This window comes from Streptomyces sp. HB132 (assembly GCF_016909575.1).
GTDB lineage: Bacteria > Actinomycetota > Actinomycetes > Streptomycetales > Streptomycetaceae > Streptomyces.
Map to the genome: position 1 here is coordinate 1 of NZ_JAFBGA010000008.1, position 57,671 is coordinate 57,671.

Annotated in this window: 45 protein-coding genes (1 of these 45 running past the window's edge); 31 read left to right on the forward strand and 14 right to left on the reverse strand. The window is 68.6% G+C overall.

Translation table 11 applies throughout. From position 1 onward, the window contains the following. Positions 1-172 precede the first annotated feature (172 nt). The 8 genes from JOC24_RS18990 (at position 173) to JOC24_RS19025 (ending at position 7,196) form a co-directional block, all read left to right on the forward strand. Positions 173-1,192 (forward strand): methyltransferase, encoded by a 1,020-nt coding sequence (locus JOC24_RS18990; protein ID WP_205021535.1) that lies wholly within the window; start codon positions 173-175, stop codon positions 1,190-1,192. Between the two features lie 83 nt (positions 1,193-1,275). Further along, positions 1,276-2,211, forward strand: coding sequence for a phosphotransferase family protein (locus JOC24_RS18995; RefSeq protein WP_205021536.1), 936 nt, complete (start codon positions 1,276-1,278; stop codon positions 2,209-2,211). Next, a complete protein-coding gene (locus JOC24_RS19000; protein WP_205021537.1) occupies positions 2,208-3,062 on the forward strand; it encodes a T3SS effector HopA1 family protein in 855 nt (284 codons plus the stop codon). Before JOC24_RS18995 ends, JOC24_RS19000 begins: the two co-directional genes overlap by 4 nt. Next, positions 3,059-3,637, forward strand: coding sequence for a flavoprotein (locus JOC24_RS19005; protein WP_205021538.1), 579 nt, complete (start codon positions 3,059-3,061; stop codon positions 3,635-3,637). The genes JOC24_RS19000 and JOC24_RS19005 overlap by 4 nt, the downstream gene beginning before the upstream one ends. 20 nt (positions 3,638-3,657) lie before the next feature. Next, positions 3,658-4,131, forward strand: a complete 474-nt coding sequence (locus JOC24_RS19010) for an ester cyclase (RefSeq protein WP_205021539.1) — start codon at positions 3,658-3,660, stop codon at positions 4,129-4,131. Next, positions 4,128-4,562, forward strand: a complete 435-nt coding sequence (locus JOC24_RS19015) for an ester cyclase (protein ID WP_205021540.1) — start codon at positions 4,128-4,130, stop codon at positions 4,560-4,562. Before JOC24_RS19010 ends, JOC24_RS19015 begins: the two co-directional genes overlap by 4 nt. A gap of 45 nt (positions 4,563-4,607) precedes the next feature. Next, the gene (locus JOC24_RS19020; RefSeq protein WP_205021541.1) at positions 4,608-6,407 is read left to right on the forward strand and encodes an ABC transporter ATP-binding protein; all 1,800 of its coding nucleotides are present in this window, start codon (positions 4,608-4,610) and stop codon (positions 6,405-6,407) included. A gap of 90 nt (positions 6,408-6,497) precedes the next feature. Next, positions 6,498-7,196 (forward strand): AfsR/SARP family transcriptional regulator, encoded by a 699-nt coding sequence (locus JOC24_RS19025; protein WP_205021542.1) that lies wholly within the window; start codon positions 6,498-6,500, stop codon positions 7,194-7,196. 162 nt (positions 7,197-7,358) lie between these two features. Here the strand turns inward: JOC24_RS19025 and JOC24_RS19030 are convergent, their stop codons facing one another. Then, positions 7,359-8,135, reverse strand: a complete 777-nt coding sequence (locus JOC24_RS19030) for a VOC family protein (RefSeq protein ID WP_205021543.1) — start codon at positions 8,133-8,135, stop codon at positions 7,359-7,361. 239 nt (positions 8,136-8,374) lie between these two features. Between JOC24_RS19030 and JOC24_RS19035 the strand changes: the two genes are divergently transcribed. Continuing rightward, a complete protein-coding gene (locus tag JOC24_RS19035; RefSeq protein ID WP_205021544.1) occupies positions 8,375-9,202 on the forward strand; it encodes a sulfurtransferase in 828 nt (275 codons plus the stop codon). Positions 9,203-9,276: 74 nt separating this feature from the next. Here JOC24_RS19035 and sepH read toward each other — a convergent pair whose 3' ends face one another. Continuing rightward, entirely contained in the window at positions 9,277-10,341 is a 1,065-nt protein-coding gene (gene sepH / locus JOC24_RS19040) for a septation protein SepH (protein WP_205021545.1), read from the reverse strand. Between the two features lie 497 nt (positions 10,342-10,838). Here sepH and JOC24_RS19045 point away from each other — a divergent pair, with 497 nt between their 5' ends. Continuing rightward, on the forward strand, positions 10,839-11,831 hold the full coding sequence (locus JOC24_RS19045) for a hypothetical protein (RefSeq protein ID WP_205021546.1): 993 nt from the start codon (positions 10,839-10,841) through the stop codon (positions 11,829-11,831). Between the two features lie 24 nt (positions 11,832-11,855). On the opposite strand, the gene JOC24_RS19050 is transcribed toward JOC24_RS19045, so the two are convergent. Both JOC24_RS19050 and JOC24_RS19055 read right to left on the reverse strand, forming a co-directional pair. Beyond that, positions 11,856-13,175 carry a D-arabinono-1,4-lactone oxidase gene (locus JOC24_RS19050; protein ID WP_205021547.1) on the reverse strand — a complete coding sequence of 440 codons (1,320 nt, stop codon included), beginning with the start codon at positions 13,173-13,175 and terminating at the stop codon, positions 11,856-11,858. Beyond that, on the reverse strand, positions 13,135-14,379 hold the full coding sequence (locus JOC24_RS19055; protein ID WP_205021548.1) for an MFS transporter: 1,245 nt from the start codon (positions 14,377-14,379) through the stop codon (positions 13,135-13,137). Before JOC24_RS19055 ends, JOC24_RS19050 begins: the two co-directional genes overlap by 41 nt. Before the next feature lie 169 nt (positions 14,380-14,548). Here JOC24_RS19055 and JOC24_RS19060 point away from each other — a divergent pair, with 169 nt between their 5' ends. Together JOC24_RS19060 and JOC24_RS19065 are read left to right on the forward strand one after the other, a co-directional pair. Beyond that, entirely contained in the window at positions 14,549-15,673 is a 1,125-nt protein-coding gene (locus tag JOC24_RS19060) for a ferrochelatase (RefSeq protein WP_205021549.1), read from the forward strand. 72 nt (positions 15,674-15,745) lie between these two features. Further along, positions 15,746-16,546 carry an inositol monophosphatase family protein gene (locus JOC24_RS19065; RefSeq protein ID WP_205021550.1) on the forward strand — a complete coding sequence of 267 codons (801 nt, stop codon included), beginning with the start codon at positions 15,746-15,748 and terminating at the stop codon, positions 16,544-16,546. 101 nt (positions 16,547-16,647) lie between these two features. On the opposite strand, the gene JOC24_RS19070 is transcribed toward JOC24_RS19065, so the two are convergent. Then, the gene (locus JOC24_RS19070) at positions 16,648-16,821 is read right to left on the reverse strand and encodes a hypothetical protein (RefSeq protein ID WP_167359495.1); all 174 of its coding nucleotides are present in this window, start codon (positions 16,819-16,821) and stop codon (positions 16,648-16,650) included. Between the two features lie 364 nt (positions 16,822-17,185). On the opposite strand from JOC24_RS19070, the gene JOC24_RS19075 reads away from it, so the two are divergent. The 4 genes from JOC24_RS19075 to JOC24_RS19090 all read left to right on the forward strand — a co-directional run bounded on the left by JOC24_RS19075 (position 17,186) and on the right by JOC24_RS19090 (position 20,767). After that, positions 17,186-17,839, forward strand: a complete 654-nt coding sequence (locus JOC24_RS19075) for a response regulator transcription factor (protein ID WP_031089418.1) — start codon at positions 17,186-17,188, stop codon at positions 17,837-17,839. 7 nt (positions 17,840-17,846) lie between these two features. Further along, complete coding sequence (locus tag JOC24_RS19080; RefSeq protein WP_205021551.1) at positions 17,847-19,088, forward strand: sensor histidine kinase; 1,242 nt, start codon at positions 17,847-17,849, stop codon at positions 19,086-19,088. A gap of 404 nt (positions 19,089-19,492) precedes the next feature. Then, the gene (locus JOC24_RS19085; protein WP_003965732.1) at positions 19,493-19,789 is read left to right on the forward strand and encodes a DUF4193 domain-containing protein; all 297 of its coding nucleotides are present in this window, start codon (positions 19,493-19,495) and stop codon (positions 19,787-19,789) included. A 12-nt stretch (positions 19,790-19,801) separates the two neighbouring features. Next, positions 19,802-20,767, forward strand: a complete 966-nt coding sequence (locus JOC24_RS19090; protein WP_205021552.1) for a hypothetical protein — start codon at positions 19,802-19,804, stop codon at positions 20,765-20,767. An 11-nt stretch (positions 20,768-20,778) separates the two neighbouring features. Here JOC24_RS19090 and JOC24_RS19095 read toward each other — a convergent pair whose 3' ends face one another. Then, on the reverse strand, positions 20,779-21,234 hold the full coding sequence (locus JOC24_RS19095) for a DUF3093 domain-containing protein (RefSeq protein ID WP_205021553.1): 456 nt from the start codon (positions 21,232-21,234) through the stop codon (positions 20,779-20,781). A 58-nt stretch (positions 21,235-21,292) separates the two neighbouring features. On the opposite strand from JOC24_RS19095, the gene JOC24_RS19100 reads away from it, so the two are divergent. The 7 genes from JOC24_RS19100 to JOC24_RS19130 all read left to right on the forward strand — a co-directional run bounded on the left by JOC24_RS19100 (position 21,293) and on the right by JOC24_RS19130 (position 27,970). Further along, entirely contained in the window at positions 21,293-21,877 is a 585-nt protein-coding gene (locus JOC24_RS19100; protein WP_205021554.1) for a PaaI family thioesterase, read from the forward strand. Beyond that, positions 21,877-22,404: a dUTP diphosphatase gene (dut, locus tag JOC24_RS19105; RefSeq protein WP_205021555.1), complete on the forward strand. Its 528-nt coding sequence runs from the start codon at positions 21,877-21,879 to the stop codon at positions 22,402-22,404. The genes JOC24_RS19100 and dut overlap by 1 nt, the downstream gene beginning before the upstream one ends. Before the next feature lies 1 nt (position 22,405). Beyond that, positions 22,406-23,176, forward strand: a complete 771-nt coding sequence (locus JOC24_RS19110; RefSeq protein ID WP_205021556.1) for a DUF3710 domain-containing protein — start codon at positions 22,406-22,408, stop codon at positions 23,174-23,176. A 217-nt stretch (positions 23,177-23,393) separates the two neighbouring features. After that, positions 23,394-25,937, forward strand: coding sequence for a sensor histidine kinase (locus JOC24_RS19115; protein WP_205021557.1), 2,544 nt, complete (start codon positions 23,394-23,396; stop codon positions 25,935-25,937). A 55-nt stretch (positions 25,938-25,992) separates the two neighbouring features. Further along, complete coding sequence (locus JOC24_RS19120; RefSeq protein WP_205021558.1) at positions 25,993-26,700, forward strand: response regulator; 708 nt, start codon at positions 25,993-25,995, stop codon at positions 26,698-26,700. Between the two features lie 79 nt (positions 26,701-26,779). Beyond that, positions 26,780-27,196, forward strand: a complete 417-nt coding sequence (locus tag JOC24_RS19125; protein WP_205021559.1) for an OB-fold nucleic acid binding domain-containing protein — start codon at positions 26,780-26,782, stop codon at positions 27,194-27,196. 3 nt (positions 27,197-27,199) lie between these two features. After that, the gene (locus JOC24_RS19130) at positions 27,200-27,970 is read left to right on the forward strand and encodes a DUF3159 domain-containing protein (RefSeq protein WP_205021560.1); all 771 of its coding nucleotides are present in this window, start codon (positions 27,200-27,202) and stop codon (positions 27,968-27,970) included. A gap of 75 nt (positions 27,971-28,045) precedes the next feature. Here the strand turns inward: JOC24_RS19130 and JOC24_RS19135 are convergent, their stop codons facing one another. Together JOC24_RS19135 and JOC24_RS19140 are read right to left on the reverse strand one after the other, a co-directional pair. Further along, positions 28,046-28,723, reverse strand: coding sequence for a potassium channel family protein (locus tag JOC24_RS19135; protein ID WP_205021561.1), 678 nt, complete (start codon positions 28,721-28,723; stop codon positions 28,046-28,048). Beyond that, positions 28,723-29,391, reverse strand: coding sequence for a potassium channel family protein (locus JOC24_RS19140; protein WP_205021562.1), 669 nt, complete (start codon positions 29,389-29,391; stop codon positions 28,723-28,725). Before JOC24_RS19140 ends, JOC24_RS19135 begins: the two co-directional genes overlap by 1 nt. A 388-nt stretch (positions 29,392-29,779) precedes the next feature. Between JOC24_RS19140 and JOC24_RS19145 the strand changes: the two genes are divergently transcribed. Continuing rightward, on the forward strand, positions 29,780-31,831 hold the full coding sequence (locus JOC24_RS19145) for an APC family permease (protein ID WP_205021563.1): 2,052 nt from the start codon (positions 29,780-29,782) through the stop codon (positions 31,829-31,831). 103 nt (positions 31,832-31,934) lie between these two features. After that, a complete protein-coding gene (locus JOC24_RS19150; protein WP_205021564.1) occupies positions 31,935-33,278 on the forward strand; it encodes a class I SAM-dependent RNA methyltransferase in 1,344 nt (447 codons plus the stop codon). Positions 33,279-33,504: 226 nt separating this feature from the next. On the opposite strand, the gene JOC24_RS33355 is transcribed toward JOC24_RS19150, so the two are convergent. Further along, on the reverse strand, positions 33,505-34,893 hold the full coding sequence (locus JOC24_RS33355) for a hypothetical protein (protein WP_239580676.1): 1,389 nt from the start codon (positions 34,891-34,893) through the stop codon (positions 33,505-33,507). 389 nt (positions 34,894-35,282) lie between these two features. Here JOC24_RS33355 and JOC24_RS19160 point away from each other — a divergent pair, with 389 nt between their 5' ends. Next, on the forward strand, positions 35,283-37,367 hold the full coding sequence (locus JOC24_RS19160) for an N-6 DNA methylase (protein WP_205021565.1): 2,085 nt from the start codon (positions 35,283-35,285) through the stop codon (positions 37,365-37,367). A gap of 59 nt (positions 37,368-37,426) precedes the next feature. Here the strand turns inward: JOC24_RS19160 and JOC24_RS19165 are convergent, their stop codons facing one another. Continuing rightward, positions 37,427-38,872, reverse strand: coding sequence for a serine/threonine-protein kinase (locus JOC24_RS19165; RefSeq protein ID WP_205021566.1), 1,446 nt, complete (start codon positions 38,870-38,872; stop codon positions 37,427-37,429). Positions 38,873-39,111: 239 nt separating this feature from the next. Between JOC24_RS19165 and JOC24_RS19170 the strand changes: the two genes are divergently transcribed. The 5 genes from JOC24_RS19170 to JOC24_RS19190 all read left to right on the forward strand — a co-directional run bounded on the left by JOC24_RS19170 (position 39,112) and on the right by JOC24_RS19190 (position 49,651). Further along, positions 39,112-40,833, forward strand: a complete 1,722-nt coding sequence (locus JOC24_RS19170; RefSeq protein ID WP_205021567.1) for a PD-(D/E)XK nuclease family protein — start codon at positions 39,112-39,114, stop codon at positions 40,831-40,833. Then, entirely contained in the window at positions 40,830-42,020 is a 1,191-nt protein-coding gene (locus JOC24_RS19175; protein WP_205021568.1) for a pPIWI_RE_Y domain-containing protein, read from the forward strand. Before JOC24_RS19170 ends, JOC24_RS19175 begins: the two co-directional genes overlap by 4 nt. Next, positions 42,013-45,681: a pPIWI_RE_Z domain-containing protein gene (locus JOC24_RS19180; protein WP_205021569.1), complete on the forward strand. Its 3,669-nt coding sequence runs from the start codon at positions 42,013-42,015 to the stop codon at positions 45,679-45,681. Before JOC24_RS19175 ends, JOC24_RS19180 begins: the two co-directional genes overlap by 8 nt. 33 nt (positions 45,682-45,714) lie before the next feature. Continuing rightward, the gene (locus JOC24_RS19185) at positions 45,715-48,804 is read left to right on the forward strand and encodes a pPIWI_RE module domain-containing protein (protein ID WP_205021570.1); all 3,090 of its coding nucleotides are present in this window, start codon (positions 45,715-45,717) and stop codon (positions 48,802-48,804) included. A 595-nt stretch (positions 48,805-49,399) separates the two neighbouring features. Further along, complete coding sequence (locus tag JOC24_RS19190) at positions 49,400-49,651, forward strand: hypothetical protein (RefSeq protein ID WP_205021571.1); 252 nt, start codon at positions 49,400-49,402, stop codon at positions 49,649-49,651. A gap of 415 nt (positions 49,652-50,066) precedes the next feature. Here the strand turns inward: JOC24_RS19190 and JOC24_RS19195 are convergent, their stop codons facing one another. The 4 genes in view from JOC24_RS19195 to JOC24_RS19210 are tightly spaced (each overlapping or abutting the next) and all read right to left on the reverse strand, a layout consistent with a single transcriptional unit that may run on beyond the window. Beyond that, positions 50,067-54,029: a DUF3427 domain-containing protein gene (locus JOC24_RS19195; protein ID WP_307792728.1), complete on the reverse strand. Its 3,963-nt coding sequence runs from the start codon at positions 54,027-54,029 to the stop codon at positions 50,067-50,069. Next, entirely contained in the window at positions 54,022-55,032 is a 1,011-nt protein-coding gene (locus JOC24_RS19200) for an AAA family ATPase (protein WP_205021572.1), read from the reverse strand. Before JOC24_RS19200 ends, JOC24_RS19195 begins: the two co-directional genes overlap by 8 nt. Beyond that, entirely contained in the window at positions 55,029-57,122 is a 2,094-nt protein-coding gene (locus JOC24_RS19205; RefSeq protein ID WP_205021573.1) for a vWA-MoxR associated conflict system protein, read from the reverse strand. The genes JOC24_RS19200 and JOC24_RS19205 overlap by 4 nt, the downstream gene beginning before the upstream one ends. Beyond that, a protein-coding gene (locus JOC24_RS19210) for a hypothetical protein (RefSeq protein WP_307792729.1) crosses the window boundary here: on the reverse strand, positions 57,119-57,671 show its 3' portion. 416 nt of this gene lie beyond the right edge of the window; the window shows 553 of its 969 coding nt (coding positions 417-969); the start codon falls outside the window, past its right edge; the stop codon is at positions 57,119-57,121. Before JOC24_RS19210 ends, JOC24_RS19205 begins: the two co-directional genes overlap by 4 nt.

Here is a 57,671-nt window from a genome sequence, read left to right on the forward strand (position 1 = left end):
AGGTCTTGGGGGCGTGGAGGCACGCAATCCCCCGCCGCGGGGTGCCGCCCCCCGCGGCCCCCCCTGGTTACACACCCTGCGGTTTGCGCGGCCATTGCCCCCCGCGGCGGGCCCGGGGCCGGGCCCCGGCCGCGGCGGCCATTCGCCGAGAAACCGGAAGGGAGTGAACCCAGTGTCGGACGAGGAGAGCGGCACCGAGCTGCTGGAGATGGCGAGCCTCATCGCCCCTATGACGTTGCGGGTCGCGGCCACACTGAGACTTGCGGACCACGTCGATGCCGGAGCAGTGACCGCCCAGGACCTTGCCCGCCGCACGGGCTGCCAGGAGCGGCCGCTGCGGAAGGTCATGGACCACCTCGTGACGATGGGGGTCATGCGGCGCGAGGGAGAGGGTTACGCGCTCGCGGACTTCGGGCGGCCCCTGCTGAGCGAGCGTGACGACCTGGGAGTGCGGCCCTTTCTCGATCTCGACCATGTCTCCGGACGGACGGAGATGGCTTTCACGCATCTCCTGCACACAGTCCGGACGGGTCGGGCGGCGTACGAGGGGGCCCAGGGGAAGAACCTCTGGGAGGACCTCAACGAAGCAGCCGGCAAGGTCGACGGGCTCGAAGAATTCGAGAAGACCACCGCCGCTTATGACGCCGACCTCGTCATCGAGGGGTTCGACTGGTCCGGTGTGCGGAGCGTCGTGGATGTCGGGGGTAACAGCGGGGCGCTGCTGACCGCGCTGCTGCAGGCACATACACACCTGCACGGCACCCTTCTCGACCTTCCCGCGTTCGCCGACATGGGTGCGGAGAAACTGCGACTGGCAGGGCTCGCCGACCGGAGCACCACTGTGGGAGGCAGCTTCTTCGACCCCCTGCCGAGCGGCAGGGACGTCTACCTGATCAGCGCGATTCTTGCCGACTGGGACGACGAGCAGGCGCTCGACATTCTGCGTGGCTGCGCCGATGCGGCCGGGCCCGAAGGTGAAGTACTGCTCGCGGAAGTGCACTTGACGCCGCCCGAGGGTGCCGCAGATCACGTGGATTCCGGGGTCGCGCTGTGGCTCGAGGCGAACATGGGGAATCCCGACCGCACGGTCGACGAGCTGGTCGTGCTGGGGAAGGCGGCCGGTCTCGAGATGACGGGAGCGCCGCAGACCACCGGACTGCGGTCTCTCATCGCGTGGAAAGTGCCCCGTTGACCCGCCGGCCGGTCCCCGCGAAGGACAGGTCAGGAGAGGGAACGGACGGAAGACACGGCAGTGTGCTGGCCGGTCGTGACCACGTGCGGCGAGGGCATGAGCAGGGCATCGACGTCGTGGTCAAACGTGCCAGGAGCGACGTCGAGGAGCGGCGTGGTCTGTTTCTCGAAGCCGCACTGCAGTCCGCTGCCGCCGGGTGCTACACCGCCGAACGGTCCGAGACCGCCGTGCCGGTGATTCCGCCCGTGGGGTGCACCGCGGAGCGGCTCACCGTGGAGTTCTACGCGTCGGAAGTACCGCTCGACCAGCTCTTCGGCACTCCGGACGCACTGAACCGTGCCGCAGGTGTGGCGGGGCGGGAGATCGCCTCTCTGCACGGTCAGGAGGTTTCCGGTCCGGGCTGGGCCTGGCTGCCTCCGGCGGCGGGCGAGCATCCTCCGCTGGAACCGATCCCGCTCGCCCTGCTCGGAGAACTGTCCGAGGGCACACTGGAACTGACCGCCGAGATCCACCGGCAGAACTTCTCCGAGATCCTGGCCGATGTGCACGAGGAGGGAAGCGGCCGGCGGGTGTTCGTGCATGGGGATTTCAAGTTCGACAACATTCTTGCCGCCGCCGACGGCACATCGGTTCGCTTCATCGACTGGGAATGCGCAGGGCTGGACCTGCCGGAACGAGACCTTGCCTCGCTGGCCGCCTCCTTGCTGACCGAGGCCATGAGGCGTGCCACGGCAAAGAGTGGTGGCGAGGGTGCGGACGAGTCGTTGGAACGGCTCGACGCCGAGACGGAGAAGGCGTGGTCAGCGATCTCCGCGCTGCTCGACAACTACAGAGCGGTACCGGCGGCTCCTGTTCTGCGGGCGGGCGTCCTTCCGCGCATGACGGCGTACTCACTTCTGTGCCGGGCACTTTCCTACACGTCGCTCACCTACGAGTTCGACAGGCTCCCGAAGATGGTGGTGAAAGTGGCATCCCGCATGGCACTGCACCCCGGCACATTCGTGGGACGGTTCTCATGACAGTGCCGGTCATCGCCCGCATCCTTGATGAACCCCGTCTTCTCGACGAATTGGTGGGGCCGGATCCCGAAGCGGTCGGCCGTGAGATCTACCGGCGTTTCCACCTGGCCGCGAGCTTCGACGACGAAGGTCGCGACGACGACACCGGTCTGCTGGCCGCCGTGCGTACCGCACTCGGCGGACGGACCCGAGTGTCCGCCGACGGTTGGGCCTACGGGTCTGCTCTCGCGGACGGCAGGCTCATCGTGCGGCGTGCTGACGGGCTCGAAGTGGCAGTCGAATTCGGCGACATCGAGCGTATGGCCGCAGGACACATCACGCTGCGGCTGCCGAGCCTGGAACCCGGCGTGATGAACGGCTGGGTCTGGTTCCACAGCAGTGCCCGTCCGGAGCGCGCTGCCGATTTGTCGGCCCGTATCTACCTGTGCCTCGACGGAGAGGGGCGGGCGACGGAGTGGGCCGACCTGGTTGCCGGGCTCGACGACCAGGCGTACGTGTTCTCATCGAAGATCATTCGGAGGAAGAAGGAGAGAACGAGACCCGACGGTGTAGTGGTGTACTGCCGCACCGACGAGGTGCCCGACTTTCTCGAATGTATCGGAGAACTGATCCCGCCCGGTCGACGCGGCACGGCGACTGCCGGGTTCGCCGTCCGTGTGGCGCCCGGGGTCAGCGTGAGCGTGCCGCAGGAGGGCGAGGACCGGCACGCGAGCCTGGGCATGGACCGGTCCCGCGACATCGCGCGCAGGCTCGTCGCCGGTGAGCCGGCGGAGAGTGCCGTCATCGAGGTCGCACGTGTGCTGGAGCGGCAGAGCGCCCAGGTCGCCGCCCTGCTGGGGGAAGACGTATGACGCACGAGGAACGCCCGCGCCGCCTCCTGTTCGTCGTCACCGGAGGGATAGCCGCCGCCCACAGCCCCTTGTGGGCCTCCGCCCTGCGTGGTCATTTCCGAGCCGAAGTCCGCATGCTCGTCACCCATCAGGCGGCGACGATGGTCTCGACGCGAGCGCTCACCGGGTTCACGGGCCGGCCCGTCGCCGGGCCCGACTGGGACCTGGCGCACAGTGACGGGGCACAGCACGTCGCCCTGGCGGTCTGGGCCGACGCGGTGCTGGTCTACCCCGCCACGCTGAACTTCTGCGCCAAACTCGCTGTCGGCATCTCCGATGACCTGGCCTCTTCCGTAGTGATGTCCTCGACGGCGCCGGTGGTGCTGTTGCCCTCCATCCCGACAGGTGCGTTCAACAAACCCGCGACGCGACGCGTTCTGGCGACGCTGCGTTCGGACGGCTATCTCGTCGCCGGTACCGAGCGAGCTGTCAGCGTCACGAGCGGAGAGGTGGAAGAGGGCGGCCCCGCCTCACTGGAGACGGCAGTGGAACTGCTGGCGAATCGCGGCATGGGGCCGGCAGCAACCAGGACGTAAGCGATCTATGGGGAGAGCAAATGGACACGGAGCGCAATACGCGGCTGATTCATGACTATGCCGACGTGGTGTGGAACAAGGGACAGGTGAACCGGCTCGGCGAGTTCCTGCACGAGGAAGTGCGCATGTACGGGCTCGGGGGCGAGCCGCCGGTGACGGGCTTGGAGAAACTGAAGCACGAAACCGGGCTGTGGCGTGCCCTGTACAGCGAAGCCTCGATGACCGTGGAGAGGGTTGTCGCCGAAGGGGAACGGGTCGCGTGGCAATGGCAGCTGGTCGGCACCATCGCCGATGTGCGGATGCTGATGCCGCACGTGCAGCGACTGGCCGATGAGGTCCCGCAGTTCAAGCAGATATCCGTGCACGGCATGTCCATCAGTTCGTTCCGGGACGGCAAGATCATCGAAGAGGTCACGCAGAGCGACATGGCGGAGTTCCTCAAACAGATCGGCTACCCCGAGCCGCGGACGCCGTACGACGGGAGGCCGGCATGAGTGGCGATGCCGAGGGTGTCCGGCACATTGTCGAGGAGTACGTACGCCGGGTGTGGAACGAGCACGATTCCGCGGCGGTCGCGGACTTCGCCCCCGAGATCACCGAGATGGGCGGCAGTGGCGAGCCGGTCAGACAGGTGGCTCGGGACGAATTGGTCGCGAGGGTCGCCACGGTTCTCGCGCTGATTCCCGATCACCACCTCGCCGTGGGGAAGGTGGTGACGGACGGCGAACACGTGGTGTGGGAATGGCGGTTGACCGGCACCTTCCACAGCGAACGGGGTTCGCATCCGGTTGACGTCAATGGCCTCACCTACTGGCAGGTGCGCGACGGCCTGATCATCAACCGCGGCGGCATCATGGACATGGTGACCTGGGCCTGGCAGATCGGGATCATGGAAAAACGCATACGACTCCTCATGCCCGTGTGACATACTTTTGACAAAACTTGACCTGCGGAAGGGTTCGTAGCCCACGTGTTATCCACTAATAGGCCGCAAGACGTCGGATGGAGCACGCTCCTCCGATTAGCCCGCCCCCACCGCAAAGCCATTTCCGTCGGGCTTCTGCTCGGGCTACTCGGCTCCCTCGGCGCCCTTGCGCAGCCGATGGCCGCGAGCATCATCCTGGACACCGTCAGTCGCGGCGAGTCCCTGGTGAAGCCGCTGTTGATTCTCGTCGCGCTGGTCGTCGCCGGGGCGGTGATGTCCGGCTGCCAACTGTTCATTCTCGAAAGAGCCGGGGAACGCGTCGTCCTCGGGCTGCGGCATCGGCTCGTGGCCAGACTCCTGGACCTCAAGGTGAGGGAGTACGACCGCCGCCAACTGGGCGACCTGCTGTCCAAGGCGGGATCCGACACCACGCTGCTGCGGTCCGTCATGACCGCCAACGTCCTGGACGCCCTCCCCGGTGTGGTGACCGTGATCGGGGCGACCGCCCTCATGGTCTACCTGGACTGGGTGCTGTTCCTGGTCGTACTCGGAGTGCTGGTCGTGGTCGGCCTGGGGGTCGTCCCGCTCCTTGCGCGCATCAAGTCGACCTCCCGTTCCGCGCAGGACCACGTCGGCCAGCTGACTTCCGCCCTGGAACGCGCACTCAGTGCCGTCCGGACCGTGAAGGCGGGCAACATGCAGGCGGCCGAGGCCGATCGCATCGGTGGCCACGCCGAACTGGCGTACACGGCCGGAGTGCGCACGGTGAAACTCGACGCGCTCGCCGGAGTCGGCACGGCCATGGCCATGCAGATCAGCTTCCTGGCGGTTCTCGGGGTCGGAGGTTACCGCGTCGCCACCGGCACACTGCCGGCCGGCGACATGATCGCCTTCCTCCTCTACGTGATGTACCTCGCCTCACCTCTGATGGTGATCACCGCCGCGGTGACACAACTGCAGAAGGCGTTCGCTGCCGCCGGGCGCATCATCGAGGTGGACTCGATGGAGACGGAGGACCGCGGAACGGGCGCGGTGGCCGATACGTCCTCGACCGTCCCCCCGCGTCCGAAGCAGCAGGGCCGGCTGCCGGCGCAGCGGCGTGACAAACCGCCGAGCGTGGAATTCGAACATGTCGGATTCGGTTACCGCGCCGACGAACCGGTGTTGTCCGAGCTGTCGTTCCGTGTGGAGTCCGGAACGAAGACGGCGATCGTCGGCCCTTCGGGAGTCGGTAAGTCGACTGTGCTGAGTCTCATCGAGCGCTTCTACGAACCGACGGCCGGCCGCGTCCTCATCGACGGCGACGACATCAACACCATTCCACTGAACGAACTCCGGTCCTGGATCGGCTACGTGGAGCAGAGCGCCCCGGTGCTGGCCGGGACGCTGCGGGAGAACCTGCTCTACGGTGTGGAGCGCGAAGTGTCCGACGACGAACTCGACCAAGTCGTCCGTTCGGTGCGCCTCGATGGTGTGGTGGCCAGAATGCCTGCCCACCTGGACACCTCTGTGGGGGAGCGCGGGTCACAACTGTCCGGCGGCGAACGCCAGAGAGTCGCAGCGGGTCGACTCCTGTTGCGTCGACCGGCCCTGGTTCTGCTGGACGAAGCCACGTCGCAGCTCGACTCCGTGAACGAACGAGCCCTGCACGACGCGATCGACGCCCTGGCGCACAGTTCCACGACGATGGTGATCGCGCACAGGCTCTCCACCGTGATCTCGGCGGACCGGATCATCGTCCTGGCGGAGGGAACCGTCAAGGCGATGGGAACACATGCCGAGTTGATGGAACGGGACGAGTTCTACCGGCAGCTGGCCAAGGGGCAACTTCTCCAGCAGAGGTGAAACGCCTTTCAAGGCGCGCAGAGTCGCTTTCCGAGGCGTTGGGTCGTCTGGCGTCTCAAGTCAGGGGGGGCAGTGGTTGAAATAAAACTTATGCCGAGGTTCGAGTTTCTCCACAAAGAGCGGAAGCGAGTCGCGATACCAGCCGTACCGCGCCTCGCCATCACGTTGGTCGCCCTGGAGCGGTCCTCGCTCTCGCGGGCCGAACTGGCGGCACGCCTGTGGCCCGAGGTACCTGAGCGGCAGAGAGCCAGAAGACTGCGCACTCTGCTTTGGCGAATCAACAGACTGCTGCCCAGTACCCCCGTGCTCCAGGCGTCGGAGGGACGTATCGTCCTCGCGGAACAGCCCGAGTGCGTCGACATCCACGCGGCGTGGGACCTCGCGCATGCGCTGGTCCGGCGATCCATCTCGAAGCAGGAGATCCGTGCCTCCTCGCCGGAACGCTGGGCCCCGCTCAAGTCCGTCGTGCTCGACGGTGAATCGGACGAGCAGAGCGTCAGCGTGCAGCAGGAATGGAACCACCTGAGGCTTCTCGCCCTCGACTCCCTTTCGCAGATGCTCCTGGCCTGCGAGGAAATGCTGCTCGCAGTGGAGATGGCCGAGAGTGCGATCAAGGTCGACCCCCTGTCCGAGTCTCCCCACAGGACGATCACCGCGGCCTTCATGCGTCGCAGTGACAACGCCACCGCTTGGCGTGTCTTCCAGGACTACTCCACGGTCCTCGACACCGAGTTGGGCCTGATGCCCAGTCTGGAGTACCGGGAACTCGTCTCACGCATCAAATCGTGAGCTTCCTGAGGGTGGCAGGACCTCCTGCCGCCCTCAGAGATCACCGGTCTCCGTGAACGCCCGCTCCGGCGTCATCCCCTTCAGCGAGGAGCGCACTCCGCTCGTGGTCCTCGCCCTCACGTCGCCGACGGCCGCGTCACCGGGATCACTACGCGGCGTGGCTCAGCCGCCGGCCGGCCGGACGATCGTGAACACCGCGCCCTCAGGATCCGCCACGGTGGCCAGCCTGCCGCTGGAGGCCTCTTGCGGCGGGTGGAGCACGTGTCCACCGAGCTCCACCACGCGGGCCGTCGCCTCGTCGGTGTCGGCGACCTCGAAGTAGGTCATCCAGTGCGGGCCCCTGTCGCGCGGCAGGGCGTGTCCCACACCGTGCAGGGCGGCCACGGGCCGGCCCTGGAGATGCAGCGTCTGGTAGTCGAAGTCGGCCGAGACGACCGCCTCGGTCTCGAATCCGAACACCGCCTGGTAGAACTTGGCGACCGATGCGGTCTCCCGGGTCACCAACTCGTTCCACGCAGGCGTGCCCGGGGTGCCCGCGAGGGCGGTACCGAGGTGCTCGGCGGCCTGCCAGACACCGAAGACCGCGCCGTTCGGGTCGGACGCGAGCAGGAGGCGGCCCGCGTACCCGGCGTCGAGGGGGCCCACGGCCACCGTCCCGCCGCAGGAGCGGATCGACTCCGCCGTGGCATCGGCGTCCTCCGTGGCGAAATAGGTCGTCCAGGCGATCGGGAGGTGCCGGCCCGGCGGAAGCTGCCCGATGCCCGCGACCTCCTTGCCGCAGAGCAACGCCCGGACGTAGGGCCCCAGCTGTTCGGGCCCGGGACGGAACTCCCAGCCGAACAAGCGGCTGTAGAACTCCTGGGTCGCGGTCAGGTCGTGCACGATCAGACTCACCCAGCACGGTGCTCCGGGCGTGCGCCGGGCGGCAGCCTCGGTCATCTTCTTCTCTCTCCTCGTGCCATCGGGGTGGCCGTACGGGGGGACGAAGCCTGCACGGCGTCCAGCGGTACGGATACGGGTGCGTACGCTCCGTGCAGATGCTCGCACCACTGAGGCTCCGAGGCACCCCGGCCGCGCCGCGTTTTCCCGCTTCCGCTCACGCCGGAACCCGATTTGGTGTGGTACATCCCACCAGGTGTGGCGCCGCCGTAGGCGGACGCTGCGCGAGGATGGCACCCATGAAGCCCATCATCACGGCATCCGAATACATGAGCGAGTCGGCGGGCCCGCGCCCACCCGTCCTCCTGGACATCCGCTGGCAGCTCGGCGGGCCCAACGGTCGTGCCGACTACGAGGCCGGGCACCTGCCGGGCGCGGTGTACGTCGACCTCGACTCCGAGCTCGCGGGTCCCGCGGGCAGCGGCGGCCGTCATCCCCTGCCGGACCCGGAGGTCTTCGGGGCCGCCATGAGGCGGGCCGGGGTCGGACGCGAGACCCCGGTGGTGGTCCACGACGGCGGTCAGGGCTGGGCGGCGGCCCGTGCGTGGTGGCTGCTGCGCTGGGCCGGACACTCTGATGTCCGGGTCCTGGACGGCGGTCTCGCCGCATGGACGGGTGAGCTCACCACCGCTGTCCCGGAGCCGGCCGGGGGCGACTTCCGGCCCGAGCCGGGCGCGCTCCGCCTCCTGGACGCCGACGGCGCCGCGGAGCTCGCCCGCACCGGGCTGCTGCTCGACGCGCGGGCCGCGGAGCGCTACCGGGGGGACGTGGAGCCGATCGACCGCGTCGGCGGGCACATCCCCGGCGCGGTGTCCGCCCCGACCACGCAGAACGTCGGCGAGGACGGACGCTTCCTGGACGCCGGCGCGCTCGCCTCCCGCTTCTCCGCCCTTGGCGCCGACGACGCCACCGAGGTCGGGGTCTACTGCGGCTCCGGAGTCAGCGGTGCCCACGAGGTGCTGGCTCTGGAGCTCGCCGGACACCGGGCCGCGCTCTACGCGGGGTCCTGGTCGGAGTGGTCCTCGGACGAGTCCCGCCCGGTCGCCACGGGGCCGTCGCCCGTCTGACTCCGGACGCGCCGGGGGCCCGTACGCGACGGCGTACGGACCCTCGGCGCTGCCACGGGCCTGCGGGCCCGCCCTCAGTCCTGCTTCTTCCGGCGTGTGCCGAACACGATCTCGTCCCAGCTCGGTACGGCCGCCCGTCGCCCCGGGCGCACGCCGTCCGCCTCGGCCTGGCGATCCGTCGTCCCGGTCAGCCGGTCGCGGTGACCGGCCACCGCCCGGGGCATCAGCACGTCGGCGTAGGCGGAACCCGCACCGGCGGACGCCGCCGCGGCCGGAGGCTCGTCCGCCTCGGGCTCCTGCTGCGGCGCGGGTTCGAGCGCCGGCGGTTCGGGCTGTGAGGGCCGCTCCGGGACGACCATGTCGCCGCGGAAGCTCGGCACCGCCTCCAGGAGGCTGGTCAGCGAGTCGCGCTCGCCGGCGGACACGCCGCCGATCCGCTCCTCCGGCTCGGCCGCGGAGGGCGCCGGCCGCTCGATCTGGCGGTCCAGGGCACGGTCCAGCGGCCGGTCGCGCGGCAGCCGCGCGATCCGGGGCACGAACGGGAAGCTCGGCTCAGGAGCGGCGACGTCCTCGGTCTCGCCGATCAGTGAGCGTGCCTCTTCGTCCACCGCCTGGACCAGCCGTCGCGGCGGGTCGTACGTCCAGCTGGCGGAGTGCGGTTCGCCGGCGACGCGGTAGACCAGGAGGACCTCCCAGGTGCCGTCGTCCCGGCGCCAGGAGTCCCACTGGACGGTCTCCCTGTCGGCGCCGCGCACGAGCAGCCGCTCCTGCACCGCCTCGCCGAGCTGGGGCCCGGTGTTCTCACCCGGACGGCGCACAGGAGTCTTCCGGGCGCGCTCGGCCATGAACGCGCGCTCCGCGAGCACGGGGCCCTCGAATCGACGCACCCGGTCCACGGGGATGCCGGCGAACTGGGCTACCTCCTCGGCGGAGGCGCCTGCTCGTATACGCGCCTGGATGTCGCGCGGGCGGAGATGGCTCTCCACCTCGATCTCGATCTGGCCCAGCCTGGCGCGGTCATTGCGCACGGCGGCACGCAGCCGCTCATCGATCGGAAGCGTGTACTCCGTGCTGTCCGCAGCCTTGAGCACCAGTCGTGTGCCGTCGTTTGAGACGGCCACGACACGCAGTTCGGGCATGGGAACCTCCCGGGTGGTGCCTGCCGACGTCACGTGCGTCGCTGCTTCCGCTAGTCGAGTGTGACCTGCCCGGGTTCGGCCTGCCACAACCTTGCCAAGTTGCCCGGCGTATCGGGCCTCGGCCCTGCAACGCCACGATGACACGGTCACCTGTGTGCGACGCGGAGCGACCGGGTGGTCGCTCCGTGTAGCAGGCGCCCGTGCGATGCCGCGGCGCCGCCGGTTCGGGTGCCGTCTCCGGCCCCCTCCCGAAGGACCCGGATACCCGTGCGGGGGTCCGGCCCCAGGGCTCGCCACAGTACTCCATTCGGGCCACCGGGGTGGACCGGCGCGCCGCCGAAGTTCTCACCGGACACGGGAGTTGGGTTACCCAGTTGTTCGCGATATGCCCTCGATGCGTGTGCTGCTTCACAAAATCTCCAGAATCGGAACTATCTGATTCGCCCAAATGTCTCTTCTTTGTGCAAGGTGGGGTAGTTGTCGAGCAAGGGCTGATCATGGTTCAGAAGCCGCAGACTGATGCGGACCGCAAGGAAAGGCGCATAGATCTGAGCCTTCCGCAGGTCGCGGGCAGTGCCGTCGCGGCGGTCGCGGCGGCGGTGATGGCCTCACAGCTCGGCGTCTACGGAACCATCGCCGGTGCGGGCGTGATGAGCGTGGTGGCCACGTGCGGGGGTTCGGTCTTCCAGCACTTCTTCCGCCGCACCGGGGAGCAGATCCGCGAGGTCACCGTCCAGGTGAAGCACCCGGCGGGCCGTCAGATCACCGTGCGCACGCGGGAGACGTCCCCCGCGGGGTGGCGTCGGGAGGACGACGCGACGAGGGTGCTGCGCACGGTGGCGGCCGACGCGGACCGCACGACCCCGCTGCGGCAGCTCCGGCCGGGCGGGGCCGAGCCCGGCGGGACGCGCCGGGTGGCCCCGGCACCCGGCGAGGCGACCCCGGGTGCCCGGAGCCACGACGAGACGGTCACGGACGACTTCCACTCCGACTACTCCGACGCCCGCACGCACGGCACCCGTGTCCGTGGCTGGAAGCGGTCGGTCCTCGCGGCCACCGGGGTCTTCGTCCTGTCGATGGCCGGCATCACGGTGTACGAGATGGTCTCCGGCCACGGTCTGGGGAGCGACGGGCGGACGACCATCGGCTCCGTCGTGAGCGGCGAGCGCCACGGCGGGACGACCGCACCGTCGCCCTCGGACGGCACGGGCCAGGAGGGCGGCGCGGACCAGGGGGACGACGGGAGCACGACGACGCCCGGCACGGACGCGGGAGAGGACGGCGGCGCCCAGCCCGATCCCTCCGGCGGCGACGGCTCCGCGGGGGACCCCACCCCCTCGCCCTCGGCGCCCGGCGGGACCCCGACGCCGGAGGCCACCACGTCGGCCGCACCGGGCGACGACGGCACCACCCCGGCCGCGCCGGACCCGACCGGCGCCGAGGCCGAACCGGAACAGCAGGGCGGTGCCGGGGCGGACCCGGACCGGTGATCCGGCCCTGTCGTCCCCACGGTCTCAGTCCCCGAGCACGCGGCGCAGATAGTCGTTGGCGAACAGCCGGCCGGGGTCGAGCCGGTCGCGTACGGCCGCGAACTCGCCGAACCGCGGGTAGGCCCTGGCCAGGTAGCCTGAGTCCCGGGTGTGGATCTTGCCCCAGTGCGGACGCCCGTCGTATCCCGTCATGATCCGCTCGACGGCGGTGAAGTACGAGTGGTAGGGCGTCCCCCGGTACAGGTGGACCGCGATGTACGCGGTCTCCCGGCCGGAGGCCGTGGAGAGTGCGATGTCGTCGGCGGGTGCCGTGCGGACCTCCACCGGGAAGCTGATCCGCAGCGGCGAGCGCTCCACCATCGCCTTGAGCTCGCGCAGGGCCCCGACCGCCGCCTCGCGCGGCAGGGCGTACTCCATCTCGACGAAGCGCACCCGCCTGGGGCTGGTGAACACCTTGTACGGGATGTCGGTGTACGTACGGGCCGACAGGGCGCGGCTGGAGATCCTGGCGATGGAGGGGATGGCCCCCGGGACCGCCCTGCCGAGCGAGCAGGCGACCTGGAAGATCCCGTTGGACAGGAGCTCGTCCTCGATCCAGCCGCTCACCCGCCCGGGCGGAGCGGCGGGGCCCGCACTCCGGTTGTTGCGCTTGGTGTTGCAGTTGCCGGTGTGGGGGAACCAGTAGAACTCGAAGTGTTCGTTCTCCGTGACCAGCCGGTCGAAATCGGCCGTGACCCGGTCGAAGGTCATCGGCTCCTCGCGGGCCGTCAGCAGGAAGACCGGTTCCACCGCGAAGGTGACCGCGGTGACCACGCCGAGTGCCCCGAGCCCGATCCTGGCCGCCGCGAAGACGTCCGGGTGCTCGTCGGCGGAGCACCGCAGCACCGTGCCGTCGGCCGTGACCAGCTCCAGCGCGCGGATCTGCGCCGCGACCGACGCCGAGTCGCGGCCCGTGCCGTGGGTGCCCGTGGAGATGGCCCCGGCGACCGTCTGCTCCATGATGTCGCCCATGTTGGTGAGCGAGAGCCCCTCACGGGCGAGCGCGGTGTTCAGGCGCTTCAGGGGGGTGCCGGCCTCGACCGTGACGGTCATCGCCGCGCGGTCGATGTCGCGGATCCCGGTGAGCAGGTCCGGGCGTATGAGGACCCCGTCGGTGGCCGCGGTCGCCGTGAACGAGTGACCGGTGCCGACGGGCTTGACCGTCAGGCCGTCCCCGGACGCACGGCGCAGCACCTCGGCGAGCTCGTCGACCGACGCGGGGGATTCCACGCGCGCGGGCCGGGCGGTGACGTTGCCCGCCCAGTTACGCCACGTGCTCGCCGTCCGTGCGTAGGTGTCTGTCATGTTCCCCGCGCCCTCCCGTAGGAGCCGGCTCCGAGAGCCGGCGATACCCCAGGAGCGCCACCGCGGCCGCGAGCGCTCCCGCCACGGCGGGCACCGCGTACCCCGCCCCGGCCCCCGAGGCGTCGACCACCCAGCCTGCGGCAGAGGAGCCGAGCGCCACTCCGACCGCGAGCCCGGTGCTGGTCCAGGTCATGCCCTCGGTGAGCTGGGTGCGTGGCACGTGCCGTTCGACGAGGGCCATCGTGGTGACCATCGTCGGTGCGATGGCGAGGCCCGCGACAAAGAGCGCCACGGCCAGGAACGGCAGGCTCCCGGCCAGTTGGAGGGGGATCATACTCACGGCCATCGCGCACACCCCGGCCAGCCACCTGGTGGACGGCTTCCCCCGCAGGTGCAGCAGGCCGAAGACCGCTCCGGCGAGACACGAGCCCAGGGCGTAGACCGCGAGCACGAGGCTCGCCGCCGCCTTGTGGCCGCGCTCCTCGGCGAAGGCGACCGTCACCACGTCCACCGCCCCGAAGATCGCCCCGGTGGCGACGAAGGTGACCACCAGCACCCGGAGCCCGGACGAACGGAGCGCCGAGCCGCCGGTGTGGTGCTCCTTCGGGTGCGGCCGGGGCTCCGTGGTCCGCTGGGACGTCAGCCAGAAGACACCGGCCACCAGGAACAGGCCGGCCAGCAGGGGGCCGGCCTCCGGGAACCAGGCGGTGGACAGCCCGATGGAGACGATGGGTCCGAAGATGAAGCACACCTCGTCGACGATCGACTCCCACGCGTACGCGGTGTGCAGCGGGCGCCCGGAATCCCGGTAGATCTCGGCCCAGCGCGCCCGGACCATCGACCCCACGCTCGGGACGCAGCCGGCGCCCGCGGCGAAGACGAACAGGGTCCAGTCGGGCAGCCCCTGCTGCGCGCAGACCAGCAGCCCGGCGACAGCGGTGGCCGCCGACAGCGTGACGGGCCGCAGCACGCGGCGCTGCCCGTACCGGTCGACCATCCGTGAGACCTGGGGGCCCATGACGGCCGCCGCCATGGCGAGCGTCGCGGAGAGCGCACCCGCCAGTCCGTAACGCCCGGTGAGCTGGGAGATCATCGTCACCACGCCGATCCCCATCATGGACAGCGGCATCCGGCCGAGAAATCCGGCCGCCGAGAACTCCCGGCTTCCGGGGGCGGAGAAGATGGCGCGGTAGGGGCTGGGCAAGGGGGAGCTCCGGGAAAGCCTGTCAGGTGTACGGGGGCCGACACAGCTTACGACCTCGCCTGCGGGCGTCCGAGGCGCAGCGGGTGAGGCCGTAACCGGCGGCCGCGCCCGCGACGACCCGCCGACGGCGGTTGCGGGACTGTCGGCGGCGGGTGGCAGGATCGGGTGCATGTCCGATCTGCGTGATCCCGCTCCCTACGACGCTCTCCTGCTGCTGTCCTTCGGCGGCCCCGAAGGACCCGACGACGTGGTCCCGTTCCTGTCGAACGTCACGCGTGGCCGGGGCATCCCCGAAGAACGGCTCAAGGAGGTCGGCAAGCACTACTTCCTCTTCGGCGGCGTCAGCCCGATCAACGCGCAGAACAGGGCGCTGCTGGACGCGCTGCGCACGGACTTCGCGGAGCACGGCCTCGAGCTGCCGGTGTACTGGGGCAACCGGAACTGGGCCCCGTACCTCACCGACGCCCTCCGAGAGATGATCACGGACGGACACCGCCGCATCGCCGTGCTCGCCACCAGCGCGTACGCCTCCTACTCCGGCTGCCGCCAGTACCGCGAGAACCTGGCGGAGTCGCTGGCCGTCCTGGAGGCGGAAGGGCTCCCGGTGCCCCGGGTGGACAAGTTGCGGCACTACTTCAACCACCCCGGCTTCGTACGGCCGATGGTGGACGGCGTCCTGGCGTCGCTCGCCACCCTCCCCGACGCGGTCAGGGCGGGGGCGCACCTCGCGTTCACCACGCACTCCATCCCGACCGCCGCGGCCGACACCTCCGGGCCGGCCGGGACCCACGGCGACGGCGGCTCCTACGTGGCCGAGCACCTTGACGTCGCCCGGCTGATCACCGAGGCCGTGCGCGAGGAGACCGGCGTCGACCACCCGTGGCAGCTCGTCTACCAGTCGCGCAGCGGTGCCCCGCACATCCCGTGGCTGGAGCCCGACATCTGCGACCACCTGGAGTCCCTCCACGGCGACGGTGTCCCGGCGGTCGTCATGGCCCCCATCGGCTTCGTCTCGGACCACATGGAGGTGATGTACGACCTCGACACGGAGGCCGCCGCGAAGGCCGCCGAGCTCGGTCTGCCGGTGCGCCGCTCGGCGACGGTGGGTGCGGATCCCCGGTTCGCGGCTGCCGTACGCGAACTCGTCCTGGAGCGTGCCGCCACCGAGCGGGGCCGTCCGGTCGCACCGTGCGCCCTGGGTTCACTCGGTCCCTCCCACGACCTCTGTCCGGTGGGCTGCTGCCCCGCGCGGGCCCCCAAGCCCGCCGCCGCCGGTGCCGACAGCCCGTTCTAGTCCGCAGGTACCTCCCGCCGCCGCGGGGCCGGTACGCCCGTCCCGGCCCCGTGACACCACCTCTGGAGCGTTGTGACCGACCCCCTCCTGTCCGAACTGCTCGACCTCGCCCTGGAGGCGGCCCGCAGGGCCGGCGCGCTGCTGCGTGACGGCCGCCCCGCCGATCTCGGGGTCGCCGCGACGAAGTCCAGCCCGATCGACGTCGTCACCGAGATGGACATCCGGGCGGAGAAGCTGATCACCGGCTACCTCTCCGAGCGCCGCCCCACGGACGGTTTCCTCGGCGAGGAGGGCGCCAGCGCCGAGGGCAGCAGCGGTGTCCGATGGGTCATCGACCCGCTCGACGGCACGGTGAACTACCTCTACGGCCTCCCGACCTGGTCCGTCTCCATCGCAGCCGAGCGCGACGGCGAGCGTGTCGTCGGCGTGGTCGAGGCCCCGATGCGGCGCGAGACGTTCCACGCCGTGCTCGGCGGCGGCGCGTACGGGAACGGGGACGCGCTGAAGTGCCGGCCCACGGCCCCCCTCGACCAGGCCCTGGTGGCGACCGGCTTCAACTACGTCACCGAGGTACGCGCCCATCAGGCGGCCGTGGCCCAGCGGCTGATTCCCCGGTTGCGTGACATCCGGCGCGGGGGTTCGGCGGCCATCGAGCTCTGCGACGTCGCGGCGGGTCGCCTCGACGGCTACTACGAGCGTGGACTGCACCCGTGGGACGTGGCCGCGGGCGACCTCATCGCCCGGGAAGCCGGCGCCCTCACCGGGGGACGGCCCGGACGGCCCGCGGACGGTGACCTGACGGTCGCGGCGACCCCGGGAGTCTTCGAGCCGCTGCAGGCACTCCTCGAGGAACTGGGCGCCTGGCACGACTGACGTACGTCTGCCCGGACCCGCTGTGGAGCCCGGGGAGCCGTCGGACACGCGAGGAGGGCCCCGGAGAGCCGTCAAGGCTCCCGGGGCCCTCTCGTGGCGGCTCAGACGCTTGTGGCGCTGATCTCCACTCCGTGCTCGGCGGCGAGGCGGTGCAGGTCGTCCAGCTCTCCCTGCTCGACGTCCGCGAGGAAGTCGTCGCCCGTCTCGCGAGCCCTGGTGAGGTCGGACTCGGTGGTCTTGATGCGTTGCAGCAGGCCTGCGGTGAAAGCGTCCATGGAGCGCCCCCTCATCGTGGGTCGGTGGCACGGGGGTGTGCCCGGTGGGTCTCCGGCACGTGGGCCGGAGCGCGGGTGATCACGCAGTCCCTCTGGAAGCAGGACGGGCTGTGGCACGCCACATGCAGGGCGTGATCGCGGGGTGTGAGAGCGTCCTCCCCGTCGCGGGCCCGCGAGAAACCTCAACTGGCCCGGAAATCCGATCAATTCCCCGGAGCGGCGGTCCGCACCGCGTCGTCTTACCGCCGGTTTATGCGCGTTACGGGCAGGATGGACGCGCACAGTCGGTGCCGCTGACGTGCGGCGAGCGGCCGGAACGTGGGCCGCTCGTCGTTTTTTCGGAGATCTAGGGAAGGACTGCGCCGTGCGCGTACTCGTCGTCGAGGACGAGCAGCTGCTCGCCGATGCGGTGGCCACCGGGCTGCGCCGGGAGGCCATGGCCGTCGACGTCGTCTACGACGGAGCGGCGGCCCTGGAGCGCGTCGGGGTCAACGACTACGACGTCGTCGTGCTGGACCGGGACCTCCCGGTGGTCCACGGGGACGACGTCTGCCGCAAGATCGTCGAGCTCGGCATGCCCACCCGGGTGCTGATGCTCACCGCGTCCGGGGACGTCAGCGACCGGGTCGAGGGGCTGGAGCTCGGCGCGGACGACTACCTGCCCAAGCCCTTCGCCTTCAGCGAGCTGACGGCGCGGGTGCGTGCCCTGGGGCGCCGCACCACGGTCGCCCTGCCGCCCGTGCTGGAACGGGCCGGCATCAAGCTCGACCCCAACCGCCGCGAGGTCTTCCGGGACGAGCAGGAGATCCAGCTGGCCCCCAAGGAGTTCGCCGTCCTGGAGGTCCTGATGCGCAGCGAGGGCGCGGTCGTCTCGGCCGAGCAGCTGCTGGAGAAGGCATGGGACGAGAACACCGACCCGTTCACCAACGTGGTGCGGGTGACGGTGATGACCCTGCGCCGCAAGCTCGGTGAGCCACCCGTCATCGTCACCGTCCCCGGTTCCGGATACCGGATCTGAGGGCGTGATGGCAGCCTCCCCGGGCCCTGTCGCGACGCCTCCGAAGCCGACCTGGGAGCCCAAACAGCAGGAGGCCCCCTACCCGTGGCTGCGTCCGACCATCCGGATACGGCTCACGCTGCTCTACGGCGGGATGTTCCTGATCGCGGGCATCCTGCTGCTCTCGATCATCTACATGCTGGCCGCCCAGGCCCTGCACGACGCGGGGGGCCTGGAATTCCAGGTCAAGGGCACCAACGTGCAGATCTCCAGCGACATGTGCCCGCAGCTCGGCTCCGCGCTGAACAACAGCCAGCTCAACGACGCGATCAAGGAGTGCACGGCGGCGCAGCGCCAGCACGCCCTCGACAGCCTGCTGAACAGGGCGCTGCTGGCCCTGGTGGGCCTCAGCATCATCGCCTTCGCGTTCGGCTACGCCATGGCGGGCCGTGTCCTGTCCCCGCTGGGCCGGATCACCCGTACCGCCCGCAGGGTGGCCGGAACGGACCTGACCCGCCGCATCGAGCTGGACGGCCCGGACGACGAGCTCAAGGAGCTCGCGGACACCTTCGACGAGATGCTGGACCGCCTGGAGAGGGCCTTCACCGCCCAGCAGCGGTTCGTGGGCAACGCCTCGCACGAACTGCGCACACCCCTCGCGATCAACCGCACCCTCCTGGAGGTCCACCTCTCCGACCCTGAGGCCTCACCGGAACTGCACCAGCTCGGCAAGACGCTCCTGGCGACCAACGAGCGCAGCGAGCAGCTGGTCGAAGGCCTCCTCCTGCTCGCCCGCAGCGACAACCAGATCGTCGAACGCAAGCCCGTGGACCTGGCCGAGGTCGCCGACCGCGCCATCGACCAGACCAGGGCCGAGGCGGCCACGAGGAAGGTCGAGGTCCGCGGCGAGCGGGCCCAGGCCGTGGTCCAGGGCAACGGTGTCCTGCTGGAGCGCATCGCGCTGAACCTCGTGCAGAACGCCGTGCGCTACAACGTGGAGCGGGACGGCTGGGTGGAGGTCACCACCGAGCTCCAGCACGGGCAGGCGCTCCTGGTGGTCTCGAACACCGGGCCCGTCGTACCCGCCTACGAGATCGACAACCTCTTCGAGCCGTTCCGGCGGCTGCGCACGGAGCGGACCGGCAGCGACAAGGGGGTGGGGCTCGGCCTGTCGATCGCGCGATCCGTCGCGAGGGCGCACGGAGGCCGTATCATCGCGGAGCCCCGCGAGGGCGGTGGTCTCGTGATGCGTGTCACCCTTCCGGTCTGAGAGGCTTCGCGGTGCGAAGCCGTATTGGATCCCTCTGTTCGCTTTGAGCGGAATTTTCTGCCCTCGTGCTCGCTTCACCCTTGTGTGATCGATCACAGAAGCGATTTCGGGTCCTTCTACTCTCCGTGATCGCATCTCTCCCCGAAAGCCTGGAAACGTCCGGGTTTCCGGGGGGTGATATCACGGGAAGTACACGGGGTGGCGCCCGTGAACAGCAGCAATAGGACCGTGTACGGTCCCCATCGCCACCCAAGCTGATCGCTCACGAGAGATCCGGTTGGGTGTCGATTGAGTAACAGACCTTGATGTGAGGCAAAATCTCCGCCTCAGGTCGGGCACAAGTCCGGCCTCTCACGCGTTACGTGCGCTGAGACACCGCAGACACCCATGAGGGGGAGAGCGACATGGCAACGGATTACGACACCCCACGCAAGACCGACGACGACGTGGACCAGGACAGCCTCGAAGAGCTCAAGGCTCGTCGGAGCGACAAGACGGCATCCGCCGTCGACGTGGACGAGTTCGACGCGGCAGAGGGACTGGAGCTGCCCGGCGCAGACCTGTCCAACGAAGAGCTCGCTGTGCGCGTCCTGCCCAAGCAGGCCGATGAGTTCACCTGCATGAGCTGCTTCCTCGTGCACCACAGGAGCCAGCTGGCGCGCGAGAAGAACGGCCAGCCCATCTGCCGCGACTGCGACTGAGGCAGGCCGGCCGTGGCAGGCGACACACCGTTCCGGAAGCGGCGCTTGCGGCGCACGAAGTCGTCGGAGGCACATCAGGGCGGCGCAGGCCCGGCGGAGGGCGAGAGGCCCACTGCCGAGCACCAGGCCGCCCTGCCTGCCTCTCCCGGCAGCACCAGCACACCTGACGACGAGCGGGGCCCCCCGGCCTCGCTCGAAGCGGTAGGGGCGGCCGACCAGCCACCCGGACCCGGGCAGGACGGACCGGCGCAGCCCCCCGAGGGCTCCGGCCGCCTGCACACACTGAGACGAGGCGTACGCAGGAGCACGGAGAGCGCCGCGGCCGCAGTCGGCCTGGTGGCCGACCGCATCATCGACACGGCTCCCCGGGTTCCCGTGCGGGATCTCGCCACCCTGCGCAGACAGTTCCCCGGCCTCGGCCCCGAAGAGCTCGCCGACAAACTCGTCGCGGGCGCCTGCAACGCCACGGCGACCGTCGGCGCGGGCATCGGGGCGGCGGCGATGATGCCCGTACCACCCGCCATGCTCGCCGAACTGGCAGCCGAGATCACCGGAGTGGCCACCGTCGAGCTCAAGCTCGTCGCCGAGCTCCACGAGGTCTACGGCCGGCGTCCCCCCGGCAACCTCGGCCAGCGCAGCACCGCGTACCTGACGTCATGGACGGAGGAGCGCGGCATCGACGTCTCACGCCCCACGACGCTCAACGCGGCGCTGGGCGGGCAGATGAAGCGCGAACTGCGCCAGCAGATCATGAAGCGCACCGTGCGCGACCTGCCGAACCTCATCCCGTTCATGATCGGTGCCGCCATCGGCGCGCTGATGAACCGCAGGGACACCAGGAAGCTCGCCGACCGGGTCAGGAACGACCTGCGGGGCCAGCAGGTCCCCTGGGACCGTCTCCCCGAGCTCCCCCCGCTGGAAAAGCCGGCGGAGCCCGTCGCCGAGCTGCCCGAGGGCCTGGACGACCCCGGCCGCTGACCCGCCGTCCGTCAGACGGGTACGGGCGCGAGGGCGGCCACCAGGGCCTGCGGCTCCCGGGTCGACAGATAGACGTAGGGCGTCGGATCGGCCGGATCCGTGACCTTCACCCGCACCGCCGTCGGGACGTAGCTGCGCAGCAGCATGAACGCGCGGGGATCCGCCTTGTACGAGCGCCAGGCACGCGCCTCCTCCCCGTCCAGCACCTCGGCGTCGCCGAGCGCCTCCAGCGGGATCCGCGCATCACCCGCGACGAGGGCACCCGCCACGACACGGATCCGCGCGGAGCCGTACGAGCTCACGCCCGCGCACGCCGCGGCCGTACCGGCGACCAGGGCGCCGAGCATCGGCAGGAGGCCGAGCGGCAGGAACATCAGCGCGCACGCGACCCCGATGCCGAAGGCGATGAACCACCACGAACGGGGCGCTGTGAGACGTTCGTCGAAGGGAGGTGCGGAAGGCTGCATGAGAGCAAGCTTGGCACGGCGCGGCCCCCGCTCGGCCGCGCGGGTAAGGTCTGCGCCTGTGAGTGGAACATCTGCACGTCTGACACCCCCCGCCGACGCGGTGAGGCCGGTCCGCCATCCCGACGCCCCCGCGCCGGGGGCGCTCCTCGGCTCCCACTACGAACACTGTTTCGGCTGCGGTGACGGACAGCCGCACGGACTGCACCTCCAGGCGACGGCCGGAGAGGGCGTGAGCGTCACGGCGGAGTTCACCGTGAAGCCCGCCCACCAGGGCGCTCCGGGACTGGCCCACGGCGGTGTCCTGGCCACGGCGATGGACGAGACGCTCGGCGCGCTGAGCTGGCTGCTGCGGGTCATCGCGGTGACCGGCCGGCTGGAGACCGACTACGTCCTGCCGGTGCCGGTGGACACGGTGCTCTTCCTGGAGGCCGAGGTCACCGCCGTCCACGGCCGGAAGATCTACTGCCGTGCGACGGGGCGGACCGGCGGCCCGGAGGGGCCCGTGGCGGTCCGTGCCGAAGCCCTGTTCATCGAGGTCAAGGTGGAGCACTTCATCGACAACGGACGGCCGGAGGAGATCCAGGCCGCGATGTCCGACCCGGACCAGATCCGGCGTGCCCGCGCCTTCGAGGTGAACCCCTGATGCGCCACCCCGTCGACGTGCTCATCCGCCGGATCGACCCGGACGTGCCGATCCCCGGCTACGGACACCCCGGCGACGCCGGCGCCGACCTGGTCACCACCGAGGCCGCCGAGCTCGCCCCGGGCGAGCGGGCGGTCCTCCCCACCGGGGTGTCGATCGCGCTGCCCGACGGCTACGCCGCCTTCGTGCACCCCCGTTCGGGGCTCGCGGCCCGCTGCGGACTGGCCCTCGTGAACGCCCCGGGGACGGTCGATGCCGGGTACCGTGGAGAGATCAAGGTCATCGTGGTCAATCTCGACCCACGCGAGACCGTGAGGTTCGAACGGTTCGACCGGATTGCCCAACTGGTCGTCCAGCAGGTCGAGAAGGTGCGCTTCCACGAGGTGACGGAGCTCCCCGGCTCGGCGCGGGCCGAGGGGGGCTTCGGATCCACCGGCGGTCACGCCGCCGTGGACGGTGTCACGGGCGGTAACAACCAGGGTGGGAACAGCTACGCTTCGGTCGTACCCGACCGGGAAGGACGTTGACGTGTTCGGACGTCGCAAGAACAGTGGTTCCGCCGAGGACACGGCGGGCGAAGCGCGCGAGGCCGAGCAGGTCGCCGACGAGCTCGACGACACCGGGGCCGAGGGCTCCTCGCGCCGCACGAACCTTCCGCCGGCTCCCCGCCCGGACGGGCCGTGGGACATCTCCGAGGTCTCCCAGCCCGGCGAGGGCCGGGTGGACCTGGGTGGCATCTTCGTGCCCGGGGTCGAGGGCATGGAGCTCCGGGTGGAGGTCGCCGGTGACGCGATCGTCGCGGCCACCGTCGTGCTGCGCGACAGCGCGGTGCAGCTGCAGGCCTTCGCCGCCCCCAAGAAGGAGGGCATCTGGGGCGAGGTGCGCGACGAGATCGCCTCGGGCATCACGCAGCAGGGCGGGATCATCGACGAGGTCGAGGGCCCGCTGGGCTGGGAACTGCGCGCCCAGGTCCCCGTACAGCTTCCGGACGGGAAGAACGGCGTACAGCTGGTGCGCTTCGTCGGAGTCGACGGCCCGCGCTGGTTCCTGCGCGGAGTGATCTCCGGCCAGGGCGCGGTGCAGCCGGAGGCCGCCGGTCTGCTGGAGACGATCTTCCGGGACACCGTGGTCGTCCGCGGTGACGGCCCCATGGCCCCGCGTGACCCGATCGTCCTCAAGCTTCCCAACGACGCCCAGATGGTGCCCGAGGGCGTGCAGCAGGAGGACCAGGAGAGCTCGAAGTTCTCCGGCGGCATGGGTCAGCTCCAGCGCGGGCCCGAGATCACCGAGGTGCGCTGACCGCACCCCTGTTCCGTTCCGGCCGGTGGGCCGCACCCCTCGGGGTGCGGCCCACCGGCCTTTCCCGACGCGGTCCCCACGCCGGCGGCGGCGTATCAGGGTCCCGTCAAAACGGTCCCCACGTCCGGCCCTGACCCCATATGCCGGAAATTCTCGGGGTAACTTCGACACAGGCTCCCGCGTCCGCGGGGGCTTGTTCAGAGAAGACGATGGGGCCATGGCACGCGGCAAGCTTCGGATCTACCTGGGTGCGGCACCCGGCGTCGGCAAGACGCACGCGATGCTGTCCGAGGCCCACCGCCGGGTGGAGCGGGGCACGGACTGCGTCGTCGCCTTCGTGGAGCACCACGGCCGGCCACGTACCGAGGTGCTGCTGCACGGCCTGGAGCAGATCCGGCGCCGGGACATCGAGTACCGCTCGGGTGTCTTCGCGGAGATGGACGTCGACGCCGTCCTGGAACGGGCGCCGGCCGTCGCGCTCGTGGACGAACTCGCGCACACCAACGTGCCGGGCTCACGCAACGCCAAGCGCTGGCAGGACGTCGAGGAACTCCTCAAGGCCGGCATCGACGTGGTGTCCACCGTCAACATCCAGCACCTGGAGTCCCTCGGCGACGTCGTGGAGTCGATAACCGGCGTGCGACAGCAGGAGACCATCCCCGACGAGGTCGCACGCCGCGCCGACCAGGTCGAGCTGGTCGACATGTCGCCCCAGGCGCTGCGCCGACGCATGGCCCACGGCAACATCTACCAGTCCGACAGGGTGGACGCGGCCCTGTCCAACTACTTCCGTCCCGGCAACCTCACCGCGCTGCGCGAACTCGCGCTCCTGTGGGTGGCCGACCGGGTCGACGAATACCTCCAGCAGTACCGGGGCGAACACGACATCAGCGCCCCCTGGCAGGCCCGTGAGCGCATCGTCGTCGGACTGACCGGAGGCCCCGAGGGCCGAACGCTCATCCGCCGCGCCTCCCGGATGGCCGCGAAGGGATCGGGCAGCGAGATCCTCGCCGTGTACATCGCGCGCAGCGACGGACTCACCTCCGCCTCGCCCAAGGAGCTCGCGGTCCAGCGCACGCTCGTCGAGGATCTCGGGGGCACCTTCCACCACGTCATCGGCGACGACATACCCTCCGCGCTCCTCGCCTTCGCCCGTGGTGTCAACGCCACCCAGATCGTCCTCGGCTCCAGCCGCCGCAAGACCTGGCAGTACATCTACGGCCCCGGGGTGGGCGCCACCGTCGCCCGCGAGTCCGGCCCCGACCTCGACGTCCACATCGTCACGCACGAGGAGGTCGCCAAGGGGCGCGGGCTGCCCATCGCGCGGGGAGCCCGGCTCAGCCGCACCCGGATCATCTCGGGCTGGCTGGCCGGCGTCGGCGGACCCGCTCTCCTGTCGCTGCTCCTGCACGGTCTGGAGAACGGGCCGGGGCTCGCCAACGACGTCCTGCTCTTCCTCTTCCTGACCGTCGCCGCCGCCCTCCTCGGCGGCCTGGCACCCGCGCTCGCGTCGGCGGCGGTGGGCTCCCTGCTCCTGAACTACTGGTTCACGCCGCCCACGCACACCCTGACCGTGCAGGACCCGGAGAACTTCGTCGCCATCGTGATCTTCTTCGCGGTGGCGGTGGCGGTCGCCTCCGTCGTCGACCTGGCGGCCCGCCGAACCCACCAGGCGGCCAGGCTGCGCGCCGAGTCGGAGATCCTCTCCACCCTCGCCGGGAGCGTCCTGCGGGGCGAGACCGCCCTCGACGCCCTGCTGGGCCGGGTGCGCGAGACGTTCGCCATGGAGTCCGTCGCCCTCCTGGAGCGGCAGAGCGACGTCGATCCCTGGACCTGCGCAGGATCCGTCGGACCCGCACCGGTGGCCCGGCCCGACGACGCGGATGTGGACATGCCCGTCGGTGACCACATGGCACTGGCGCTCTCCGGCCGCGTGCTGCCCGCGGAGGACCGCCGGGTCCTCGGCGCCTTCGCCGCGCAGGCCGTGGTGGTGCTCGACCGGCAGCGCCTGGTGGGGGAGGCGGAGGCGGCCAGGCGGCTCGCCGAGGGCAACCGCATCAGGACCGCGCTGCTCGCCGCGGTCAGCCACGACCTGCGTACCCCCCTCGCCGCGATCAAGGCCGCCGTGAGCTCCCTGCGCTCCGACGACGTCTCCTGGTCCGACGAGGACGAGGCGGAGCTCCTCGCGGCCATCGAGGACGGCGCCGACCGCCTGGACCACCTGGTCGGCAATCTGCTCGACATGTCACGCCTGCAGACCGGCACGGTCACCCCGCTGATCCGCGAACTCGACCTGGACGAGGTCGTCCCGATGGCGCTCGGCGGTGTACCCGAGGGCAGCGTCGACCTGGACATCCCCGAGACGCTTCCCATGGTCGCCGTGGACCCGGGGCTCCTGGAGCGTGCCGTGGCCAACATCGTCGAGAACGCCGTCAAGTACAGCCCCGGCCGGGACCGGGTCACCGTCGCCGCCAGCTCCTTGGGGGAACGCGTCGAGCTGCGGGTGGCCGACCGTGGCCGCGGGGTCCCCGACGAGGCCAAGGAACGCATATTCGAGCCCTTCCAGCGGTACGGCGACGCCCCGCGCGGCGCCGGAGTCGGCCTGGGTCTCGCCGTGGCCCGTGGATTCGTGGAGTCCATGGGCGGCACGCTGGACGCCGAGGACACCCCGGGCGGCGGGCTCACCATGGTCCTCACGCTCACCGCCGCGCCGGGCCAGGTGCGGGCCGGCCCCGTACCGCCCGCGCGCATCACCTCATGAGGTCCCGGGGGTCCGCCCCCACCCCGTACACGTATTCCGGAAAGGCAGGTCCGCGATGACCCGGGTCCTCGTGGTCGACGACGAGCCGCAGATCGTACGCGCCCTCGTGATCAACCTGAAGGCGCGCAGGTACGAGGTGGACGCGGCGCCCGACGGGGCGACCGCCCTGCAACTGGCCGCGGCGCGCCATCCCGACGTCGTCGTCCTCGACCTCGGGCTGCCGGACATGGACGGCGTCGAGGTGATCAAGGGGCTGCGCGGCTGGACCCGGGTGCCGATCCTCGTGCTCTCCGCCCGCCACACCTCCGACGAGAAGGTCGAGGCCCTGGACGCCGGGGCCGACGACTACGTCACCAAGCCCTTCGGCATGGACGAGCTGCTGGCCCGGCTGCGCGCCGCCGTGCGCCGGGCGGAACCGGTCGGCCAGGACGGCGGCGACGGCTCGGTGATCGTCGAGGCCGAGGGGTTCACCGTGGACCTCGCGGCCAAGAAGGTCCACAGGGAGGGCCGCGACGTGCGGCTGACACCGACCGAGTGGCACCTGCTGGAGGTCCTCGTCCGCAACGACGGGCGGCTCGTCAGCCAGAAGCAGCTGCTCCAGGAGGTCTGGGGCCCCTCGTACGGCACCGAGACCAACTACCTGCGGGTCTACATGGCGCAGCTGCGCCGGAAGCTGGAGGCGGATCCCTCGCACCCCAGACACTTCGTGACCGAGCCCGGCATGGGCTATCGCTTCGAGCGGGGACGGCCTGTTCAGGAGTGACCGGCCCGACACCGGCTCACTCGTTCGGGTGGATCCGTCCGGGCCAGCCCCTACCACAGGAGACCGGTACCCTTCGGGTATGAGCGCTGTTCCCCGATCCGAGAAGGCAGGCAGGGCGGAGAGGCCGTCCGGCCGCTTCCGTCGCATGCTCGACCGCTTGTCCACCTCCCAGGAGGACCTCGAGTCCGAAGAACTGCAGGAGGACACGCACGCGTCGGGGTGCACGCGCATCTCCGAGTGCACGGACCGCCAGATCGTGAAGGTCACTGGTACCTTGCGGACCGTCACCCTGCGTCCGCGGGCCGGAGTGCCCGCCCTGGAGGCTGAGCTCTTCGACGGCACCGCGCCGCTCGACGTGGTCTGGCTGGGCCGGCGTTCCATCGTCGGCATCGAGCCCGGCCGCAAGCTCATCGCGTCGGGCCGCGTGGCCATGAGTCACGGGCGCCGGGTGCTGTTCAACCCCAAATACGAACTCCGACCACTCGGCAAGGAGTAGCCGGTGACGTCTCTCGACAAGCCGACGTCCGATACGGACCAGCCCCACCGCACCGACCAGCAGGACGCCGACGCGAAGGCGGTCACGGAAGCCGCGCTCTTCGAGGCCTTCGGCGGCGTGCGCGGCATGGTGGAGACAGTCCTTCCCGGGCTGCTCTTCGTCACCGTCTTCACCATCAACAAGGACCTGACGGCGTCGGCCGTCGCGGCTCTGGCGGTCTCCCTCGCCCTCGTCGTCGTACGGCTGATCCGTAAGGACACCGTCAAGCACGCCTTCAGCGGCGTGTTCGGGGTGGGGTTCGGTGTGCTCTTCGCGAAGATGACGGGCAACGCCAAGGACTTCTACCTGCCGGGCATGATCTACACGCTCGGCCTGGCCTCCGCGTACCTGGTCACGACCCTCGCGGGCGTGCCGCTGATCGGCCTCATCCTCGGCCCGGTCTTCAAGGAGAACCTTTCCTGGCGCACCAGGAACCCCGGCCGCAAGAAGGCGTACGCCAAGGCCAGCTACGCCTGGGGGTTCATCCTCCTCGCCAAGTGCGCGATCCTCTTCCCGCTCTACTGGTGGGCCGACACCGCCCAGCTCGGGTGGGTGCTGGTCGCACTCAAGATCCCGCCGTTCCTGCTCGCGGTGTACCTGACCTGGGTCTTCCTCGCCAAGGCGCCGCCGCCCATCGACGTCTTCGCCGAGATGGAGGCCGAGGAGCGGGCCGAGAAGGCCCGCAAGGCGGAGCAGAGCGCCCGGGCCGCGGAGGCCCGTAACTCCGAGTTCTGACGCACGACGACGTACATGCGTGTGGGGCCCGGACCGTGGCACGGTCCGGGCCCCACACGCAGGTGTACCGCCCGCTCAGTCCTCGGCGGGCTCGCGGCGGACCGACAACAGGTCCTCCAGCTGCTCCTCGCGGGCCTGGGCGGCCACGAACAGCAGCTCGTCACCGGCCTCCAGGGTCTCCTCGGGGCTCGGCGTCAGCACCCGGGTGCCGCGGATGATCGTGACGAGTGAAGTGTCCACGGGCCAGTCCACATCCCCCACCCTGATGCCGGCCAGTGCCGACTCCGGGGGCAGCGTCAACTCGACCAGGTTGGCGTCGCCGTGGCTGAAGCGCAGCAGCCGGACCAGATCGCCGACACTCACCGCCTCCTCGACCAGGGCGGACATCAGCCGCGGAGTGGAGACGGCCACGTCGACGCCCCAGGACTCGTTGAACAGCCACTCGTTCTTCGGGTTGTTCACCCGGGCGACGACCCTCGGGACGCCGTACTCGGTCTTCGCGAGCAGCGACACGACCAGGTTGACCTTGTCGTCACCCGTCGAGGCGATCACGACGTTGCACCGCTGGAGCGCCGCCTCGTCGAGCGACGTGATCTCGCAGGCGTCCGCGAGGAGCCATTCGGCCATCGGGACGCGCTCCACCGAGATGGCGGTCGGCGCCTTGTCGATCAGCAGCACTTCGTGCCCGTTCTCCAGGAGCTCGGCCGCGATGGAACGGCCCACCGCACCGGCCCCGGCAATCGCGACGCGCATCAGTGACCGCCCTCCTCGGGACCTTCGGCAAAGGCCTCCTCGACCTTCGCGATCTCGTCCGTACGCATCATCACGTGGACGAGGTCGCCCTCCTGCAGAACCGTCTGCGAGGTGGGCAGTATGGCCTCACCCAGGCGGGTGAGGAAGGCGACGCGGACGCCCGTCTCCTCCTGCAGAGTGCTGATCTTGTGCCCGATCCAGGACGGCGTCGTGTGCACCTCGGCGAGCTGCACACCACCGCTCGGGTCGCGCCACAGGGGCTCAGCGCCCGACGGCAGCAGCCGCCTCAGCATCTGGTCCGCCGTCCAGCGGACCGTCGCGACGGTGGGGATGCCCAGGCGCTGGTAGACCTCGGCGCGCTTCGGGTCGTAGATGCGAGCCGCGACGTTCTCGATGCCGAACATCTCGCGGGCCACCCGGGCCGCGATGATGTTGGAGTTGTCGCCGCTGCTGACGGCCGCGAACGCTCCGGCCTCCTCGATACCCGCCTCACGCAGGGTGTCCTGGTCGAAGCCGACGCCGCTGACGCGCCTGCCGCCGAAACCGGAACCGAGGCGCCGGAACGCCGTGGGGTCCTGATCGATCACGGCGACCGTGTGCCCCTGCTGTTCCAGGGTCTGTGCGAGGGCGGCTCCGACGCGCCCGCAGCCCATGATGACGATGTGCACCTTGCGCCTACCTCGCCGTCCTGGTCGTCCGGATGACCTGCGAAAACACCCTGCTCACACTTCTCTCTCAGCTTGCGGGGCAAACAATGGGGCAACCACCTTCGGCGTTGCCCGTGGATGAGCTTATGCGGCGACGCCGACACCGCCTCATCCGAGTGTGCGTACCCCGCGGGCCGATGAGCAAAAGGGGACGCGCGCGACGGGTGGGACGCGGCCGGGGGAGTGTGCGAGAGAGCCGGGCCGAGGGCTCCCGCGCTACCGCGCCGCAAGGATTTCGTTAAGGATTCCATGGACTTTTCCGGTGGGGGCGGGTGATTATGAAGGTTTTCCCGGTCCGGAGGGGGTGGTGCTTCGGTGGCGTGTCCCAGCAGCGCTTACGATCCACACCGTGTCCAAACTGACCGACGTGCCCAAACGGATCCTGATCGGCCGGGCGCTGCGCAGCGACAAGCTGGGGGAAACGCTCCTTCCCAAGCGCATCGCCCTCCCCGTCTTCGCATCCGACCCGCTGTCCTCCGTTGCGTACGCACCCGGGGAAGTCCTCCTCGTGCTGTCCATCGCGGGCGTGTCGGCGTACCACTTCAGCCCATGGATCGCGCTCGCGGTCGTGGTCCTCATGTTCACCGTCGTCGCCTCGTACCGGCAGAACGTGCGCGCCTACCCGAGCGGGGGCGGCGACTACGAGGTCGCCACCACCAACCTCGGGCCGAAGGCCGGCCTGACCGTCGCCAGTGCCCTCCTCGTCGACTACGTCCTCACCGTCGCGGTGTCGATCGCCTCGGGCGTGGAGAACCTCGGCTCCGCGATCCCCTTCGTCGTCGAGCACAAGACGTTCTGCGCCGTCGGGGCCATCGTGCTGCTGACGCTGATGAACCTGCGCGGCGTCAAGGAGTCCGGCAAGCTCTTCGCCATCCCGACCTACCTGTTCGTGGCCGGGGTCTTCCTCATGATCCTCTGGGGTGCCTTCCGTGGGGTGATCCTCGGCGACACCATGCACGCCCCCACCTCCGACTACGAGATCAAGCCGGAGCACCAGGGGCTCGCCGGGTTCGCGCTCGTCTTCCTGCTCCTGCGCGCGTTCTCCTCCGGCTGCGCGGCCCTGACGGGCGTCGAGGCGATCAGCAACGGGGTTCCCGCCTTCCGCAAGCCGAAGAGCAGGAACGCGGCGACCACCCTCGCGGCGATGGGCCTGCTGGCCGTCACCATGTTCTGCGGAATCATCGGTCTCGCCATGGCGACCGACGTCAAGATGGCCGAGAACCCGGCGAAGGACCTGATCCACAACGGCGCGGCCGTCGGTGAGAGCTTCGTCCAGGACCCGGTGATCTCCCAGGTCGCCGCAGCCGTCTTCGGCGAGGGCACGTTCCTCTTCGTCTTCCTGGCGGCGGCCACCGCGCTCGTACTCTTCCTCGCCGCGAACACCGCGTACAACGGCTTCCCGCTGCTCGGCTCGATCCTCGCCCAGGACCGCTACCTGCCGCGCCAGCTCCACACCCGCGGCGACCGGCTGGCCTTCTCCAACGGCATCGTGCTGCTCGCCGGCGCCGCGATCCTGCTCGTCTGGATCTACGGCGCCGACTCGACCCGGCTGATCCAGCTCTACATCGTCGGTGTGTTCGTCTCCTTCACGCTCAGCCAGACCGGCATGGTGCGTCACTGGAACCGTCATCTGCGTACCGAGAAGGACCCCGCGGCGCGACGGCACATGGTCCGCTCCCGGGCGATCAACACCTTCGGCGCGTTCTTCACCGGCCTGGTCCTGGTCGTCGTGCTCGCCACCAAGTTCACCCACGGTGCCTGGGTCGCGCTGCTCGGCATGGTCATCTTCTTCGGCACGATGACCGCGATCCGCAAGCACTACGACCGGGTCGCCGAGGAGATCGCCGCCCCGGAGACCCGGCCCGACGACAGCATCCGCCCCTCGCGCGTCCACTCGATCGTCCTGGTCTCCAAGCTCCACCGGCCCACGCTGCGCGCCCTCGCGTACGCCAAGCTGGTGCGCTCCGACCAGTTGGAGGCGCTGTCCATCAGTGTCGACCACGCCGAGACGAAGGCGCTCAAGGAGGACTGGGAACGGCGCGGCATCGACATCCCGCTGAAGATCCTCGACTCGCCGTACCGTGAGGTGACCCGCCCGGTCATCGACTACGTGAAGGGCCTGCGCAAGGACCGGCCGCGCGATGTGATCAGCGTCTACATCCCGGAGTACGTGGTCGGCCACTGGTACGAGCACCTGCTGCACAACCAGAGCGCACTGCGGCTGAAGGGCCGTCTCCTGTTCACGCCGGGCGTGATGGTGACGTCGGTGCCGTACCAGCTGGAGTCCTCCGAGGCGGCGAAGGTGCGGGCCAGGAGGCGTGCCGACTGGAGCGCTCCGGGCTCGGTGCGCCGCGGTCCCGTGGAGCGGCGGCACCACAAGGAACCCACCCGCAAGGGCTGACTCCGCGCTCCGCCTGTGGTAAGCGGCCGGCTTCCACCCACGTAGACTGGTGGGCTGTTGTCCGGCCGTTTTCCCTTTTCCTGATCTCTGGAGCCACCCCCTCATGCAGAACGAATCCACGTCGTCGCAGGCCGGGGAGTCTCTGATCGGTCGGGAGTACGAGGTCGAGGTCGGCCCCGTCGCCCACGGCGGCCACTGCATCGCCCGCACGTCCGAGGGCCAGGTTCTCTTCGTGCGCCACACCCTCCCCGGCGAGAAGGTCGTGGCCCGGGTCACCGAGGGCGACACCGACTCGCGCTTCCTGCGCGCCGACGCGGTCACGGTCGTCGAGGCTTCCAAGGACCGCGTCGAGGCCCCCTGCCCGTACGCGGGCCCCGGCAAGTGCGGCGGTTGCGACTGGCAGCACGCGAAGCCGGGCGCGCAGCGCCGCCTCAAGGGCGAAGTGATCGCCGAGCAGCTCCAGCGCCTCGCGGGCCTCACGCCCGAGGAGGCCAACTGGGACGGCACGGTCATGCCGGCCGAGGGCGACAAGCTCCCGCCGGGCGAGGTCCCGGCCTGGCGCACGCGCGTCCAGTACGCCGTCGACCAGGACGGCCTGGTGGGACTGCGTAAGCACCGCTCGCACGAGGTCCAGCCGATCGACCACTGCCTGATCGCCGCCCCCGGCGTCTCCGAGCTCGGCATCGAGAAGCAGGACTGGCCGCAGATGGCCACGGTGGAGGCCATCTCCGCCACCGGCTCCCACGACCGCCAGGTCATCCTGACCCCGCGTGAGGGTGGCCGGCTCCCGCTCGTCGAGCTGGACAAGCCCGTCTCCGTGCTCCGCGTCGAGGAGAAGGACGGCGGCGTGCACCGCGTCCACGGCCGCGCCTTCGTCCGCGAGCGCGCCGACGACCGCACGTACCGCGTCGGTTCGGGCGGCTTCTGGCAGGTGCACCCCCAGGCGGCGGACACGCTGGTCCGCGCGGTCATGCAGGGCCTGTTGCCCCGCAAGAACGACATGGCGCTCGATCTGTACTGCGGTGTGGGCCTGTTCGCGGGCGCCATCGGCCAGCGGATCGGCGAGAAGGGCGCGGTGCTGGGCATCGAGTCCGGCAAGCGCGCGGTCGAGGACGCCCGTCACAACCTGAAGGACCTGGACCGGGTCCGCATCGAGCACGGCAAGGTCGACCAGGTCCTGCCGCGCACGGGCATTACCGAGTGCGACCTCATCGTCCTGGACCCGCCGCGCGCGGGCGCCGGCAAGGCCACTGTGAAGCAGCTGGCCGCCCTGGGGGCGCGCCGCATCGCGTACGTGGCGTGCGACCCGGCGGCGCTGGCCCGGGACATCGCGTACTTCCGGGACGGGGGGTACCGGGTGCGGACGCTGCGGGCGTTCGACCTGTTCCCGATGACCCATCATGTCGAGTGCGTCGCGATCCTTGAACCGGCCGCGAAGGGCGTCTGACCTGCGGTTTCGCCGAGTGGGCGTTATGTGCGTTGTGTGCGTTACGGGCGATATCTTGACGCATACTCGACGCACGTGACGCACGTCTGACGCACGTTTGACGCACGTCCTGATGAGGCGTCAGGTGGTCATACCTGCAGGTGGCGGTGTGTCGAGTGCGGCTTGAGGGGGCTCCCTCTTTACCGCCTCTTGGTGAACCGGTGCTCGATATGGCCTGATTTAAGGCTTAGTAGGCACGGGGTCCGTAAGGGCTCCAGTGGCCGAGGAATGGCTTGAGGTCGTCGGCGCTGGGCTTGGGTGGGGTGGGCAGCTTCGGCGCTGCGGCGGACTCGGTGAGGTGCTGGAGCCGGGCGTCCGTGAAGGCGAGCCACGCCTCGATCTCTGTTCTTTCCTGTCCGGGTGGCAGCGATGTGGCGTGGTCGCGTACTGCTGTGACGTATTCGGTCAGGCGCTTGGTCTGGTGCCAGGCGTCTGCTTGTTCTTCGAGGTGCTTGACGCGATAGGCGTAGGCGTATGCGGTGCGCGCTTCCTCCATGGCGGTTTCCCAGCGCCTCTGCTGGGCTTCCCTGGCTTGCTGGTCTGCAAGGCGTTTGTGTTCTGCGGCTTTGCCGCGGAGGTCGACTTCTTGTGCGATTTCGGCGAGTTGGTCTTCCAGTGGCCTGTCGGGGACATCGGCCCATTCGCTCGCACGGTGCGGGCTGCCGCCGCGGAGGATGAAGCGCAGGCGGTTTGAGGGGGTGTAGTCGAAGCGGGCGATGCGCATCCATGAGTGCTTCTTGGCGTCGGCGAGTTCCTTGTCGGTGGGGATGTGTTCGCTGCGGTCCTGTTCTTGAAGGACGAGGAATCCGACGCTTTCGCCTTGGGCGGTGATGGTGAAGTGCGGTGGTGCGCTGCGGCGACGGTGGGGTGGGGGTGCGCCTTGCGTGGTTCCGAGTGCTGCCTTATGGCCTTGTGATTCGGTGGCGATGATGAGGGCCTGGATGATGCGCAGGGCTCGGCCTTGGATGGATTTGGTGAGCCCCATGGGCTGTGGTCGTTGTTGGAGGGCGGCCACGAGGGAGTGGGGTTTGGTGAGTCTGGCCGGAACGGGGAGCGGGGTGAGTTCGGCGAGGCGCCAGGCGGGGATGTCGGCGAGTTTGATTTCGTAGCCGCGGTGGGTGCGGTATGCGTAGAGCTCTTGTGTGCGCGGGATCTTGCCGGACTTGCGGGCGGTGTTCACTCGTGATGTCCAATTCACTGCGTGTGGGCCGGGTTCGATGGGCTTGATGAGGCAGCCGTCGTTCGCGGCCAGTTCTTCGAGGAGTTGGTCTGTGTAGTTCGTACGGGCCCTGGGTGCGGTCTTGGGGCGTGGCGGTGCCGGTTTGCGGCTGGGCTGCGCGGATGGTGCAGCGTTCTGCTCGACGGGGCAGATGCCGCGGTCGGTGAGATGCTGCCGCCCTTTGTCAGTCAGGTTGGCACTCCAATGCCCTCGGCGTTTGGTGATTCTTATGAGTCCGCGACTCTGCAGTGCCTGAGCGCTGACCTTGAAAGTGCTGTCCGGCCAGACTCCGTCGGGACACCCCTGGCCCACCCAGTCGAGCACGGTCTGCTGTCGCTCGTTGAGGTCCCCGTGCATGTCGTCCTCCTGCGGTTCCCCGGGCTTGCTGCCTGAGAGGCAATGCCCGTCGCTTCTGCAGAAATTCCGGGGATCATGAGAGGATCTTCGTTCGAATGAGACGTGCCGCACGGCTGTTTACAGCGACGTGCACACGGTCAGAAATCAGGCTCCGTGAAACGACGAACGAAGAAGTCAACGGACCCACGTCCGCGCCGCACAGGTTAAAGATCAATAGTCGACTCCATCTGTGAGTCGTTCGCCGCGTGATGATGGCCATGCGGGAGGGGCTTTGCAGGGGTGAGGTGTTGTGAACTCAGTCAATGATTGCCCTGGCCTGGTTGGCTGGACTACGGTGATGGTACGCACGCCAAACCCGTCCGAAAATCGCCCCGAGCTCGGAGAATCGCATGCCCAACGCCATCGATGCGCCCGTCACACTGGCTGGAATCGCACGGATCGCGGGTGTTGGTCGAGCAGCAGTAAGCAACTGGCGGCGCCGGCACGATTCGTTCCCGACTCCTGTCGGTGGGACGGATGCCAGCCCGCAGTTCTCTCTAGCCGACGTCGAACAATGGCTCCACGCGAACGGGAAGATCGAGCGGATCCGGCTGCGGGAGCGTTTGTGGCCGCTCTACGAGGTTCTGGGAGACCGTGCGGTGATGGGCGCGGCGCTTGCGGAAGCCGGTCGGCGCCTCCTCGCCGCGGATGGCGTGGACCAGGCGGTTCCTGTGCAGTCCTCCCTTCCACAAGAGGCCGCCCAGGTAGTGGATGAAACGGTCGACGCCGCACGCTACGAGGGAGGCCGCGAGACCTTCGACTTCCTGCTGTCGCGCTGGCTCGATGTTCATGTGCGGCAGGTCAGCACGACTCCAAATCAACTTGGTCAGCTAATGGTGGACATCGCTCTGGCCGTCAGGGCCGACGGGGCCGGGGGCAGGAGTACGCGAACGGTCGTACTCGACCCCGCATGTGGCGTCGGTGGGCTGCTCCTGGCTGCTGACGAGGGTATGAGAGAGCACGGGGCGGAGGCTGACTCCGCAGCTCTGGTCCTTCTCGGGACCGACGTCGATCCTGTGCTTGCCGCGCTAGCGGCGGCCCGCCTTGGTTTCGCCCGGGCATGCAGGGGCGGTGTAGTCGCCGAGATCAGGGCAGGCGACTCGCTTCGCGCAGACCCACAGGATGCCGAACAGGCCGACATCGTTGTGTGTAACCCTCCGTTCAACGCGCGCGACTGGGGTCACGAGGAACTGGCCACTGATCCCCGTTGGGTCTACGGACTGCCGCCGAGGACCGAGCCCGAACTTGCCTGGATCGAGCACGCACTGGCGAGACTTGCATCCGGCGGTGTGGCCGTCCTTCTCCTGCCGCCGGCGGTAGCCTCCCGGCGTGCGGGCAGGCGTATTCGCAGTGCGCTGCTGCGCACGGGCGTCTTGCGGGGAGTGGTTGCGCTTCCGGCCGGGGCCGCGCAACCACACAGCGTCTCACTACAGTTGTGGATTCTCCAGGCACCATCAACCGCTGGCGGGCCGGTTTCCGGCGACGGTCTGTTCTTGCTTGACGCGGCCACTTCGCGGGGGGCGTCCCGGAGAGCTCAGAGCATCGACTGGCCGAAGTTGAGCGGACGCGTACTCGATGCGGTGCACGCTCATTCTTGGTCTGGGGAACATAGGAGGGGAGCGAAGGAGCACCTGCCGGAGGGGTGCGTCATCATCCCCGTGATGGACCTACTCGACGAGCAGACAGATCTCACGCCCGCCCGCCATGTACCAGAGACGGCGATGGAGGCCCAGGCCAAGCTCCATGAATCCTGGGGCCGCCTGGACGGCCTGCTCGACGAGGTGCGCAGCTATTCCCGGTCCCTTGCGGCGATCGCCCTGTCGGCGGACGACGACGTTGCGTCCACTGTCACGGTCTCGGACCTGGACCGCGCTCGCGCGCTCAAGCTATGGCAAGGGCAGACGCTTCCCAGCGAGCTCCTACACCGCGACGCACTACCGGACGGTGCGGTGCCGGTCGTTAGCGTTCCCGACCTCATCCTGGGAGTCTGGCCGGGGAGCTGGCTGGCAGCAGCCGAGGTGGAGGAGGGCCTCAGCGCTGGATCGCTCACTGTGGCCGAGCCCGGGGATGTCATCGTGGCGGGTGTCGAGCGGGCATATCGCGTCTGGGTCCAAGAAGACACGCCCATGGTGCTGGGACCCCAGCTCTACGCGTTGCGACCGGATCCTGAGATCCTCGATCCCTGGTTCCTCGCAGGTTGCCTGCGTGCTCCGGCAAACGCGCGACAGGCCGGCTCCCACACTTCCAGCTCGGCCCGTATCGACGTACGCAAACTGCAGGTGCTGCAGCTTTCTCTCGCCGAGCAGCGGGAGTACGGGGCAGCCTTCAAGGAACTGCTGGCACTTGAGGAAGCATTCCGCTCCCTGGCAGCGGTGGGCGAGGGCCTTATTCGGGGTCTCGGGGACGGGCTCGCGGGCGGAAAGCTGCGCCGATGAGGCGGCCACCCCGTGTCGCAGAGGGGGGTGTGGAGGGCACTGGCACAACACCACTCTTCCTACGCCTCAAAGCCCAACTCCTCAAGCTCGATGCCAACCTCGCGGCACCGCTCTTCCAGCACTCGGGCACGAGGGCCTGTGACGCGGGCCAACTCTCCGAGTACCACGGCCCGCGCCGCCGCGGCGGGGAGCAGGTCACCGAAAGGGATGCGGCACTCCGCCGCGCCTAGAGTCCCTTCCAGGTGGTCGGCCAGATCGTCCGGACCCCCGCTGCCCTCAGCTCGCACGGCCAGCGCCTCGTAGAGTGCGATCGCTTCCTTGCAGCGCCCCGCGATACGCATACCGTTCGCGGCTACGCGCAAGGCCGCCCGGACCCGCGGATCGAAGATGCCCCAGTCCCGCCGTGCGGCGGGCAGCAGCTCTACCAGCTTGTCCACCGCGCTAGCGGGATCACCGGATTCGATCTCGGCCTCGGCTTCGGCAACTACCTCCTGAAACATTCGGCGACTGAGGAACACAGAACCGCGGCGCCTGCCGCTCGGCTTGATTACGGGTGCTGTTGTCACCGGCTCGGCGGGCAGATCGTATTCGTCCGGCAGTCGCAATGGGCGCGTGGGGTCCGGTTCCAGCCGAGGGGAAGGGGCAGCGTCACCCGGGCGAGGAGCGTGCCTCCGCAGGACTTCCGCGACCGTGCGAGCGCACTCCGGCCGGTCCTCCGGCTCCTTCGCCAGCAACTTCAGGACCAGCTCGTCTAGCTCCGCTGGGATGTGCCCGACATGGAAGGTCGGCGGGATCGGCTCGGCGTGCACGTGCTGGTGCTTCAGACCGTCCCCGGAGAAGGGCGGATGACCGGTCAGCAAGTGATAGAGGACGCAGCCGAGCGCGTACAAGTCGGTCTTCGGCGTGATCTGGCGCTCCAGGATCTGCTCTGGTGCCTCATACCCCCTGCTTCCTACGGTGGAACCATGCTGGGTGTAGTCCGTGACGCCAGGCCAGAGCGGCTTGGCGATGCCGAAGTCGATAAGGACGACCACGCCGTTCTCGTCGATGATCAAGTTGTACGGCTTGAGGTCGCGGTGCACTACCGGCAGGTCGTGCGCGCAGGCCAGAGCCTCGGCGATCTGAACCCCGATGGCCGCGCTGACCTCGTTCGTGGGGGTGTACTGGTCGAGGAAGAGGTGTAGGGGCTTGCCAGCGACGTAGCGCATCACGAGGTAGGGCTCGGAGGCATGGGCGCCTTGGTCGTACAGCTCAGGAATGCTTCTGTTGCGCAGCCGTCCGAGGAGGGAGCCCTCACGCCGGAAACGGCCTCGCATGCGCCGCATCTCGCTGTGCGCCTCGTCCTCGTCGAGTGAGTCCAGGAGCTCGCTTCTAGTGCGCAGGCACTTGACGGCTACCAGGCTCCCGTTCTGCAGGTCCTCCGCCTGCCAGACGACGGCCATGCCGCCGCTGCCCAGGTGCCTGAGCAGTCTGTATCGACCGCCCAGCACCTCGTCCTTCTTCATGCCCGCCCCTTGCCTTTGAAGCGTCCCGCATCCGACACGCATAGAGGTCCGCGCCGGTGGCAGGGTTCCGGTTTCCGCCAGGTCGTTGATCAACGGATGCTGTCAGTGTAAAACGAACGGAGCGCGTTTCATGCATGGACTGAGTTCACAACGTTTCTGTGTCATGCTGGAGGCAGTCGAAACCCGGCTATCTATGTGATGTCCGCTGGACGTCGTTGTCGTATGGCTTGGAGGAGAGCATGAGCAGCTGGCCTCGCCCCGCCGGGACGATCGGTGACATCAGACTGGTGCGTACGAACCTCGGTGCGGCGCGGCTTGACCCCCGAGATTGCCCCACGAAGCGCGGCAGTGAAGCCCGCCCGATGTTGGTTCCCGATCCCAATCCCCCTGAACACGGCGAGCGTCTACAGGACTTCACGCTCAAGGTTTTCATGGATGCACTCGACCTGATTGAACACGAGGGCAACGACCTGGAGTGGGTGATCGGAGAACTTCAGCGAACGAAGGGAACTTTCGGGCTCTACCGTCGGCGGGAAGCGCACCCCTTGCTGCTGTCATGGTCAGCCGAAGCGGTCCGGCGTTATCTGGCGGCCCGGGTGGCGGACCAGAGCGCCCGCCAGGCCGCGCACCTTCCGCTCAGCGTCCCGGTCCGTGACATGTGGGTGCTCGGCCAGGATCCTGGGCCGGTTGACGAGCGAGGTGTGGACACCTACGAGATGACCGCTTGGGGACGCCGCTACGCGGCCCTCGACGACTCCACGAGGGAACTGTGGTTGCTCAGCTTCGGCGCAGCCAAGGAAGATCGCCCTAAGGGGGAGAAGGCCGCAGCCGCCTACGTCGCGGCACGCGGGCGGCCGGCGGGTGGAGGATGGCGGAAACGGCACATTCCAGTCCCCTTCCATGAACTCCCGCAGTTCCGCACCGCCCTGCCTGAGAAGGTCAGGGTCATCGAATTCGGCTGTGGAGACGGCAAGCACAACGAGCTGCTCGACTGGAACAGGTATGAGGCCCGGCAGCATTTCACAGCGGAGGGGTGGCCTGCGTTGCGCCAGGCCATCGATGGGACCGGGACCCATCCCGGAAGCAGTTGTGTCGACTGCAAGGCGCTAAGTGGCTGCAGTGCCCTCCCGCGCACCCCGGAACTGCTGAGGATCACCTCTCCTGAGCGCAAGCGCCCTCGGCGCAGTCTCTCGGTCACCGATCTGCGCGCCTATCGGGACTGTCCGGCGAAGTATCACGCGACTCGGCAGCTCAAACTGCGATCCGCGAAACCCGAGAGTCCAGAAGTGCGACGTGGCCGCGTGGTCGACGACATCCTGAATCAACGGCATGGCATCACGCCTTACCAGGCGTGTCAGGTGCTCCCTGGTCCTGTAGATCCGGCGTCTTGGGGCGCGGGCGTCCTGCACCTGAGCGGGAAGGAAGCACTCGACGGCGCCGCCATGCTCGAGCAGCACGCCTTCTACTGTCCGTTGGACGGCCTCGCCGCAGAGGAGGAAGTGCGTGTTCAGTACCAGGCGGTCTGCTACGACCCTGAACTCGATCTCATCCTGATAGCCACCCCCGATCTGCTCCACACCCGCCGCGGGGGCTGGATCTGGCGGGAGACCAAGACCGCGAGCCGATACCTCTACGAGGGGGAGTCGCTGTTGTCGCGCTACCCCCAGCTGGCGCTAGGCGTGGTGATGCTGGCCGCAGGAGTCCTGGGCGGTGACGTGACGCGTTCCAGGGTCGAGCTCGAACTACTACACACCGACGACGTGACCTTTGAGGAGCTGGACCCCTCGCGCCCAGGGACCGTCGACGAAGCAAGAGACGTGATCGCGCAGCTCGCCCAACCCTGGGTTGAGGATCAGGACTACTCGGCCAATCCAGGCCGATACTGCAGCAGTTGCGAGGCCCTCGAATGGTGCCACCCGGGCATCGAGCATCTAGCCACGAAAAAGGAGGGACCCCGATGACCACCGCCTCCGACGCACACGCCACCCACCGAGGCGACTGGCTCGATTTCCCCGACGTGCGCCTGGTCCGCACGCTGGCCGGCGCGGTCATCCAACTCGCAGACCTCGGATCCCTCTCCTCGTTCAAACTGCCCTACCCGGCCGAAGCCCAGCGCGCGCTCGACCGGACCGTCCTCGCCTGCCTCCTCAGGGGTGCTGAGGAGGTACCCCGTAGCCTCCCCGAACTGCTCTTCTGGTGCCACACCCGCCCTCTGGAGGACTGGCCCCTCGACCTGCCGCCGGATGCCTTCGGGCCGGACGACTACCTGGTGGATCCAGAGGCGCTGGTTCCCACACAGCTTTGCCACGAGTGGTGGATCAGAGGCAAGGACGCAGGCGCCGCGCAATTCGACCGGGAGGTCGTCCACACGGCGATGCGCCTCTGCCGCAAGGCGTCGTCGCCCGAGTCCTACGTAGCCTTTCGGAGACTCCTGGTCGAGCGTCCGGTACTCACCGGAGTAGAACGATTCGAGACTGACACCGACCTGTTCCTCGCCCCGGTACAGGAGCTCCTGGACCAGTGCTATGCGCCAGTTCCGGCCTCCTACGAATTTGAGGGCACCTACGTAACCTGCGGTCGCTGTTTGACCATGCTCACGCCGGTAGCCGGCGGAACGTGGTGGTGCGAGCGGGACCGGTGCCGACGCAGGGGAGCGCCCCCGCATGGACGGACACTGGGCGGGACCGAAGCGGCTGGACTGCTTCAGCTGGTGCGGCCACTGCGGCAGTTCGTCACCAGCCCGGGGCGTGCCGAGGTGGCACTGGAGGCCCGGCTGAGCGCCCTCGGGCTGGAGGTTCAGCTATGGCCCGGCTTCGACGCCTACGACTTGCGCGTGACCTTCCCCGACGGGTACGTCTGGGCCATCGACGTCAAGGACTGGAAGCATCCCGGCCTGCTCGGCAGGTCCGCGAAACCCGTCCGCCCAGAGCCGCCGTACAACGAATCGTGCTGGGTGGCCCCCCGCGAACAAGTCGAATCCCACCGCGACTACATCGGCACGTACCGGCGCAACCGCCCCCTCTCAGCCGAGGGCCTTCCTCTGCTCACCGACGACCGGCTAGTCACACTCGCCACCGCCCGGCTCCGTGGGACAAACGACCCCCACCTGACGGACCCCGCACCGACGAACGGAACCGACCGTGCGTAATAGCAGCGAGTGGTACCAGCCACTGGCCAAAGCCCTGGAGCCCCTCTGGCCCCTCGAATATCAAGATGTCAGCCCCTCTCTGCTGTGCCAGGTGGAACTCGGCCTCTATCTGATGGAGGGTCTCGACCCGTCCCGCGACGCCCGGGGTGTCTACACCCTCCTGGGTGGCTACCCCTTCGCTGCGGCCGCGGGCATCGCGTCCACCCCAGCACAGAACGCCCGCCTGGGGGCAGCACGTCACCTGCTATGGAAGCTGCGCCGTCGCCGCATGTGGCATCAGTGCCTGGATACGTATGTTCATCTGCCCGAAAGGCTCCGCGGATACCGGCTCCCCACCGGAGGAGGACCGGCCCGGCGGGTCGAGCCGACAGTCGCAGGGGACCGCTTCGACAGGTTTGAGCGCGCACTGTCCCAGCTTCCAGACTTCGACCAGCGCCAGCTGCAGCTTGCCCCAGCAGGTCAGTCCCGGTTCACCGAGCGGCACCGGCCAGCCTCCGTGACCATCCCCGAGCAGCTGTGCTTTCCGCCAGCGACCGGACACGACCTGAGCCGGCTCCCCGAGACCACGGGCCAGCCCTTGGACATCCCACTGGCTGAACTCGCCGAAACCGCACGCTGGATGGAGGAGACCGAGACTACTCGCGGCCTCCCCTCCGCCCATTGGGTGCGACGCTTGGAGGATCTGCAACTCGACGTCCTGACTGCCGATGGACTGCGCTTCGAGAAGACGACGGTCTTGCCCCTGGACCGGCTGCTCCACCTGGTCGGCATGGTGGGTGCAGGGAAGAGCACCCTGATGAATCTCATCGCCGTCTGGGGTGCCCGGAAGGGATTGCGTACGACTCTGGTCGTCGGTGACGTCGCAGAACAGCTCACCTTGGTCGGCCAGTTCCAGGACCTCGGGCTGAATGCAGCTCCTGTCATCGGCGGCACGACCCGCGAGCAGCATGCCTCCCGGCTACACCGCCGGCTTGCCGCACGCGGCCAGGCATCTCTGCTTCAGCACGACGATCCAGCCTTCGACATTTTGAGCACAGTGTGCGTACTCGACGCGCAGCGCGGACTGGAAGCGGCTGAACCCCTCCGCTACGTCGACGCCCCATGCACGGAACTGAGCCCCGTCAAAGAGCCCACTCGGACCGTCGCCGGGAACATCCAGATGCCCGTGTATCGGCACGACATGAACGAGAAGCCCGCGGAAGGAAGGACGAACGCGGCGGAGCCGAAGGCTTCCCCGTTCGACCACGGCTGTCCGGTGTGGAGCGTCTGCCCCCGGCACGCCACTGACCGAGATCTGGTCGATGCCGTGATTTGGGTGGCGAACCCTGCCAGCCTGTTGCAGAGTGCCGTTCCGAACCACCTCAACACCGAACGTCTGCGACACCTCGAACTCGCTTGCCTGCGTAGCGACATCGTCATCGTTGACGAGGCAGACCGCGTGCAGATGCAGCTCGACACTGCCTTCGCCCCGTCCGCGACTTTGATCGTGCGTGGTCCGGAATCCTGGCTTGACCGACTCGGCATCCACAAGATCGACGAGCTCGCCCGGCAGGGCCGCTTGCCGCTCTCGGCGCGTGATGTCGAACGTTGGTCAGCCTCCCTGGACCTCGTGCACGTTGCCGCCAATCGCCTCTACCGCAGGCTGATCACCGACGACGACCTCCGTCGGTGGGCGGACATCGAGTACTTCAGTGCCTGGACACTCCAGGAGAAACTCGTCAACGAGTGGTACCCGCGCCCGCGCGCCGATGGTTCCCTCCCCGACGGGATCGCCTCCGACGCCGAGGTCTACGACTCCGACGACGAGCCCGAGGGCCTCACATCCATGCCGCGGACACCGGGCACTGAGCCGTGGGACCCCCGCCGCACCACCGTGACCGAGGCCCTCGACGCCTTCCGCGACGACCCGATCGGTGATCGGGGCCCGCACAACGACCTCACCGACACCCTGATCCGCAGGGCCGGAGACCTACTCCACCACCTTGACCAGGCGGTGACCAGCCAACGCGTCCGCTCCCTTCTCGATGACCTACTCACCGGATCGCCCCTGCTGGACGGTTCACTGCGCCAAGAGGCACCCGAGCCGGGGAAACCTTCCCGCGACCCCGTGGACACCTGGGGCAGCGAGCCCTGGCTGGAGCGTGAGGGGCGGCGCCTCGAATTCACCCTGGTACTGGCCGCACTGCACCAGCGACTCGAACGCGTCACCTTTCTGTGGCCCCAGGCCGAGGCAGCTCTCCACCTGGACACCGCCGACAACGAACTGTCCCGCAGACCGCCCCTGGATTACGCACCAGTAGTGCCAGAAGCCCCGATGGGGAATGTCCTCGGATTCCAGTATCTGCCCGAAGACCCAGAGCGAGGGCCGGACGGTGACGAACAGCGCAGCGGCACCCTCCGCTTCTTCCGCTGCGCCGGCGTCGGTCGGGAACTGCTACTCAACCTTCCCGAACTCGGGGCCGACCCCGCAGCGGGGCGACTAGGACCCCACGTGCTGCTCATGTCCGGCACCAGCTGGGCCGGGACATCGACCCGTGCCCACGTCATGGCCCCGGTCAAGGCGATCCTCAAACCCCACCAGGCTGCGGTCGACTCCATCCGGCAGACCCGCTTCACGACTCTGTTCCTCTACGACGGCGAAGGGGCCCCGCTCACGCTTTCCGGAGCCAAACTCGACACCCGTGAACGGATCCTGGCCCAGATGGTCACCCAGCTCGGGAAGTCGGCCCCGGGCAGTGCATCGCTCCTTGATAGAGAACTGCGCCGAATCGAGGACGGCAAACGCCGGCGGGCATTGCTCCTGGTCGGCAGCTACCAGGACGCCAGGATCGCCGCCGACCTCCTCGAACGCATGCCGCGCTGGCGCGGAAAAGTCCGAGTTCTGGCCTCCGACAAGGCCGAACTCGATCACACAGGCTCCGGCGACACAGCCACGGGTGACACCACAGTTGCCTCTGCCGTACGCCGTGGTGACCTGGCTGCCTTCGCCAAGGACGACGACGCCGAAGTCTTGGTCGCCCCGCTGATGGCGATCGAGCGCGGTCACAACATCCTCAATCAGAGCCACAAGGCCGCCTTCGGCACGGTTCTCTTCCTCGCCCGCCCCCACCCGCGACCCGACGACCTCTCGCTCGCCGTTTTCGCCGTCAACGACTGGGTCACCAGGTTTGTCCGCGACCAGCCGGGTCTCGAATCAGGAACCTTCGGCAAGCTCGTGGCCGACGCGGCAGAGCTGGATGCCGCCGGGCTCGGCTTCCGTCTCGCAGCCCGCCAGGAATGGCGTCGCCTGCTATCCCGGCGGTACATCTACTCCCGGCTCAGCGACGTGGAGAAGACATCTTTCGCCTGGGACCAGCTCGTCACCATCTGGCAGGTCATCGGCCGTTTGGTGCGGGGAGGAGTGCCCGCACGAGTGGTGTTCGTCGACGCGGCCTTCGCACCCGCACTCGCCGAGGCCGGAGCCCCGCCCACCGCTGCGACCCGGAGCGGACGCCGACGCAACGACGACGGTCTGCTCATCAAACTCCGTGACGTCCTCGCGCCCTACTTCGACGCGGAGACCGCCCCCGAATCGTTTCCCGACCCCGCCGACCCGGCCCTGGTGCGCACGCTCTACCACCCGCTCTACGACGCCCTGTGCGGCTTGAGCGCCGGAAACTGACTCGCCGAGAACTGCAAGGAGACTGTGAAGACCATGGCCGCGAAATATCGCGAGACCAGCAGGGCCGCCTACCTCCTCAAGCCTGGTGCCGCCCCCTGGACCGCCCGTTACCGCACGTTGCCCTTCCCTGAGCAGTGGCACGAAAGTGTTCTGGAACTCTGCAACCTCGGCCGCGCTCCCAAGGCTGAGCCGTACCGAACCGCGCCCGTCGCCCGCTTCAACGGAGTCCTGCAGAGCCTCGCCCCCGACTTGATCGTGCGAGGCCGCCCTCGCGACCCGCGTCAGCTGGCCGAGGACTTCTGGCTCTACGCCCCGTACGACGTCCCACACCCGCTCCCCGGCGACACACTGGACCGGCTCAACGGCGCCTGGCTCCAGGACCTGCGCCCCGAACCCGAGCACCACCGCGCCGTCCTGAACGCATACACAGCGCTGCGCTCAAGCCCGCCGCGATGGCAGGACGTCACTGTCGACCTCCTAGGCTGCCCCACAACCGAAGGTGGCGGAACCGCCGCCCCACGTGACCGGCAGTACCAACTCGCGACCGACGCCCTGGCCCGGCGCATCCTCGCCCTCGGCCCCTACGAACACAGCGCCGGAAGTCTGCACTTCCGGGCCGTACCGCGTGGCCCGCGCCAACAGGGAGCAGAGCTCCTCTCCCAGCCTCTCTCACACGTAGTCAAGGGGCGGAAATGGTGGTTCTCCATCGTGATCAACATTTCGCTGCACACTGTCCCCTTCGACCCCCGGCCCCGGCTCCACCTGCACACCGGAGTACGCCGCTGGGCAACTCGCCTCGACCCAAAGAAACAGCGGCTGCGGCTGCCATCCGGGCGCGACACATCCGTCTATCTGCTGCCGGGCATCCCCTGGCTGTCAGGAACGCCCACCAGCGACCGTTACGCGGTGGCACGTCTGACCTGGGACCGCACCAGCCAGGGCTACGCCTGGAAGAACAACGGACCAGCTCAGATTCTCGGCAGGCTGGCGCTCAACCGCCCCTTCCCCGACCCGGTCAGACTGCTTACCGAACCCGAGGAATGGATCGGCGACGGAGAGGGCACCCGTGCCTCGGTCGTTCACAGCACCCATTTGGGCGCGCACGGCGTCGGTACCGGCCTGATGTCACACCAGCGTTCACAGATCGTTGAATGGGCCGAACAGGCGTTGCCCGAGCAGATGCGTCGGGTTCCTGCCCTCAGCCGGGCCAGCGTCGGCAGCAGTGCTCCTGCGAACGTCCGGCCCAAGCCGAAAGCGGCGGAGAAGGACGCCGAAGCGGAACGCGAAGCCCGTGCCCGCCGGACCGCCCTTGCGGTGGCTGCCAGGATCAACAAGGGACAAGAGCCCGCCGAGGCGTTCGAGCGGACGGGAGACGCTGGCCTGGTCGAAGCACGGCTGGTGTGGCAGAGCCCTTCTTTCCGGGAGGCGGCTATCGAGGCCCTCACTGATGTCCTCGGGCTGGACGGCGACGGCGGACGTCCTGCAGCCGCCGGCGCCGAGGAAGAGTACGAGCGGGCCGCACCCGGAAGCGCAGTCATCCTCGAGTGGAAGTCATCCGAACTCATCCTCCGCCTGCGCTGCCTACGCGCCACCGGCGGAATCACCGACACCCTGGGCATCGACGCCAAAGCGCGGCCGAGAGGCAAAGCACTGGAGGCTGGCATCAGCACCCGGCGCAAGGCGGCCGGGGCATTTCTGGCAGCCGACGGAGCCGACCTGCTCCACCCCGGTTTCGCACTCGTGGAGATTGACCGCCGGCAGGACTTCGCGCACCCGCTGGACGACCCCAAGTACGCGCTTCGGCTGGGCTGCGCGGACGCCGGCGTTCTTACGCAGTTCGCGCTGGTCCCAAAGAAGACCAAGGGGCACAACACCGAGAAGAACCTCATGCACCGGGTCCGATCGGGATGGGAGGACGCCCTGCGTCAGTTCGGCGTCCGCGTCCTGCCCGAGCACACGCTCGGCGAGGCCCTCCCCGAGAACCTGCGCTACGTCGCCACGTACATGGTCAAGCGACGAAAGGACGGTCCCACGCGCCTTCCTCGCCACACCCCTGTGGCCGTCATGGTCACACCGCTCGCACCAGGCAGCGGTCTGGCGGCAGTCACCGGCTGGGACGAGCAGAAGGGACGCTGGATCCCCTACTCCCACTTCCTGCTCGGCCTGGTCAGGACTGCCGAAATTCCGGAGGTTAGTGAACACGCAGGGGCTGAGCCCGGGACCGTCAGAAACACTGAAGCGGTAGCTGCTGTACCCCCCCAGCGTTCGTACAGTGTCTGGCAGCAGGACATGGACGAGCAGCGCAGGACCACCGCCCGCTACCTCCAGAAGATGGTCCGCTCACTCCGCGGTCGTCCCACCGTGCTGTTGACCCATTCTCAGAACAGCAGGTTGCACTGGCCCTGGCTCCAGGACGGCCGAACCGAACAGGACCTGATCAAGACCGGGCACGCCCAGCCAGCGGGTCTGGACCCCGATCTCCGGTTGATTCGCGTACGTACCGCTGCAGGCAGGGAGACCCCACAGTGGTGGGGTAACGCCGCTCCCGGCGAGGTCAACGGCCTGCCCCAGGGCCTCTGGGTGGAGGACGAGGACGCGCCTCGGTCCTCAGGGCGGATCTTCTACAGCACCACTCCGAAGGCCGGCACCTTCCGGGACTCCGCCGTCGAGGCTGACAAGATCGCCCCCCGCCCTCTGCGACAGGGACCCAACAGAGGCAAACCCACTATCGACACGCACATCCCCGCCTGGAACCCTGGGCTGGTGGAAATTGCGGTCCTGGGCTGCCACGAGGACGCCGGCGATTCGCCCGAAGCCCTTGCCCTCGCGGTGCACCAACTTCGCCAAGCCCCCGACTATCTGGACGCACTATCGCTTCCGTTGCCCCTGCATCTGGCGAGCCTCGCCCAGCACTACGTACTGCCGACGGTCACCGAGGGAGAGGCTGAGGAACCCTTCCCTGCCGAGACAAAGGGCGGTGTCGATGATCAGCGAGTGGCGGAGGTGCTGGGCGTGATCGCGGAGGCCGTAAACATCGAACCGGTAGATGTGGACCCGGAGTACGCGGAGGAGCCTGGCCTCGCGCAAGCTCCGGAGGAGGAGCAGCTCGCCCTCTTCTCCTGAATCACGCACCAGCTCGTAGGAAAGCTCCGCTGCCGGTCCACCGGGATCACCGCCGCCATCCGTGCCGTAGTCACCCTCAAACTCGCCACCTGATCAATATGAGAAAGGGCGGCTCCGCCGCGGCAATCACTCGCTGAGTGCGCACGGCCGGGCACCAGCGTGAGCCCCGTCAGCGTGGACCGAACCTCTGCCCGCGCTGTCGACCTGGGTCGCGCGCCGCAGAGGCCGTCGCGGCTCACACGAACCGGCGTGGCGTGAAGCCCTCGAACACTGGGCACTCCCTTTGACCAGCGAAGGGCTGGGCCTGCTGTACGGGGACCTGATCCGGCAGCCTGAGCCGAGCCGTCACATTGAGGAGCGCGTGATGCCGTTGATGGCCGCCGCGCATCCTTCGGCCCTGCTTACCTACACAGCCCCGGAGCCCGGTGAACCGAGGGTGTCGGTACGCCAGCGCGATCGATTCCCGCACGTACCGGTGCGAGGCTTTCGGCTGGCTCCGCAAGGCGACTCCGGGGTCCATTTCACTCTGGACCGCGCACACACGCCGTGGAGTTGCGGGAGCCGGCGATGGTCGCCGTCGCCCGGGAAGCACCGCATGGCAGGGAGCACCGCCTCGATGTTCGCTGCGGCCCGCGCCGCGTGGACCGCGACCTGCTCACCGATGCCACCCGGCCGGTCAGCCCGTGACGGGCTCGCGCGGATCGTTGAGGAGTGGTGGTTCGGGGCCCGCCACGTCGGCTCCCTCACCCTCACCACCTCGACGGGCAGCGTCCGCCTCGACCACGACTCCGCCGATGCCCCGGATCGCTTCGCGCTTCCGGAGCTGCTGCACGTCGACGAGAGCTGACTCCCGATCCCTCTCGGGGGCAGCAACGCTCACTGCGGAACGCGGTCAACCGCGTGCAGGTCGAACATCATCGATACTTCGCGGCGCGCTTGCGACGGTCCCGCCGGCGACCGCATCCCACCGCTACTGGGAGACCCGCCATCGAACAGGTCAGTCAGAGCGTCGCGAGGGGACCGAAATCCTGTTATTGGTCGGAAGAGAAAGCGGCAGAGAGTAGGCATCGCCGGAGGTTGGCAGGCGAATAACTAGCTTCGTTGCCTGGAACAGCTTGAGAAGGAGAGGCTTCGGCGCCGACTCCAGGTTGGCGATGAGGAAGGGTAGATGCGCCGGAAGGTCGGTGTGTGAATCCTGGCGCAACGCTGCGAGAGCGGCAGAAGGAATAGGGCTATTGCGTATTGCGGGGCTGCGTTACAGATCAAGAAATGCCAGCGTAGGACCAGGCGTCCGCGGGGAGTTCGTGCCTCAGATTCCACCGGATGGCCATCGGCCTGCTGCCTGTGTGCCCGACGTACTCGGCAGGCCCGAGAAAGAGCCAGGGTTGAGCGCTCCCGATGTCGCTGCTCCTGTACTGGCGCATGAAGAGAAGCACGCTGGTACCCATCTCGACGTGGTTCCGGTACCGGAGCCCTGTGGGTGAGGTCTCGGAAGTCGTGCTCTGGGACTCCCAACGGAACAGCGTCTTGCTCAATGCGTAGTCGTGCAGGCGGTTCCGGGGTGAGGAGACTGGTTCGTCGTCCTTCTCCAACGTGATGAACAGTGCGTCAGTCTTCACGGAGTCGCACCACACAACGCCTTGAGCGAAGCTGGCCGGGGCGTAGCCACCGACCTGGGCCAGTCCGAGCGCCGACAACATCTCCTCACGGGTGTATGAAGAATGGATAGTGAGGGGGACACTGTGCCCGTCGCCGATTCCGATCAGAGGGATCGGGACGCGCTCGGCGTTTTCCAGGTTGTGTGCCAGTACCTGACGCAGCTCGCTCCGTACCGCTTGCTGTTGGTGCAAAGTCGTGAATCCCTCTTCGTAGCTGCTGAACTCCGCGTGCTCAGCGCCTCCGTGGGGCCATAGCTGGAAGAAGAGCATGCGAGCGTACGCCTGGCCCCACTCGTCAAGATCGTTGTAGAGGGGAGCGTCGTCCTCCAGCATCCGGGTGTACGCCTGCACGCGCTCCGGGTCGTCCACATGGAGAAAGGAACGTACACGCTTGAGCAGAGCTGCCTCTCCTTCGGGAGTCTCGCCTTCGAGTACACCGGCACGGCGTAGGGCCCGGGTCCATGTGCCGTTGCCGCGGTACAGGTCATCGAGTTCCCGTCCGCTCTCTTGCAGGTAGCGACTCAGGCCCAGCTGCCCGTACTCGGCGGCCGCGCGGGCCGCGTCAGTGACGCTGCGCCGCATTTGCTCCCTGATGCTGTCGATGACGAGGATCTTGGCCTTCTCGTCAAGGGCGATCATGGAGCCGGCGGGAAGTCGGGGGAAGTCGTGCTCGACATGGTCGAGCAACCGTCTGCCGGTCAGATTCGTCATGGCTCGGAACTGGTTGTCGAGGCGAAACTCTGCACGGTGGTGACCGATGAAGTCGAGCACGGTCAGTACGCGCTTGCCCGGGGAGCGGGTAAGGCCCACACCCAGCTGTTGCAGGAATCGCAGGGCGCTCGACGTCGGGCGCAGCAGGAGCAGTGTGTCCACCTCGGGGATGCTGGGATCGTGACTGAGCATCTCGACGCAGAAGATGACCTGCAAGTCGCCGTTCCTGAGGGAGGAAAGTGCCCTCATGCGCTCTGCTGCGGGGGCTGCCGCCGTGAGAGCGACGGCGCGGAAGCCGGCGGCACGGAAGAACTGAGCCATGAATTCGGCGTGTGCCACGGACACACAGAACCCCACCGCTCGCATGGCCTTCACATCGGGGATCTTGTCCCGGATGGCGCTGACGACCAGCCGCGCTCGTGCGTCGTCGCCGGTCAGCGCAGCGTTCAGCGACGCCCCGTCGTACGCTCCCTGCTGCCAGCCCAGTGGTTGAAGGTCGGTGTTGTCCGCAATGCCGAAGTAATGGAAGGGGCACAAGACGTCACTGTCCAGAGCGTCCCACAGACGCATCTCTGCAGCGATACGACCGTCGAAGAACGCCTCGTGGATGCTCGGGCCGTCCGTCCGCTCGGGAGCCGACGAAAGGCCGAGCAACTCCACCGGCGCGAAGCGCTCCAGGATGTTGGCGAACGTCGGCGTTCCTGCTCCGTGGAACTCGTCGATGACGATCACATCGAACTGATCGATTGGCAGCTCGTCCACGACTCGCCCGAGGGACTGCCACGTAGCGAACACGTGATTCCAACGCTCGGGGATCCCCCCGCCATACAAGGAGTCTCCGAACTGCGGGGTCATGAGGACGTCTTGATAGGTCTGGTGCGCCTGGTGCACTGCTTCCACGGAGCCTGCGACGAAGAGAAGACGCAGGTCCCGCTGGTGCTGCTCGCACAGCTGCTTGTAGTCGAAGGCGGCCATGAGCGTCTTGCCGGTGCCAGGAGCCGCGACGAGGAGGTTGCGGTGCCGGTCGTGGATCTCTCGCTCGGCGTTCAGACGGTCAAGCATGTCGCGTTGCCCGTGCCTCAACATGAAGGCTCCGGCAGCTGGGATGCTGTCCAGGGCGGCTGTCACGTCCTGTACCGGCTCTGGACGATCGTCTGGCAGGGGCGGCTGGTCAAGAGCTTGCTGCCTGTCGTCTTTCATGTACTCAATCGCAGGATGGTGCTGCCCCTCGAAGCCGGAGCGAGGCTCGGCGGATGCGACGCCAAGGAGATGGGCCGTTTCCGCAGCCGCTTGGGCGACAGGCCGAAGCCCGGTGGGCACGTTCTCCTGGCTGGTGGGCGAGTACAGCGCGGCGACGATTCCGTGCGGAGCCTGAGGATGGGCTTCGAGATGGTCGGTGAGCGCGAAGTGGGTGTCCCATACCTGGTCGCGGCTCAGTAGCCCGCGCAGATGATGCGCCGCGTCCGGGTGGAACCGGTACACGATGTCTGCGTTCTCGTGCCGGGTCGCCGTGAGCAATCCGGCGGTGAGGAACTCCGCGGTGTCGGCCACGGCGGCTTCGGGGACGATGCGCTCACGGATCACGTCGAGAACGGGGAGGGTGAACACGTTGAGTGACGAGGCGGCGATCGCCAGCCGCACGGCGGGGGAGCGCAGGTTGTCTGTGAAGGCCACTGCCGCGGCTGTGACCTGCGTGTCGTTCGCCGGTGCACCGGGTGAGTCGGCACTCGGCCGCGAAGTGCGGTTTCGGGAGGGTATCCGTCCTGAAGCCGGGACAAGGACAGCCTCGCAGCCGCCTGGGTCGGTACGCATCACGGCGCGTGCCCAGGCGAGGATCTGGTGGGCATCCATTTGCAGCACGGGCAACGCCTGCCAGGGACGCGTCCCCGGGGCGCCGTCGCGGAAGAAACGGGGACGACGGTAGGCGAGGAGCCGTCCCGGGGATGCCGGGACGGAGGCGGTTGCGGTTGTCCGGGGCAGGTCGAGGCCGGAGCGCTGCCAGAGGCGTTTCGGAAGCGGGTTGATCAAGGCCACGGCAGCCGTTCGGCCCCATGTATGGAGCGTCTGCCACAGGTCGTTTTGGCGCCAGGCGGGAGCCGCGCAGTCGGAAACGACGAGAAGGAGGCGGTGGGCGGGCTGCTTGTGGCGGGGGTCAGACGGCTCCACGGGGAGGGACCCGCCGCGGTGGTCGCGGAGCAGTGGCGTGACCTCCGGTGGATGTTCCAGATGCCATACATGAACGCTGCGGAAGGCGGACAGGGTGCGCAGCACCTTGGTGAGTGCGAGTGAGGTCTCGTCCCAGACCGCCATGGACGTGCCGCGGTCCACGACCACGACGACCTCCAGCCAGGGCTCCGGGGCAGGCGCGAGCTGGGGGACGAGGACACCGGTTCGGGTGTAGTGATCGACGGTGGCGCCCAGGTCGAGACACCGGTGAACCCGGGAGGGACGGGAGCGGCGCAGCGGGCGCAGGGCACGGCCGATGTCGAGAGCGTTCGGTAGGGCCGGGGCGCGGCCGATGCTCAGGGGGCTGCCGGGGATCGAGTGGCTGCTGCTGTCGTCCTTCAGCCAGACCGAGGCCGTCCCCGGAGAGTTTGCGTCCGAACCGGAATTAGGGGCCGACGGATCGTCGCAGGAGTCGTCGGTTCCCTCTTCGGGCTGCAGGGGTGGTGGCTCTTCGGCGGCCGGAAGGGGATCGGTGGCGATGTCAACGGTCCGGCTGGTGCCGGATCTGGCGGCGGCGAGAAGAAGAGCGTCGAGGGTCTCCCGGATGTCGCCCTCCGCGCTGCCGCTGAGGTCGCCCAGGTCGGCGTGGGCCAGGGCGGCCAGCAGCCGTGCGGACCGGTTCTCACCCACGCCCGAGTCCTTGGAGCAGCAGCTCCTGCAGGCGCGTCCGCTGCTCATCGTCCTGGATGCGGTTGCCGCGCAGGAGATGGACGGCGCTCAGCAACTGGTCGACGGCGAGGTTCTCACCGCGGTTCAGACGGTCCACAAAAGCGTTCACCAGGGTATCGGTGGTGTCTTCCTCTACCTTCTCCAAGTGGGCCTCGACGATGCTGGTGAGGGTCGAAACCGTGAGTGCGGGCATGTCGAACCGCACGCAGCGCCGCAGAAACGGGGCGGGGAAGTCGCGTTCGCCGTTGCTGGTGAGGACGATGACCGGAAACTCCTCGCATTCCACCAGACCGTTGTCGATGTCGTCCAGGGCGCCCGGATCGGCGCTGCGGACGGTGACTCGCCTCCTTGAGTGTCGGGCAAGTTCGGGAATCTCGAAGCGGCCGCGTTCCAGAACGTCGAGGAGGTCGCTCGGCAGGTCGAGATCGCTCTTGTCGATCTCGTCGATCAGCAGGGCACGGGGGAGGCCGCCGGGCAGCAAGGCAGTACCGAGAGGGCCGAGTTGGACGAAGTCCCCGATGTCGTCGCTCGCGGCACGGGTGGCGCGACGCGCAACCCGCCCGTTCCTGGAAGCGGCGGGACGGCCGATGGCTCGGAGGTTGTAGGCGTGGATGCGGCCCAGGGCGTCGTAGCGGTAGAGCGCGTCGGCGAGGGTGCTGCGGGAGGTGATGTGCCAGCGCAGCACACTCCCGAGCCCGAGTTCGGCGGCGATCTGCTCGATGACGGAGGACTTCCCGGAGCCGGCCGGCCCGGTCAGCAGCAGGGGCCGACGCAGATGGAGCGCGGCGTTGACCGCGTCGACCAGTCCGGGGTCCGCCCGGTAGGTGCTCGCCAGGGAAAGTGACTGCGTTGCGTCTGCCGTGCCGGCCCTGCCCGTCGGCGCGCGCCACGGAGGCGGAGGAGGCAGCCTCTGAGGCTGCTCGGGGATGCTCCCCGTGCCCGTGTAGTACGGCGTCCAGTTCATGCTTGCTCCTTCGGCGTCACGTCTTGTGGGGCGACGACCGCCCGGCCGGCGCGTCGCTGGCAGAAGTCCTGCCAGTGCGCGTCGTGCCATGTCGTACGGATATCAGCCAGATGACCGGGAACGCCCTCGCCAAGGCTGTTCTCCAGCCGCTCCTGGAAAGCGCGGACGAGTTTTTCCGGCAGCGAATGCCAGTGCTCCGCGACCGCATCTTGGAGCGCCCGGGTGTCGGGGACGCTCCTGCGCCGAGGCCATATCAAAGCCGGTGTGTGGATGAGGAGTTCCTCCAGCATGAGGTCGAAGTCCTTCTCCGGCAGGGTGCTCACTCCCCATACGCAGCCGCCCAAACGCCGACGGCCGAGTAACTCCTGCAGCGTCTCAACGCTGCTGAGATCATCGGAGTCGAGCCATGACGGACCGGCCTGAGCCTTGGTCTGCAAGGAGGACAGCAACTGGCTTCCGGTGTGCAGCATGTCATCGAGGCTGACACCGGGCGGGGGCGTCAACAGACCCGACCAGCGGGTCGTGACGTCGTAGTCGACGCCCAGCATCCGTCTGCCGCGGACTACTCGCCACTCTTCCGGCGGGGAATCCAGAAGCAGAAGGGTCGGGACCGACACATCGACCGGCACCAGCCGCTCGCCCGCTGCCCCCAGCCAGGACAGCGCCCACCCGCGGGCCTCATCCAGCGCGGACACCAGGGCGCCCGGCCCGGGCTTGCATGGGAATTCTGCAGTGTGCACCAAGGCCGAGCCGAAGAGAAGCGATGCCTCCACACGGACGACGTCCTCACCGCCGTCGTCGGCGACCACCAGGACCAGGCGGGGTGTCGCCCCGGTCAGTTCCTTCAGCCGGCTGTTTAGAGCGGAGGTGGCACCCGATGTGCCTGCCCAGGAGATCAGTTGCCGCGGAAGAACATCCTCTGGACTCATCACGTGAGCAAGGGCGGCGACGAAATGCACCAGCGTCCGGCGCTGTCCTGCGGGGGCGACGGCCGATTGGTCGAGGACGGCGTGCTCTACCAGGTCACGCAGGGAGGGGCATGGCACCCGGACCACCATCTCCAGCGGGAATCCGGCGCGTGCCGCCGCCTTGCGGAGCAAGTCGTCGGTAAGGGCACCCCCGAAGGTCTCCTCGAGGACGGCGACGGCGGAAGTGCAGACGCCCAGATCGCGCTCGAACTCCAGGGCACGTTGGACGGCGGGGTGGCCAAGATGTTCCTGCCCCAGCCCGCCGAGCCAGTCCGCGAGTTGCCCCCTGCTGTTGATGGCTTCCGGGCCTTGCATCGGACGCAGCAGCTTGCGCAACCTCTCGTACGCCAAGGCACCGAGAGAGCCGACAGAGCCTCGCAGCGTGGCCTGGACGTTGTGGGCCAGCCACAGCGATTCACCGGACACGGGGGCGCCGTCGAACACGAAGGCGCCGGGTTCCTGGGTATGGATAAGGCTGCGCAGTTCCTTGACTAACTGGGCGTCAACGGCCAAGAACTCCCCGGCATTCGCCACCCCGTTCTCCAGCAGCTCGGCAAGCTGGACACTCAGGTTCATGTCCCATGCCGGCAGATGAGCGGAAGCGGCGAAAAGAACCGACACACTGACACTGCCCTGCTGGAGCCCGGCCGTCGCGGACTGCGGACTCACAAGTGCGGCGGCTGCGTGGCAGGTGTCGACGATGGCTATCAGACCACCGAGTCCGGGCTCGTTCGTCACCGTGCCGATCGCGGACGCCACATCCAGTTGGTGGATCGCTCCGTCCTGCGTGCTGCCCGAGGTGACGAAGTACAGCAGGCCACCGCAGCCACCGATTCCATGGCCCAGCATGGCCAAGACGAGCGGGCCACCGTCCTCCTTCGCCCGGCCGACTGCAGCGGCGAGCGCATTTTCGACAACCGGTTTGCCCAGGGCGGTGCCCACGAGCAATGACCCTGTTTCGCCCTCACCACGGTCCAGACAGGCACCGAGATCCGGGTCCACCAGCGCCCTGTGGAGACGGCGCGCCGCGCCTTCCAGACCCGGCAGTTCTTCCGCGCCCCTGCACTGGGCGCCGATCACCAGCACATGGCGGGAGACCGCTGATGTGACGAGCTCCGTCACGGCAGAAGAGCCTCCACGATCGGCCCGGCCACCTCCGCGTGTTCAAGGTACTTGGTAGCTGTATGGGTCCACACCCCACCGGACTTCACGGGCGCAGAGTGCGCCTTCACCCCTCTGCTGCTCGGCGCGATCCAGTCCGCCAGCCGTGGACGTCCGACCACGACGTCGTTTCGGTCCCAGAAGTTGTGCCACGCCCCCACCTCTTCCGGGCAGGACGGCGGCTGCGGCACCAAACGCTGCAGGACCACGCCGCCGAGCGCGAGAGGGGACCCGAGCGTCACCCACAGTTCGACCGGGCCCCCGTACTCGTGCAGGGCTTCGTAGGCGACAACGGTGCCCAAGGAGTGTGAGACCACGACGAGTGGACGAGCGGGATCCAGTCCCTTCAGCACCCGGGAGCGGATGGCCGAGCCCAGAGCGGCCCTTTCACCGCTTCGGTTCAAGTAGCGTGCGACTTGGGAGAGATGCAGCGCGAATGCCTGTCCATTCACCCATTGCGCACCTTGGCGAAGACCGGGCAACTGGAGCAGTGTCGTGGTCACCCAGACC

Bases quoted from the DNA above. Each gene is read 5' to 3' on its own strand.
- JOC24_RS19000 (WP_205021537.1), top strand. From the start codon at position 2,208: ATGACAGTGCCGGTCATCGCCCGCATCCTTGATGAACCCCGTCTTCTC.
- JOC24_RS19005 (WP_205021538.1), top strand. From the start codon at position 3,059: ATGACGCACGAGGAACGCCCGCGCCGCCTCCTGTTCGTCGTCACCGGA.
- JOC24_RS19010 (WP_205021539.1), top strand. From the start codon at position 3,658: ATGGACACGGAGCGCAATACGCGGCTGATTCATGACTATGCCGACGTG.
- JOC24_RS19015 (WP_205021540.1), top strand. From the start codon at position 4,128: ATGAGTGGCGATGCCGAGGGTGTCCGGCACATTGTCGAGGAGTACGTA.
- JOC24_RS19025 (WP_205021542.1), top strand. From the start codon at position 6,498: ATGCCGAGGTTCGAGTTTCTCCACAAAGAGCGGAAGCGAGTCGCGATA.
- JOC24_RS19030 (WP_205021543.1), bottom strand. From the start codon at position 8,135: ATGACCGAGGCTGCCGCCCGGCGCACGCCCGGAGCACCGTGCTGGGTG.
- JOC24_RS19035 (WP_205021544.1), top strand. From the start codon at position 8,375: ATGAAGCCCATCATCACGGCATCCGAATACATGAGCGAGTCGGCGGGC.
- sepH (WP_205021545.1), bottom strand. From the start codon at position 10,341: ATGCCCGAACTGCGTGTCGTGGCCGTCTCAAACGACGGCACACGACTG.
- JOC24_RS19045 (WP_205021546.1), top strand. From the start codon at position 10,839: ATGGTTCAGAAGCCGCAGACTGATGCGGACCGCAAGGAAAGGCGCATA.
- JOC24_RS19050 (WP_205021547.1), bottom strand. From the start codon at position 13,175: ATGACAGACACCTACGCACGGACGGCGAGCACGTGGCGTAACTGGGCG.
- JOC24_RS19060 (WP_205021549.1), top strand. From the start codon at position 14,549: ATGTCCGATCTGCGTGATCCCGCTCCCTACGACGCTCTCCTGCTGCTG.
- JOC24_RS19070 (WP_167359495.1), bottom strand. From the start codon at position 16,821: ATGGACGCTTTCACCGCAGGCCTGCTGCAACGCATCAAGACCACCGAG.
- JOC24_RS19080 (WP_205021551.1), top strand. From the start codon at position 17,847: ATGGCAGCCTCCCCGGGCCCTGTCGCGACGCCTCCGAAGCCGACCTGG.
- JOC24_RS19085 (WP_003965732.1), top strand. From the start codon at position 19,493: ATGGCAACGGATTACGACACCCCACGCAAGACCGACGACGACGTGGAC.
- JOC24_RS19095 (WP_205021553.1), bottom strand. From the start codon at position 21,234: ATGCAGCCTTCCGCACCTCCCTTCGACGAACGTCTCACAGCGCCCCGT.
- dut (WP_205021555.1), top strand. From the start codon at position 21,877: ATGCGCCACCCCGTCGACGTGCTCATCCGCCGGATCGACCCGGACGTG.
- JOC24_RS19115 (WP_205021557.1), top strand. From the start codon at position 23,394: ATGGCACGCGGCAAGCTTCGGATCTACCTGGGTGCGGCACCCGGCGTC.
- JOC24_RS19120 (WP_205021558.1), top strand. From the start codon at position 25,993: ATGACCCGGGTCCTCGTGGTCGACGACGAGCCGCAGATCGTACGCGCC.
- JOC24_RS19125 (WP_205021559.1), top strand. From the start codon at position 26,780: ATGAGCGCTGTTCCCCGATCCGAGAAGGCAGGCAGGGCGGAGAGGCCG.
- JOC24_RS19135 (WP_205021561.1), bottom strand. From the start codon at position 28,723: ATGCGCGTCGCGATTGCCGGGGCCGGTGCGGTGGGCCGTTCCATCGCG.
- JOC24_RS19150 (WP_205021564.1), top strand. From the start codon at position 31,935: ATGCAGAACGAATCCACGTCGTCGCAGGCCGGGGAGTCTCTGATCGGT.
- JOC24_RS33355 (WP_239580676.1), bottom strand. From the start codon at position 34,893: ATGCACGGGGACCTCAACGAGCGACAGCAGACCGTGCTCGACTGGGTG.
- JOC24_RS19160 (WP_205021565.1), top strand. From the start codon at position 35,283: ATGCCCAACGCCATCGATGCGCCCGTCACACTGGCTGGAATCGCACGG.
- JOC24_RS19165 (WP_205021566.1), bottom strand. From the start codon at position 38,872: ATGAAGAAGGACGAGGTGCTGGGCGGTCGATACAGACTGCTCAGGCAC.
- JOC24_RS19170 (WP_205021567.1), top strand. From the start codon at position 39,112: ATGAGCAGCTGGCCTCGCCCCGCCGGGACGATCGGTGACATCAGACTG.
- JOC24_RS19175 (WP_205021568.1), top strand. From the start codon at position 40,830: ATGACCACCGCCTCCGACGCACACGCCACCCACCGAGGCGACTGGCTC.
- JOC24_RS19185 (WP_205021570.1), top strand. From the start codon at position 45,715: ATGGCCGCGAAATATCGCGAGACCAGCAGGGCCGCCTACCTCCTCAAG.
- JOC24_RS19190 (WP_205021571.1), top strand. From the start codon at position 49,400: ATGGCAGGGAGCACCGCCTCGATGTTCGCTGCGGCCCGCGCCGCGTGG.
- JOC24_RS19200 (WP_205021572.1), bottom strand. From the start codon at position 55,032: ATGAACTGGACGCCGTACTACACGGGCACGGGGAGCATCCCCGAGCAG.